The following is a 56,025-nucleotide window of genomic DNA, read 5'->3' on the forward strand; positions in this document are numbered from 1 at the left end:
CGCTGCTCGCCGCCGCGCTCCCCGAGCTGCCCCGGTGGCTGACCAGCCGTCAGTCCAAGGGCAATTTCACCTCATGGAGGCTCGCTGGCCTGGCCCGGCACCTCCCTCGCCTCCGGGACCTCATCCGCACCTCCCCGCTCGTCACCGGGGGCCTGATCGACGCGGGCGCGGCCATACGGTCGCTGGACGTACTGGCCCGGGGCGAGCACTCCACGGGCCTGGCCGACCTCCACATGCTCCTCGTGTCCTGCCACTGGCTCGCCCACCCGCCCACGCTGGTGCTGGCTGCCGGACACGCGGAAGGGGCGACACGGTGCTGACCACACCCGCAGGGGTCCATCACGCGTCGTGCTGCGAGGGCACGGCGATCCTCGATGTCCGTTCCGGCCGGTGGGTGATGCTCGATCCGGACGCCTCCCGCATCTGGCAGACGGTTCTCGCGCGTGGTTCTACCGAGGGGCTCGCACGGGAGATCGCCGCCTGGTGCGGGGCGGACGAAGCCGCTGTCGCTCCTGCGGTCGCATCGACCGTCGAGCAGCTGCTGGCCCGCGGGTTGCTCACCGACGCCCCCAGGTACGAAGGGCCGCCCGTCATCGAAGACGCGGCGCAGTCGCCTGCCGTGGCTGCGTCGGCGCGCGTTCCCTTCCCCTTCCGCATGCTGGCGGTGGTGGCGCTCGCTGTGGCCTTGGTCATTCTGCGGCTGCCGCTGCGAGCCCGGATCTGGCTGCTGCGTGCCACCTCCCGCCTGCCCTATGCCACACCGAAGGACCTGGGGCTGCTCCACGCGGCCGTGCTGTCGGTGCGACCGCCGTGGTGGAGGGGACGGATCGCGTGCATCGAGACGAGCCTGACCGTTGTCGTGGCCGCCGCCTTGGCGGGGCGCCGGACTCGCTGGGTGCTGGGCGCCCGGTTTCTCCCCCATGCCGCCCATGCCTGGACCGAAGTCCCCGGAGCCGCAGCCGGACGCGATGGCCAAGACACCCTGGACCGTCCATGGATGCCTGTGCTCACCATCTGAGGAACCTTCACCCGTAAGGGTGAGTTAATCCTATCGAGGTTGACGCGTTGGGGTGGTGGCCTGCGGAGACGCACCCCGGCTGGGACATATCGCCCTTGCCGTGGCGGAGAATTTACGAGCGTCATAGGCGGGTGACACACCCCACCACCGCCCCGGGCTCGGCCCCGGTGATGCATCTCAAAACCGGCCGCCATTTCGACGCCTCCACCACACTGAGCACCCGGCAGATCGCACGCCGCCTCCCCTCCGCCCTCGCTCGCGCGGCGCGTCTCGGATGGCGCACCGACCGGCCGGCCGTGATCCGCCTGGTAGCCGCCCAGGTCTCGGCCGCCGCCCTGACCGCCGTCGCTCTCGCCGCGACTACCCGCGTCCTGTCCACCCTCTTCACCACCCGCACCGACATCACCGCCGGGCTCCGTCATTCCGCCGTACCGCTGGCACTCCTGGCAGTTGCCGCCGCAGGCCGGTATGTGGCCGATAGCTTCGCCCGCGCCGCCGCATCCCGCCTCGGGCCCAAGGCCGTCCGTGAGGCCGACCTGGCTGTCATCGACGCCGCCACTGGCGCCGAACTGGTCGCCTACGAGGACCCCGACTTCATGGACGCCTACCGGGCGAGCAGCGAAGGCGCCCATGCTGCCGGAGACCTCATCACCAGCGCCCAGATCCTCACCTCCGCCGCCGCGCAACTAGCCGCGGCTGCCTCGATCGTGACTGTCCTCCACCCGGTGCTGCTGCCGGTACTGGCCCTGGCCGTCCTTCCCCGGGCCTGGGGAGCTGTACGGGCCGCGAGGATCGAACACACCTCCCACCACCACAGCATCTCCGATCGTCGGCTGCGCCAGAGCTTCCGCGACCACATCACTGACCGCAACACCGCCCCCGAGGTCCGCGCCGCCACCATGGCCCCCTACCTCACCGATCAATACCGGGTAATCTCCACCCGCCTGGAAATCGAACAGCTCTCCGCCGCGCGCCGGGCCCTCCTCGTAAAAGGCGCGGGCGACACCATGGCGCAGACGGCAATGCTTCTCACCTGGGGCATGCTTGTTGCGCTCGCCGCGTCCGGCCGCATTCAGCCCGCCGCAGCCGGGGCCGCCGCTGTGGCCATGCGAACCTGTGCTACTGCGCTGTCCTCCGCCGTAACCACGGGGGCCATCCTGTTCAAGCTCTCCCTGCTCCTGGACGACTGGTCACGCTTCCTGACCGTCGCCCGACACTGGGCGAACCGGCGGGGCACCGCGCCCCTGCCCGCTGGCGGGCCGCACACCATCACTGCCGAAGCGGTGTCGTTCGCCTATCCCGGCACCACCACGCCCGCACTGGACGGCATCACGCTGGAAATCCGGCGTGGTGAAGTTGTGGCGCTGGTCGGGGAGAACGGCTCCGGCAAGACCACCCTTGCCAAGATCCTCACTGGTCTCTTCCTCCCCACCAGCGGACGCATCGCATGGGACGGCATCGACCTGTCCGAGGCCGACACGAACGCAGTGATGGGCGCGGTGTCGCTGGTACCCCAGGACTACACGCGGTGGCCGCTCGCCGCGCGGGAAAACATCACCCTGGGGCAGCCCCGTCCAGGCGGAGACGCCGCCGTTCACGTTGCCGCGCAGGCTGCCGGGGCCGACACGGTTATTGCCGCTCTCCCTGACGGCCTGGACACCTCTCTGGCCCGCTCCTGGTGGGGAGGACACGATCTCTCCGGTGGCCAGTGGCAGCGCATTGCCATCGCCCGCGCCTTCCACCGCGACGCCCCGGTACTCGTCATGGACGAGCCCACGGCCGCGCTCGACGCCCGCGCCGAGCATCAGGTCTTTTCCCGGCTGCGGGGACTCGCCGGCGGCCGTGCCGCCTTGTTCATCACCCACCGCCTGGCCAACACCCGGCTCGCCGACCGCATCATCGTCCTCGACCACGGCCGCGTCACCGAGGCCGGCACCTTTGATGAACTCATCGCGGCGGCCGGGCTGTTCTGCGAGCTGTACAAGCTCCAGGAAGGTATGGATGACTGCCCAGAGGACTAAACCCGCTACGGGAACACTACGTGGCCGCGGTCGTGGCGATGGAGGGGGCGACGTCGGAAACCCAAGGCGCAGCAGCGGGCCACGCTGGCAGGATCACCGCATGCTCATCACACCGCGCCCCGGCGCAGACCGGAAGAACATCCGGCAGGCTCTCACCGGCGTCCACACCACGGCGATGAACCTGCAGCGGCCGTACGGCAGCGCCTTCGAGGGGTTGCTGGCATATCTGGAGTGGGCAACGGAGTCCGCGCGAATGCTGCGTTCGCAGATTAGCGACCGGGACCTCGATCTGCTCGTGTTCACCGACCGCTACCGGGCGCTGCTGGGCAGCTGCGGCACCCTCGCCGGGACCGCCCAGCAGCGCCTCGTGAACGGCTTGGTCCAACTTGAGGTCGCCGAACGGATCGAGGCGTTCGAGGCGGCCGTGGCCGCCGTGGATACCCGGATCGGCCGGTGGAGCCAGCGGGAGGTGTTCGTCGTGGCCGACTCCAGCTTCTACATCCAGAACGAGGTGAAACTGGCCGACGTCGACCTGCACGAGGTGCTCGACGTGCCACGCTGGCAGTCCGTGCGGCTGCTGTTCCCGATCGTGGTGGTCGACGAGCTGGACGACCTCAAGGACGCCAGCAAGCAGCGGGCCCGTTGGCGCGCTGCCCACACGCTCGGTCTCCTCGACGGGGTCCTCAAAGGCGACACCCACGGGGTCCTGCACAAGGGCGAGTACACCGTTCAGGACGGCGAGACCCGCGGCAGGGTCAACGTGGAGATCGTCCTCGATCCCCCCGGCCACGTGCGTCTGGACCGCGCCGATGTCGAGATCATCGACCGGACCGTGGCCATCCAGAGCCTGGCCGGCCGCGACGTGCGGTTGCTGACGTGCGATACAAGTCAGCACACCCGGGGCCGAGCCGCCGGGCTGCAGGTGACCAAGGTGGCGACGAAGGACCCCGGGGACGAGCCGGATTGGTCGGCCCCGGACAAGTCAGGCACTGGCGTACGCGCGCAGCGGCGCGCCCGGCAGGCCGAGACCGGGGCTCCGACAGCCAATTGAGAGTCGAGCACCGCGGCAGTAACCGTGCACTACACGCCACCTGGCGGTAGCTATACCGAGGCAAGGCCACTTCGAGCGTTCATCCTGGCGGAAATGGGCGTGCATGTCTCCGAGAGCGGCCACACGAAGGGCCGTGTCCACTCGATCATGACGGCCATTGACAACGCGCGGAAGACCCTTCCTGCCTCAACCCAGTCGTACCTCTACTTGCGCCGGGCTGAGACCCTGTACGAGACGGGCAGCACGAGAAGGCGGCCACGGTCTGAAGCGCGCGCTGTCCTTGTGGGGCCGGAAGGGGCCCGAGGAGGCTTCCGACTGGCTGAGTTGGTACGGCGAGGCGTAGCTGCGTTCCACCGAAGGGAAAGTGATGCTGCACGACGGCCACCTGCGGCGCACCGCGAGCTCCATGGGGGCTGGCTGCTGTGAAGGGTGTAGTGCCTCGCGACAAGGCCGTCAGACCAGCCTCCTCGCTGAAGTCCAACTCTCCCGGAAAAGGCCTGGACGGCGCGCTCGATGTGGCGAATTCTGGAGCGGATCCGCTTGAGGGTCAAATCGGCTCTATGCGACCGTTGGACCGGTTGAAGGAATTTTTCGCGGGAGCTGGGGCCTTACGGGCAGTACCTGCTGCACGGAGTTCCGGGACCGTCTGGCGGCAGGCAGTCCGACTGCTCTGGCACCGAACGCTGCGCAGACCACGTGCCACGACGACGAGGTTAGGAAGTAGGCAAGCTTGCCTATAGATGACAACTGGAAGCCCGAGTATGACGAGTTGGCACGCTCGTTCCTCCGCCAGCACTTTGGTTGGCCCCCGAAGCTTGCCTTTCTGTACCCGAGCATGCGGGTGGAGTATCCCTGGGGTGCTCATCGGCCGCCGGTGGTGGATTCCCGGGTACATGCGAAGAACAACGAGGAATATCACGGCCTTGAACGGCATGCTTGGCAGTACCACGCGACGGTTCAGTACGCCGAGTCCTATCAGTTCTTCCTCATGGCGGCGGCCTGGCGGCTCGAAGATGCTGAGCTGATGGGTGTATCTGACGCTGGGCATTCCGAAGCCATCCGGTACTGCGTCCGCCATGCACTGTTCAACCGGGCTCTTGCGGAGAAGCCGATGGGGTCACCGTGGCCCGCTCCCGAGGAATTCGGAATAGACCCAGATCAACACCAGAAGCGGGTACAGCGAGCGGAGGAGCAGATGCGCGCCGTGATCGCAGGCGAGGGATAGGGCAGTGAAGCCAGCTAACGACGACCGGCGGCGGGAAGATCGCCGAAGCGTAGACGCAGGCGGGCTGGGTTGTTGCGAGTGGTCACGAAGTGGCTCGACGACCATCCTGAAAAGAGCTTTGATGTCCATGCGGAGGCGAAGCACTGTGCCACTTCGAACGGTCGCTGGTGTTCATATTTAGCAGGCGCCACCCCGCTACTGGAATCTGCTGATATCTGTCAGCGGTTAAACAGAGTTCGGATTCTTTAGGCCGTGCTCTAGTGTGCGCGCCCGAGATCGCCGATTTGAAAAGTCCCACCCCTCGACCCTAACTCCACTGTCATCGTAATCTTCTTCATAGATCGCCTCCCCTTCCATTCCGTGAGGATGCCATATCGCTCCACCAGTCATTGAGCCCGCGATGGGTCGCCCTGAGATGTCTACCTGAAAGAATTTTTGTTCGTACTCTTTCTGGAAAACGGCCTCAATATGGTCTGCTATCCAATCTTTATCCTTGCCTGGGCTGATCAGTGCCGCAGAAAGGCCGGCTAGGATAAATCCGCTTGCGGCGCCGAACCAATATTTCTCAGACGCTTCCGAAAACTTTGCCGAAAGAAAGCCGAGTGTAATAAACATTCCAGCAAATGGTAGTACGGAGCTCGAAGCGTAGAGCAACCTGACTTTCCATTCCAGAGCGATTACCGCCCTCAAGGGGTGGCTTGGTAGGTAGCGGTGCGATAGCTGCCAAGCGACTACTCCAGACGCGAACCATGCGCCCCAAATCCCCCAAGTCACGATAGCGGCCCATCCGCCAGCGCGGGTGGCGACAGCCAGGATCAGGCCTGCCAGAGCTATCGATAGATCACGAAGGGCGCGCAAAAGGGATTTAGGGGTGGTCACGCCTCCCCCTTGCCTTCTTCGGGTAAGCAGTGACGATCAGGCTTGTGACTGCAGCAAATCTTGTTGGTGGTACGCAGCTTGTAGTACGTCACACCTGCTTGCCTCGTGCAACGCTTGCCTATAATTGCCAGTGCCAAACTGGCCTCCGCCACCTGTACATGGCGAAGTGGGCTGCCTGCGCTCCGAGCCCAGTTATCAGGAACTTCATCTTTGTACTCTGGGAGGACTAGGTCTCCCTTCTCGATCATCTCTTGGATGCGCCGTCTGGCATTCCTGATATCCTCCTGTAGCTCACCGACCATTCGCCCTATTTCGGCGACCGAGTCGGGATTCAGGGCCTGGGCGCTGGGATTCCAGATCGAGATTGAAAGGCCATGTTTAGTGACATCGGCCTCGTTCGGCTCCGGGTCAATTGGAGAAAGGTCGGACTCAGCCGACACTTGCTCGCCCGTGCCTGGCGCCTCGGCGTCCGCCAGAGTGTCATCCTCACTGGGGTCGAACTCGGGAGGAAATTCGCTAGAGGTCATTTCTTACCGCCATACCTTCCCTGCCGCATCTCACGCTTCGGTGAGGATGCCCAGGACAAGCCTGTTGCCCTCAATTATTCCGTGGCGGACGTAACTCGGCCAGTTGGGAAAGATGGCGAATGGCCCGCTCCTCGCTCGTCAGGCAGACATCGGCGGGCGGGCTCTGTCGCTTGCTCGGGCGACGGGGCCACCGTGGGTGAGGGGCCGGTCCCGAGTCGGCGGCGGGTCACTCGTCCTCCCCGAAGCAGAGGCATGCTGGACAGCTCTCGGTGGGGCTGGACGGGGCGCGGCAGCCGCCACAGATGCAGGGGTGGCAATTCGGGAGCCGGATCGGGACACAGGTCTCGACATGCTGTTCGAACCATGCCTTCGCATCGGCCTCGGCCCGGTAGCCGGTGCCGTCGCCGCGGTCGATGTGTCCGTACTGGCCGCAGGCGATCGCACTGTCCGGGGTGAGGCTGAAGCCCCAGGCGCCAGGGGCGACATCCCAGGCCCGGCGGAGGGTTTCGAGGGTGCTGTCCTGGCGGCCGCCTTCGAGCTGCTGGGCGGCCTGCCGGAGCAGGATGCGGGTCTGCTGCTGGCGCCCTGTCTGGGTGCGGAGCAGAGCGGTGGGGAGTTCGTCCCGGGAGACATCGAGCGTGAACCAGCGCTTCGCGGTCTCGGCCGGCCTGGTGGGGGGAGCGGCGAAAATCAAGGACTCGCCCGCCCACTCGTACGTCCCTGTCATACGTCTACCTCCTTCTGGCTGGTCCGCAGTTGTGTCTCGGCGGTGCCCATGGAGAAGAGCACTGAGGCGGCGCGGTGCAAGGAGCCGGACAGCTTCCCAGCGGCGTGTACGGCTTCGTTCAGGGCCTCGATGACTTGTCCAGCGGCCTCCGTAGGGTCGATGCCGTCATCCATGCGAATGAGCCCAGTGGCAGCATGCAGGCGTACGGCGGCGGTGAGCTGTTCGAGACTCTGGGGTATCCGGTCAACGAGCCGGACCACGGCCTGGGCGGTCTCGCTGACGAGCGGCGGGTACGGCAGCGCGCTCGGGGAGAAGGTCGCGTGGTTGAGGGCCTGGATCAGGTCGGCAGCGTCGCCGGCAATCCGGCCGGGGGATTTCTTCGAGGGCGTGATCACCCTTTCGTCTTCGTCGGGGCCCTGGGCAGGGGCACGGCACCCAGAGCATTGCGCGAGCCAGCGGCCCGTGGCCGTCCAGGAGGTGAGCCGCCCGCTGGCTGCGGGAGCCCTTCCGTCCTGGGCGACCAAGGAGCGCCGGTTACCGGGCGTGCTCTCGGGCGGCCTCGACCTGGAACATCGTTTCCAGCTCGGCCTCCTCGATTTCGGCACGGAAGTCAGCGTTCTCGGCGAGCCGCTTCCTGGCCTCGCGAATGCAGTCCCCACCCCAGGTCTCGGCTCGACCGAACTGGTCTCCGAGGGCCTTCGCGGTGATCTTCCGGTCAGCTATGACGGCGCGTGCGGCCTCGCGGATACCCTCCTCGCGTTGAGCGGCACGGACATCGCGAGGGATGCGCTCCTCGCCCTGCGAGGCTGCGCCGCCGCTGCGTGACGCTTGACGGCGCTCGTTTCCCGAGGTTCGGCGTCGGGCGGTTTTCGAGGACTCGCCATCGCGGCGCGAGGTTTGCTCCCTGGCTCGTGCAGCCTTTGCGGCAGCCTCGTTCTCCTGCTGATCGCGCTTCTCCCTGGCCTCGCCCTCGGCTGACCTGACCTGTGCTTCTGCCAGAATCCGAGCTTGCTCTGCCTCTCCCCGGGCGCGGATGATCGCAGCCTCGTTTTCAGCGCGCTCACGCTCTCGCCAGGCTTCGCGCTCTTCCTCCTCGCGCCGGCGACGAGCCTCGATTTCTTCCCGCTCCCGGCGCAGACGTTCCTCTTCACGCGCCTCGCGAATCCGGGCTTCGGACGCTTCGCGAACCATGCGTGCGTCGTGTTCGCGTGCCTCGCGCTCGGCCTTGATCTCCACCTCGCGCGCCTGGCGGTCAGCCTCGCGTTGGGCCACGATCCTTGCGGCCTCGGCAGCTTCGCGAGCCTCGCGTTCCGTGTCCTGCTGAGCTCTCTCCTCGGCCCGCCGTCGTTCTGCCAGCGCCTCTTGCTCGCGCTGTCGTTGGTCGTGGCGCTGCCGCTCCTCGTAACCATGGATCACGGTCTTGAGCTCGGCGGTGCGCTCAGCGAGGTACTTCCGGTATCCCGCGCCGGCCTCGGCGAGGAAGATCACGAGGAACGGGACGAACGAGTGCAGAAGCAGCCCAGCGTGGTCAGGCGCCGTCGGCCACCAGGAGAACACACCGTCCGGGTACAGGGACTGCCAGCAGTTCATGAGCCAAATGGAGAAGCCTGCGAACCACCGAAGGAGGAATGGCCACCCCTTTGGCCGGTAGCCCTGAGGGGTGAGAACACCATCCACGTACAGGACCACCAGAAGCGCCAGCGACCCCAGCGGGTCGAGCATCCATGCGATGAACGAGGGCACCTCGTGTCTGCTCGCGAAGACGGTGACGTTGACGCAGGTAAACGCGAGGCCGCCGCTGCCGAGCGCCAAGAGGGCCGTGGTGACCAGGGTGCCGACGTGCTGGAGCTGCGCGAGGGCCTTCTGCGTGTCTTCGTACTCCGATTGGGAGAGCGGCAGGCCTTCAGATACCGGTGTCGTGACGCTCACCGGGCCCTCCAATCTGAGGCGGTCATGAGGCGCAGATGGCCAGATGCATTGGTGCGGGTTCGGAGCTGGGTGATTCGGCGGCGGACGATCAGCAGCCGGATGGCATCCACGAGGGCCTGGTGGTGCTTGGTCATTTCAGCTCCCCCGAAGAAGCCACGGCCTCGCGATGCCACTGAAGTGCGGTAGTGCGACGGCGGTGCGCAGCGCGGATCTCAGCCGCACGCAGACGCCGGGCAGCCAGCGTGATTGCGACCCCTGTGGGGAGCTTGAGCTGGATGCCGTTCACTGGATCACTTCCGCGATCACGGAAACGGTGGCTGTTCCGCTCGCGCCGATGGCCTCGGCGAGGGAGCCGGTGATGCGGAAGCCGGGGGCCTCGATCGCCTCGCGGACGCAGTCCATGAGGGCGGCCGGCACGGGCTGGTGCAATTTCACGATGACGTCCGCCCCGAGATCGGCGGCGTCCTCCAGCAAGGCGATGAGTTGGGCGAAAAGGCTGCTGGTCTGCTCGTTGTCGGTCGGGGTATCGCGCCGCGGTACCGTCTCCATGCGTCGTCCTCCTAGGTTGTGTAGGGGTTCGGTGTAGGCCCCGGACGGTGATGCAGTCACCGGTTTCGGGGCCGCCCTGTGTGCTGTGTGGGCGGGGAGGGGGTCTCGCCTTCGGCTCCTCGGAAGCACGCTGCGGGCCTGCCCTTGGGCGTGTCGGGGCTTGGCAGATGACCATCAGAAGTCGCCGCCGATCAGCCGCTCGGCCTCGGTCGGTTCGTGGAAGATCAGCGGCGCGTCGTCGACGAAGCGGTGCATGGCGGCCTCGGCCGCGTTCCACTCAGCAATGCACGCCGGGCACCGCCCGGTGCCGGAATGCCAGGTGCCGCAGTCACACCGGTCCCACCCGGAGCAGGATGCGCACATACGGGTCTGGGCGAGGACGGGCAGCCCGCACATGCCGTCGTTGCCGTCGCACTCGATGCCCACGGCTGGCTCGCCGACGGCCTCGGAGTACGCGGGCGGTGTCCACGTGGGTTCGTCGTCCTGGTCGCGCCACCCCTGAGCTTGGCCGGGGATCACGGGGGCCGCACAGGGCGGCGGAGAGGCCGCAGCATCCCGCAGGCGGCGGGAGATGACCGCGCCCACACTGCGGGTCTTCGCGGGCAGCGGTCGGCTGGCGACGACATCCCGGATTTGCTCAGACGTCCAGCCGGAGGCCAGCAGCCCATCCACCGCGAGCCCCTGGTGGGCGAGCGGCTTGCCCGTCAGCCGGAACTCCGGCTTCTCGTTGCCGATCGCGGTCAGTAGCAGCACGCCCTCCGTCGGGGCCACTGCCTCGGCCGCCGGGGCCTTGGGCTGCTTGGTCTCGTTGGGCTCGACCTGGTGGCCGTCCGTCCCTCCGTCCGAGGAGGCCGTGACGACGCTTCGCGCAGACGCTCGCGTGGTACGGACAGACGGACGGGGCTTGGTCTTCTTCCGGCTGGTCTTCTCGGGGGTGGTGTTCTTAGTGGTCTGATCAGCCTGCGCAGGATTTTCCAGCGCTGGATTTTCGGACTTAGGTCCTGACCTGCGGGTTCTACGCTGCATGGGCAACGTGGGTGCCTCGTCGCCGTAAAGGTCGAAGAGGTGCGCGGGCATGTCCGTGATCGAGTACACGGCGTCCCCGAGGGTGCCGTCAGGGCGCCGCTCGCGGTCGCGGATCAGGTAGCCGTACTTCTCCAGCTCCTTCAGGCCGGCGGTCACGGCGGACTTCCCGTCGGTGCTGGAGCGCACCAGCTCGGCGACGGTGACCCGCCAGCCGTCGCGGTGCGTGGAAATCAGGCCGAAGATCCCTTTGGCCTTGAAGCTGATGCGACGGTCCCGGAAGAGGGCGTTAGCGATCTGTGTGAAGTTGTCGGCTGCCATGGGGCCGCGCTGGATGCCTGCGCCGTAGGTCATCGCGCACCGTCCCGGGACGGTGCGGTGACGGTTACGCATTGTCGGGCCGCTCTGGCGGCAGCAGCACGGGACGTCGGGGCGGCCGTGGTGGTGGCAGCCGCTGGTGGGGGATAGGGAACGGCGGCGCTGCACACGCCGGCCGCTCGCACGGGGTTTGAGAGTTGTGGCACGATGGGCCTCGTCCGGATCTGTTATGGATCCGGTACTCGCGTGTCTCGCCAAAGTCAGCGCGGTACCGGGGGTGGGTCTGAAGCAGACCGGCGGGTTCGGACACCAGGAAGCCCCGAAGTGCGAAAGAGCGCTTCGGGGCTTTGTGGTGTTCACGCCCCGTGCAGCCTGCGGATCCGGTCAGGGAGGCCCGAGGGGGCGGCTCCCTGTACCCGCGTTTCTGGCGGCCCGTCGGCTATCGGGCACACGCGGGCACATGGCAGTGCCAGAGGGGGAGGGAAACCCGGGGAAACCGGGGGAAACCGGACCAAGCCCAAAATAGGAAGATCCGGCGGTCGGGTCAGGCAGACCGCAGGTCAGGTCAGTGCGCCCGTACCCTGCCTCGTCCCTTCGGGCGGACGGTACGGGTCGGAGCCGTGCGCCCGAGCGGGGGGTCGTACGGGCGTCAGCGCGCCCCCCGCTTACGGCCCGCGCCGGGCGGGTGCAACGATGTCTCCGTCATGAGAGCAGGGCAGCCGACCGGACAGGTCCCACGTGCGCTGCGAGCCGGAGTGTTCGCAGCGGTCTGTGTGCTGCTCGCTGCCCTGGGCCACGCCGTGATGTCCGGCACCACCGTCCCGTGGTGGGCGATAGCCGTCGCCCTGACGACGACGGGCGGCTGCGCCTGGTTCCTGGCCGGCCGTGAACGCGGTCCCCTGCTGATCACGCTCGCCACGGTGGGCGCGCAGACGGGGCTGCACTCCTTCTTCACGGTCGCCCAGAGCGTCGCCGACCGCGCGGCGGGGGCGATGGATATGGGTGGCGAGTCGGCGACCGCGACCGCCTCCGGCTCCGTCTCCGATGTCGTCTGCGGTGGGTTCACCGCCTCCACGGCCATGCCCATGGACCACGGCATGGGCGGCATGGGTGACGGCATGGGCGGGATGTCCATGTCCATGCACGCCGGGCACGGCGCCCTCGGCATGTGGTCCGCCCACGTTCTCGTCGCCCTCATCTGCGGCATCTGGCTCTCCGGCGGCGAACAGGCCGCCTTCCGCCTCGGCCGGACCATCACCGCGCGGCTGCGCGGCCCGCTGGTCCTCCTCTTCTGCGACGTACCGGCGCGGCCCCGGCCGCCCCGCGTCCGGGCCGGTTTCGGACGCGCCGCGCAGCGGCTGCGCCAACTGCTCTACGCCCACGTCCTCGCCACGCGCGGTCCGCCCGGACCCGTCGTCGCCGTCGCCTGAGGCCTTCCTTTTCGGGCTCGCGACGGTGACCGACCGGGCCGAATCACCTCACCGGGCCGCCCGCCCGTCCACGGTTGCCGTCCACCGGACGACGCCGTACGACCGGGCGCCCGGATTCCAGGAAGGACCCAGGGCGATGACCCCTGCCCTCACACCGGCGGTCCGCTCGTACGGGACACACCCGTCACACGAGCCCCAGACCCGCCGTGAGCACCTTGAGCCGGTGTACCCGTTTCTCCCAGTCACGGCACTCTGCGCAGCCGACGAGATGCGCGTCGAGCGCCGCGCCCGACACCTCCGGCGGCGGTTCCTCGCCGTCGGCGCGGGCGGATATGGCGGTACGGACGTCAACGCAGTGCACCCCGCCATCGTCCCCGGCACGGGCCCGGCCGCGAGCACCGGGGGCCGTCGTGCGTGACGACGAGTCCGTGACCGCCTGGGCACTGGCGGCGCGCGGCGGCGACGCCGACGCGGTGGAACGATTCATCCGTGCCACACAGACCGACGTCCGCCGGTACGTGGCACGGCTCAGCAACGACCCGCAGGGCGCCGACGACCTCGTCCAGGAGACGTTCCTGCGTGCCCTGCGCTCGTTGCCGCGCTTCGAGGGCCGCTCGTCGGCCCGTACCTGGCTGCTGTCCATCGCCCGCCGCACGGTCGTGGACCGGATCCGCTTCCAGGCGGCGCGGCCCCGGCTGTCGGACACGGACGACTGGCAGTCGGCGGCGGAGCGCACCCAGTCCGCGGAGCTGCCCGGCTTCGACGAGGGCGTCGCCCTCTCGCAGCTCCTCGACCGGCTGCCGTACGAGCGCCGCGAGGCGTTCGTCCTGACGCAGATGCTGGGCCTGCCCTACGCGGAGGCCGCAGTCGTCGCGGGCTGCCCGGTCGGCACGGTCCGCTCGCGCGTGGCGCGGGCGCGCGAGGCGCTGATCGTGCAGCTGGACGCGGCCGAGCGAGGGGCGACGGCTGTACGGGTCCCGGCGGTACGGGTTCCGGCGCCGCTGCCGGAGAGGAAGCCGGAGAGGATGCCGGCGCGGGTGCCGGCGCTCGCCGGTTGATCGATTGATGGATGGAGTGAGGGGCTACGGTGCCGGGTGGCAGCGCAGCCCCTCACTCGTTTTGTTTGTTCCGGCGGTTCAGTGCTGCGTGAGTGGCTTGTTGCCGGGGCGGACCACCGCCGCGTCCACCCGTACGACGCCGCTCTTCCGGAACCGGAAGACGAACGGGAGCCGCTCGCCCACGCGCACCAGGGGCGGCCGGTAGACCATGACGTCCAGCTCGTGCGGGGACATCTCCACCGTGCCGCGTGCGGGGACGGTCGTGGACGCGATCATCTTCATCTTGCCCGCGCCGTTCTTCACGACCGTACGGCTCAGCATCGCGCCTCCCGCTGAGGGAACGTCGACGCCGATGAGCTCGTCGTCCTCGTCGCCGGTGTTGCGCAGGCGGAACATCGCCGCCGTGCTCTCGATGCCGAAGGGCTGGAAGACCCGGCCGTCCTCCACCGTCACGGAGGCGGGGCGGCCCGCCGCGCCGGAGGCCGTCCAGGCGGTCAGCCCGCCGAGGGCCACGGCGCAGGCCGCGACCGGGACGAGGGCCGCTCGCGCGGTGCGGAGCAGGGAGGCCTTCGTTTCGTTCGTCTCGTTCATCGGAGTGTTCTCCGCTTGTTCGCAGTGGTGCGCCCGGGGCGCGGCTGCCAGCCGCGCAGCCGCAGGCTGTTGCCCACGACCAGCAGTGAGCTGACGGACATCGCCGCCGCCGCGACCATCGGGCTGAGCAGCCCGACCGCGGCGAGCGGCACGGTGACCATGTTGTAGCCGAAGGCCCAGAGGAGATTGGACCGTACGGTGACGGAGGTGCGGCGGGCCAGCCGGACGGCGTCGGCCAGCGCGCCCATGTCCTCGCGGACGAGCGTCACGTCGGCCGCCCCGATGGCGGCGTCCGTGCCGCCGCCCATGGCGATGCCGAGGTCGGCGCCGGCCAGGGCGGCGGTGTCGTTGACCCCGTCGCCGATGACCGCGACGCGGTGGCCGCGCTCTCGGAGCGTGCGGACGAGCTCCGCCTTGTCCTCGGGGGTCGCCCGGGCGTGGACCTCGGCGATGCCCAGCTCGTCGGCCACGGCGTGGGCGGCCGCCGCGCCGTCGCCGGTGGCCAGTACGGGGCGCAGGCCGAGGCGCTTGAGGTGGTCGACGGCGCGGTAGCTGCCGGCGCGGACGGTGTCGCCCAGGGCGATCACGGCTCGGGGCTCGCCGTCGACGCGGGCGAGGACGGCGGTGTGGCCGTGGCGCTCGGCGCGGGCCAGGGCGTCGGCGAGGGGGGTGGGGAGGGTCTGCCGTTCCGGACGCTCCTGCCGTCGGGATTCCGCCGGACTCTCGTCGTCGTGGCCGGGCGCCGTGGCGGCGGGGGAGGGGTCCCCGGTCCCGCCTCTTCCCGCAACCGGGGCTTCGCCCCCGGTGCTCGTGGCCGGGGGAGTGCCGCCGTCCGGCCGCGTCACCTCCACCACGCGGCCCTCCACCACCGCTCGTACGCCCACGCCCGCCGTCGCCGTGAAGTCCGTCGCCCGCGGCAACGCCGCGTCCCGCGCCGTCGTCTCCCGCACATGGGCGTGGATCGCGCGCCCCACCGGGTGTTCCGAGCCCGACTCCGCCGCCGCGGCCAGGCGCAGGGCCTCCTCGTCGCCCGTGACCTCCGTGACCGTCATCGAACCGGTCGTCAGCGTGCCCGTCTTGTCGAGGACCACCGTGTCCACCCGGCGCAGGCCCTCCAGCGCCTGCGGGCCGCTGACCAGGATGCCCAGGCCCGCGCCCCGGCCCGTGGCGGCCAGCAGCGCGGTGGGGGTGGCGAGGCCCAGGGCGCAGGGGCAGGCGACCACGAGCACGGCGACCGCCGCCGTGACCGCCGCCTGCGGGGCGGCACCGGCGCCCAGCCAGAAGCCGAGGACCGTGACGGCGACGGCCAGCACCGCCGGGACGAAGACGCCCGCGACCGCGTCCGCGACGCGCTGCACCCGGGCCTTGCCCGCCTGCGCCTCCTCCACCAGCCTGGCGATCCGGGCCAGCTGGGTGTCCGCGCCGACGGCCTCGGCGCGTACGTCCAGCAGTCCGCCGGAGTTGACCGCGCCGCCGACCACGGCCGTGCCGGGACCGGCCTCGACGGGCGCGCTCTCGCCCGTCACCAGCGACAGGTCCAGCGCCGAGCTGCCCGCGACCACCACACCGTCGGTGGCGACGCGCTCCCCGGGGCGTACGACGAACACGTCGCCCACCCGCAACCGGGCGATGGGAACGCGGCGTTCCGTGCCGTCCGCGTCCCGGACGGCAGCGTCCTTCGCCGCGAGCGACGCCAGCGCGCGCAGCGCCGAGCCCGTGCCGCGCCGGGCGCGGGCCTCCAGCAGCCGGCCCGTCAGCACGAACAGCGGTACGCCGACCACCGCTTCCAGGTAGACGTCCGCCGTACCCCCCGTCATCGAGGGCACCAGCGTGAACGGCATCCGCATCCCGGGCCGTCCGGCGCCGCCGAGGAAGAGCGCGTACGCGGACCAGCCGTAGGAGGCCAGGACACCGAGCGAGACCAGGGTGTCCATCGTGGCGGCCGCGTGCCGCAGCCCGCGCAGCGCCCGCTCGTGGAACGGCCAGGAGCCCCACACCGCGACCGGCGAGGCCAGGACGAAGCACAGCCACTGCCAGTTGTCGAACTGAAGGGCGGGGACCATGGAGAGCACCAGGACCGGCACCGACAGCAGGGCGGTGATGAGGAGGCGGGTGACGGCGGGGCCGTCCGGCCGGCCGTTCTCACCGGCGTCGTCGGCGTCCGTCGCAGGCTTCTCCGGCTCCGGCAGCGCGGCCGTGAAGCCCGCGCCCTCCACCACCGCGATCAGCTCCGCCACCGGCACGGCGGCGGGGTGGCTGACGCGCGCCCGGCAGGTGGCCAGGTTGACGGTGGCGCTCACGCCCTCCAGCCGGCCGAGCTTCTTCTCGATGCGGGCCACGCACGCGGCGCAGGTCATCCCGCCGACGATCAGCTCGGTGACGACGACGGCGGCGTCCGCGGTGCCGCTGGTGCCCTTGGTCGTGGTCGTACTCATCAGTGGCCCATCCCGGGCATGCCGCCCATGTTCCCGCCGGTTCCGCCGCCGGAGCCGTCACCCGATCCGGGGGTCGCGCCGCCCACGCGGTGGAGGCCGGGCGCGACGGGGCCGGCGGCCGAACCGGCCGCGTAGGAGACGCCGAAGAGAACGGCCAGCAGCAGGACGAAGCCTGCCAGGGTGGCGTAAGGGCGGAGCGGAGGGCGTGCCAGACGTGCGGTCATCGCCGCATCGTGACACGGCGCGGTCCGTCGTCCGGGCGCTTCGGCCACTTCCCGGCGCGTGAGGATTGTCCCTTTCCCGGCCGGGAACCAGAGCACCCCCGTGCCCGACTACCCGGAGATCGGAGCCCCCTCCCCGAACCCGGCGCGCCCCTCGCCGAAATGGCCGGGAACTCACCCCCGGAACGGTACGACTCCTCAAGGGACCATCACTTCGCGAGGAGACTCCCACCGTGCCGCTGCCCGATCCCGTGCCCCTCTACGGCCCCGAGTACAAGCGCGATCCGTACCCGCTGTACGCGCGGATGCGTGAGGCCGGCCCCATCCACCGGGTGCTCTTCCCCAGCGGGGTCACCGCCTGGCTGGTCACCGGGCACGCCGCCGCGCAGCGGACCCTCGCCGACCCCCGGCTGGGCAAGAACCACGCCCTCGGCAACGACCGCTGGCGCGCCCGCGCCTCGATCATGCCCGAGCCCCAGCACTCCCAGCTCCAGGTCCACCTCCTCCACCAGGACGCGCCGAAGCACACCGCCATGCGCCGTCTGATCACCGATGCTTTCGCGCCACGGCGCGTGGAGGCGCTGCGGCCGCGTTTCCAGGAGATGGCCGACGCGCTCGTCGACGCGATGCCGATGACCGACGACGGGGCGGGCGCCGTCGACCTCGTGCGCTGCTTCGCCGCCCGTTTCCCCTTCCAGGTCCTCGCCGAGGTCATCGGCCTGCCCCCGCACCTCGCGGCCCGCTTCCGCCGCGAGTGGGGCAAGGTCGTCGCGCCCGTCGGCCCCACCGACCCCGGCCGCCCGGCCTACGAGGCGCTGCTGCGCGGCCTCCAGGAGTACATCGCCAAGGTCGTCGCCGACCGGCGCGAGCACCCCGGCGACGGTCTGCTCTCCCGGCTCGTCACCGCCCGCGACGAGGGCGAGCTGAGCCCGGAAGAGCTCGACTCCATGCTCTTCCAGCTGCTGGTGGCCGGTCAGGAACCGGTCACCAATCAGATCACCACCGCCCTGGTGGCCCTGACGCGCCATCCGGAGGCCCTGGAGCGGCTGCGCGCCGACCCCGGTCTCATGCCGCGCGCCGTCGAGGAACTGCTGCGCCTCGACAGCGCCTTCGAGCTCACCACCTGGCGCTTCCTCGCCGAGGACGCCGAGCTGCACGGCACGCGCGTCCCCGCCGGCGACTCCGTGATCGTCTCCCTCTGCGCCGCCAACCGCGACCCCGAGCGCTTCCCCGACCCCGACGCCCTCGACCTGGACCGGCCACAGGGCCCGCACCTGGCCTTCGGCCACGGCACCCACTTCTGCCCGGGTGCCGCCCTGGCCCGTATCGAACTCCAGGTCGCCCTCGGCACGCTGATCGCCCGGCTGCCCGGGCTGCGGCTCGCCGTGCCCGACGACGAGCTGGAGTGGATCCCCGCCGTCCTCGGCCGGGGCACGGCCGCGCTGCCCGTCGCCTTCGACACGCCCGGCAAGGTCGACACGCCCGGCAAGGCCGGTACGCCCGACGCGCCCGCTATGGCTGACGCGCCCGTCGCGCCCCACGCGCCCGTATGCCCCCGCGATCTGAAGTGGCCCCGCACGTGATATCCGCCATGACCCCCACAGCCCTCGCGACCGCGACCTCCCTCGAAGCCCGGATCCTCCGGCTGCTCCTGCCCTTCCACCGCACCACCGGCGCGTCCTCCCCGGACCCCGCCGACCACCCGGAACAGCTCGCCCAGATACGCGAGTTCACCGACGTGGGCGAGCCGATAGTCCTCACGCTCCCCGGCTTCCCCTGCAAGTCCCCCAACCCGGCCAAGGTCCTCGGCCACCTGCCCGACGAGGGCGAGCGGCTCTCGCTGGCCTTCCTCGACCGGCTCTGCGACCGCGTCGGCGAGATCTACGCGCCGGGCGCGCGCCTGGTCATCTGCTCGGACGGGCACATCTTCGGCGACCTCATCCATGTGCCCGACGAGCACATCGACGCCTACGGGGACGAACTGCGCGCCCTCATCCAGCGGGAGGGCCTCGCCCACCTCGACACCTTCGACCTGCGGCAGGTCCACGGCGAACTGCCGCACGACGAGAAGCGCCGCCTCGTCGTCGAGGCGTACGCGCCGTCACTCGACTCGCTGCGCGCCCTGACGCGTACGGACGAGGAGACGGCCAGGCTCTACCGGGGCATCACCCGGTTCCTGGTGGAGGACACGGCGGACTTCGACGGCAGCCGGTCGGCGTTGCAGCGGGAGTGCCGCGCGCGGGCGTACGGGGTGATCGCCCGCAGCCGTGCGTGGGGCGATCTCATCGCCGACCACTTCCCCCGGTCCGTGCGGCTGTCCATTCATCCGCAGCGACCAGGCTCCGCCAAGTTCGGGATCCGGTTGCTGGACGCGGATGACGCGTGGGCCACGCCGTGGCATACGACGGTGCTGCGGACGCCGGACGGTGCGGCGCGGCTGGTGCGGCGGGAGGAGGCCGAGCGGCTGGGGCGGGTCGTCCTGCGGGACGGGCGGGCCAGCCACTTCGCGGCTGCCGCGGGGGAGTAGGGGCGGCCGCCGTCGCGTCGGCGCGGACGAGGCGCTGGTTAAGGTGTCGGTCGTGAGATCGAAGATCGTGTCAGTGTTCGTAGTCGGTTCCGTGTGTCTGCTCGCCGTGGGATGCGGGAGCGAGAAGTCCGGCAAAGGCAGCGACGGCGCCAAGCCCAAGCCGTCGGCCACCCCGATGACGCAGAGGCTGGAGCAGCCGCCGGCCATGCCCGACGAGAAATCGCAGCCGTCACCGGCCGCCGACGCCCCGGTCGGTGAGAACCTCGCGTACGAGCTGCGCAAGAAGACCCAGGACATGGCCGGCGCGCCAGGAAAGATCACCGCCGAGTGCCCCCAGGACGTGAGCACGACGAGCGGGACCCAGGTGACCTGCAAGACCACTTACGAGGGCCTGGAAGTGGAGTGGAAGGTGAGCATCGGCGAGAAGTCCGCCTTCTCGAAGAATTATGTGAACTTCAAGGCGACCCCGAGCCAGGGCATCCTCACCCGCGACGGCGTCGCCCGGCTGCTCTACGGCAATTACCGCGGCTACATCGACTACGCCCTGTGCAACGACATCCCCAAGGCCGTGCTGGCACCCCTGAACACCCAGTCCAAGTACGCCTGCGAGGTGGTGGACAAGGGGAAGAAGCCGTCGGGCTTCCCCCAGCCCGTGCGGGCCACCGACTCCGGCCCGCGGTACTACTGAGCGGTGCGACCGCGTGTGGCGCGTAAGGGGCTCTTGACGCGGGCCTGCCAATACTGAAGGGATCGAGTCCGCGGTTGTTCGTACCCGCGACCCGATCGCTCCACGAGGGAGACCACGATGCGATTACCGTTACCGCCGCCCCGCCCCAAGGCCCGCTCCGCACCGCGCACATCACGGCTGACCGCAGCACTCACCTCCGTGCTGCTGGCGGCCGGACTGCTGGTCGGCGCAGGCCCGGGGCAGGGCGGCTACACGGCGCGGGCGGACGACCGGCGGGCGAGCCCGGCCTCCGACGGCAGCCTGCCGTTCACCACCTACAACATGCAGGGCTCCGACCACGGGATCCGCTGGAACGGCGAGGTCGGACCGCTGACGATCCACCACCCGGTCGTCGCCCTCCAGGAGGTCGGCAACGGGCCTCCCCCCGAGCCGAGCCACGCCCGGGGCACCGGTGAGTCGATCCCCATCCGCCACCCGTTCCCGGCGGGCCTGCCGGACCATGTGAGCCACACGCAGTGGGACTACGAACACAACCGCCGGCACGTGTACTACCTCCAGACCGACCCGCAGCGGGACAGCATCACGGGACGGGACCGCTGGCAGGGCGGCCGGGTCAACCTGGCGATCGTCACACAGGTCCCCGCGGCCGAGGTCCGCGTCATCGAGAACCCGCTGTACAACCGGGACGAGCCCCGCAACGAGTACCGCTACCGCCGCGTCCTCGGCGTCCGGATCGGCAACACCGTCTACTACAACGTCCACGCGCGTGGCGCGGACGTCCCCTACCTGCTCACGGGGATCCGCAACGCCGCCCGGCCCGGCGAGAACTGGGTCATGGTCGGCGACTTCAACCTCGACATCGTCAACCGCACCGACCGGGAGGCCAGGGAGCGGAGCCTGCGCCTGCGGGGCGACGAACAACTGGCCCGGCCGCACCGCCCCACCCACCAGCGGGGCGGCGAACTCGACTACGCGATCACGCGCGGCACGCCCCGGTTCAACGCGGACATTCCCGCGGCACGCGGCTCGGACCACTATCCCGTCCAGTTCGAACCGGCCCCGACCCCCGTACCGGCCGCGCCCGACGCCCAGGTGCACAACTTCTCCGTGGCCCTGGAGAACGAACGGACCGGGCTGGTCCTGGACGCCCGGGATACCGCCGGAAGCCGGGTGACCACCAGCCTGGACCGGTACAACCTCCGTCAGCGGTTCCGCGTGGGCACCGTACGGGGGCACTGGTACCGCTTCGCCCACGGCAACAGCCCCGCGGCCGCGTCCGGTGACCGGGGCGCTGCCACCGGCCGCGCCGCCGCCGCTGCCGCGCTGTGCCCCGGCCTCAACCCGTTCTTCCCGCTGTCCGTCATCATGCTGCCGTGCGAGTCGCCCTTCGCCCAGTGGCACCCCGAGGACCCGGGCGCGCCCGGCGGCCCGCTGCGCTGGCGCAACTCGGCCCGCCCGGAGCTGTGCCTGACCGGCGCGGGCAACGAGGAGCCGGTCGGGGCCCTCGCGTGCAACGACAGCCCCGCCCAGCAGTGGTGGGACAACTCCCGCGCGGTGGACGCGCGGGCGTGGGAGTCCGGTGACAAGCGGGTCCGGCTGCGCGCGTGGAACGGCCTCTACCTGGACACCTTCGGCCGGTCCGACCGGGACGGCACCCCGCTGAGCACCAGCCCGGCCGGCAACGCCGAGACCCAGCGCTGGAACGTCGAGCACGCCGGCCTGGGCGACAACCTCGTCCGGCTCAAGGGGCTCGGCGCCGGCGGACGGTGCGTCGACCTCCTGGACCCCCACCAGCCCGGGGCCGGTGAGCGCACCTTGGTGCACAGCTGCACCGACCGCAGTGGCAGGGAGGACGGCACGGGCCACCGCTGGCAGGCGGAGACGTACGGCGACGGCACCCTCCGCTTCCGCAACGAGAAGGCGCACCTGTGCCTGGCGCCGTCCTCGCGCGAGGCGGCCTACGTGACGATCGAGAACTGCAACGACGACGCCCGTCAGCGCTGGACGATCGTGCCGTGAGTCTCCGGTTCCGGGTCCGGGCCGGCCATTGCGCGCGGCTTGGACCCGGAACCCGTCACCCCGCCGCCGGGACCGCCGCCCCCGCCGGCGCCCGGTGGTCGAACGCGATCAACGGGTCGCCCGTCAGCGGGTGTTCCACCACCGCCGCCCGCACCCCGAACACCTCCGCCAGCAACTCCGCGGTGAGCACCTCGCGCGGGGTCCCCGAGGCGACCACCGCGCCGTCGTGGAGGACGTGCAGCCGGTCGCAGACCGAGGCCGCCGCGTTGAGGTCGTGGAGGGCGAGGAGGGTCGTACGGCGCTGGGCGCGCAGCAGGGTCAGCAGCTCCACCTGGTGGCGGACGTCCAGGTGGTTGGTCGGCTCGTCCAGCACCAGCACCTCGGGGGCCTGCGCCAGTGCGCGGGCCAGCAGGACCCGCTGGCGTTCGCCGCCGGACAGCGCGGAGAAGCGGCGCCGCGCCGCGTGGGCCATGCCCACGTGGGCCAGGGCCTCGGCCACCACGTCCCGGTCGGCGGCGTCCTCGCCCGCGAAGGCCCGCTTGTAGGGCGTGCGGCCCATGGCGACGACCTCGCGGACCGACAGCTCGAAGTCCGTGCCCCGCTCCTGCGGCAGCGCCGCCACCCGGCGGGCGGAGGCGACGGCCGACAGCTCCCGGATGTCCGTACCGCCGACCAGCACCCGGCCCGCGTGCGGGCGCAGATGCCGGTAGACGGTGCGCAGCACCGTGGACTTGCCGCTGCCGTTGGGGCCCACGAGGCCCGCGATCTCGCCCTCGGCGGCGAGCAGGTCGACCCCGGAGACCACCGTCCGTCCGGACAGCCGGACCTCCAGGCCCTCGACGGAGATCCTCACGGCCGCTCCAGACGTCGGTCCAGCAGATACAGCAGGGTCGGCGCGCCGATCAGGGAGGTGACCACGCCCACCGGCAGCTCCTGGTCGGGCAGGGCGGTACGGGCCACCAGGTCGACCACCGTGAGCAGCACGGCGCCGAACAGCGCGGCCACCGGCAGCAGCCGGCGGTGGTCGCCGCCCACGAGCATCCGGCAGGCGTGCGGGACCATCAGGCCCACGAAGCCGATCGCCCCGGACACCGACACCAGCACGCCCGTCAGCAGGCTCGTGGCCACGAACAGCTCGCGCCGCAGCCGGGTGACGTCCACGCCCAGGCTCGCGGCCGTCTCGTCGCCCATCAGCATCGCGTTGAGCGCCCGCGCCCGGGCCAGCAGTACCGCCGTGGCCGTCACGACGGCGGCCGCGGGCAGTGCGAGGGTGGCCCACTGGGCGCCGCCGAGGGAGCCCATCAGCCAGAACAGCGCGCCGCGCGTGCGCTGTTCGTCGCCCGCCTGGAGCACCAGGTAGTGGGTGAAGCCGGACAGGAACTGCCCGATGCCCACCCCCGCCAGCACCAGGCGCAGCGGCCGGAAGCCGCCGCCGCGCCGGGCGAAGGCCCACACCAGCGCGAACGAGGCGAGCGCCCCGGCGAACGCCGCCGAGGACAGCCCGATGCCCAGCGCCCCGCCCGCGCCCGCCCCCAGGACGAGCGCGCCGACCGCGCCCAGGGACGCGCCGCTGGAGATGCCCAGCAGATACGGGTCCGCCAGCGGATTGCGGACCAGGGCCTGGACGGCCGTGCCGACCAGGCCCAGGCCCGCGCCCACCACGGCCGCCAGCAGCGCGCGCGGCACCCGCAGCCGCCAGACGATCAGGTCCTGGGTGCCGGGCGCGGGCTCCTGCCCGCTGATCCCGCGCACCACCGCCGACCACACCTGGTCGAGCGGCACCCGGGTCGAGCCCAGGCACACGGACGCGGCGAGCGCCGCCACCAGGACGACGGCCAGGGCCGCGCAGACCCAGCCGGCGCCCAGGACGCGGACGCCCGGCTCCGCCCCCTCCTCCTCCGCCGTGCCGGCGGCGGCGAGCGCCGTCATCTACTTGACCCGGTCCGGGTGGAGGGTGTGGGCGATCTCCCGCACGGTGTCCGCGCTGCGCACCCCGCCGATGGTGGTGCGCTCGGAGTTGATACGCACGAAGTGCCCCTCCTTGACGGCCTTGAGGCCGGCCGTCGCGGGGAAGGTCTTGAGGAACTCGGCGGCCTCGTCGAAGGCCTTGGCGTTGGCCTCCTCGCTGCCGCGGTTGCGGACGGCCAGCTGGATCCAGTCCGGGTCCTTGGCCACGACGTCCTCCCAGCCGACGGGCTTGAAGTCGCCGTCGCAGTCGGCGAAGACGTTCCGCCCGCCCGCCATGCCGATCACGGCGTTGGCCACCTGGCGGTTGCACACGGCCATGGGCTGCTTGGTGCCCGCGTCGTAGTCGAAGAGGAAGTAGCTGGGCCGCTTGTCGGCCGGTACGTCCTTCAGGGCGTCCCGGACCTCGGCGGTCTTCTTGCGCATCCCCGCCACCAGCTCGGTCGCGCGGGCCGAGGTGCCCGTCACCTTGCCGAGCTCCTCGATGTCGGCCTCGACGCCGGAGAGGTCCGTGCGGGCGGCCTTGGCCATGGAGGCGCAGGCCGTGGACTTCAGGAAGACGTGCTTGATGCCCGCGGCCTTGAACTCCTCGGCCGTGGGGGCGTCGCCCATCTTGCCCATGTTCTTCATGGAGGAGAACGCGTCCACGTAGAGGTCGGCGCCCGAGCCGAGCAGCTTCTCCTTGGGGATCACGCTCTTGCCCAGCACCGGCACCTTCGCCCCGGCCTCGCCGTACTGCTCCGGCAGCGCGCCCTTGCCGGGCGGGAAGCCCGTACCGGCGACCTTGTCGCCCGCGCCCAGCCACATCAGCAGCTCCAGGCCGGCCGCGTTGCTGGTGACGATCTTCTTGGGCGCCGCGTCGAACGTCGTCCTCGCCCCCATGCAGTCGGAGACGGTCACGGGGAAGCCGGCCCGCGCCGAGGCGGCCGCCCCGGCGCCGTCGGTCTTCTCCGCCTCACCGCCACCGCCGCCACAGGCCGTCGCCGACAGGGCCACAGCGGCCAGCACACCGCACCACGCACGAGGGCGCATCAGTAACTCTCCACAAAGCTCGACGTTCCGGGGCCATTGCAGCGGACCCGGACCAGATAGTCGGACCGCGCGTCCACCTGGTTCCCGCGTGTCGCGAGGAAGAGTGAAAAGGAACGGCGCCACCGGCCTACGCTGCCGTCATGAGCGTCCCCCTCGCCGAGATGCCCACCGACTGGAACCGCGCCCTGGCGATCGTCGCCCACCCCGACGACCTGGAGTACGGGGCCTCGGCCGCCGTCGCCGCCTGGACCGACGAAGGCCGCTCGTGCGCGTATCTGCTGGCCTCCTTCGGGGAGGCGGGCATCGACACCCTCGGACCCGGCGAGGCCGCGCCGCTGCGCGAGGCGGAGCAGCGGGCGAGCGCGGCGGCGGTCGGGGTCACGAGCGTGGAGTTCCTGGGCCACAGCGACGGCGTCATCGAATACGGCCTCCCGCTGCGCCGGGAGTTCGCCGCAGCGATCCGCCGCCACCGCCCGGAGCTGGTGCTGACCCTCAACCACCACGACACCTGGCCCGGCGGGTACTGGAACACCCCCGACCACCGGGCCGTGGGCCGGGCCGCGCTGGACGCGGTGGCCGACGCGGGCAACCGCTGGATCTTCCCCGATCTGGTCGAGGACGACCTGCCGCCCTGGAACGGCGTGCGGTACGTGGCCGTCGCCGGCTCCCCGCACCCCACCCACGCCGTCGACGCGGGCGCCGGTTTCGAACGGGCCGTGCGGTCCCTGCTCTGTCACCGCGCCTATATCGCGGCGCTCACCGAGGAGGAGCCGGAGAACTACTGCCGGACGTTCCTGACGGGCACCATGGCGGCGGTCGCCGAGCGGTTCGGCGGCCGGCCGGGCGTGGCGTTCGAGCTCCTCCGCTGCTGAGCGACTCCTCCGCCGCCGATCCCCCTCCGCCTTTGAACGGCCGTCCGCGCTCACGGGCCCCCGGCGGCACCCGTGTCGTGCCGGGGCGCCCGCTCCACCACCAGCACCGCCACATCGTCCTGGAGCCGGCCGCCCGTGTGCGCGGCGAGGTCGGCGCGCAGCCGTCCCAGCAGTTCGGGGGTGGGCAGGGCGGCCCACGCGTCCAGCCGCTCCGCCAGCGGGTAGAAGCCGCCGTCCCGGCCGCGCGCCTCGGTCACCCCGTCGGTGCAGGCCAGCACCCGGCAGTCCGGGGGCAGCGTGACATGGTGCCGGGACCTGGGCACGTCCACCAGCTCGCCGAGCCCCAGCGGCAGCCCGGGCTCCGCCGGGCGCAGCTCGCGCACCCCGCCGTCGGCGCCGATCAGGAAGGGCGCCGGGTGGCCGCAGTCGACGAACACCACCGGCACCTCGCCGGGCGCCCCGTCCCGCGCGGCCGGGTCCTCCTCGGTGCCCATGACCAGCGCCGTGACGAACTCCTCCGCCGCGTGGGTGTCCACCGTGCGCGCCTGGTACTCCGCCGAGCGGTGGTAGCGGGTCAGGCCCTGCTCCATCGCCGCGACCCCGCTGCCCAGGTCCCTCAGGTGGTAGGCCGCCTCCCGGAACGCGGTCAGCACCGCCGCCCCCGCCCCCAGCGTGCCGAGCCCCTTGCCCCGGACGTCCCCGATGAGCACCCGGGTGCCGTACGGGGTGTCGACGACCTCGTAGATGTCGCCGCCGACCAGCGCGTCCCGCTGCGAGGAGACGTAGAAGCCGTCGACGACCACGCTGTGGGTGCGCAGCGGCAGCGGACGCAGCAGGGCCCGCTGGGCGGCCTCGCCGGTGGCGCGGACCCGCTCCAGCAGGGCGTCGCCGTTGCGCCGCAGCCGGGCGACCGTGATGGCGGCGCCCACGATGAGGATGTTGCCCAGCACCGACCCGACGCGGTTGACGGGTGAGGACTCGGCGGTCAGCACCCCGTGGTGCGCCACCATCAGGAAGAAGTCGACGAGCCCGACGAACACCGTCTGCCGGTAGGTGCAGACCGCGGCGGCCGTCACCGGGGCCAGCGCCGCGTAGACGTCGAGCCGCAGATAGGCCGGCGTCCTGAGGTCGATGACCACGACGGCCACGAGATAGGCCAGGACCAGTGCGAACGGCAGCAGTCTGCGCGACACCGCGGCTTGTACCTCCGCGCGGGGTGGGAGAGCGGGACACATAGACATTTCCAGACTTTCGCCGTGAAAGCCCGTCGCCCGCCGCCGTGTCGGCCCCTCGTGTCGCGTCGGCGCTCCGGTCAGAGCTTGCGGTACGTCCGCGCGTCGTCCGTCGCGGCCAGGACCGCCGCGAGGTCGCCGCCCGCCGACGCCGTCACCACGGCGCCCACCGCCCCCTCGACGAACGGGGCGTCGGCGATGCGCGTGTCCCCGAGCTCCCCGGCGTCCAGGAGCTCCTTGACGGTGAGGACCGCGCTGCCCATGTCGCACAGCACGACGACGCCGGCGCCGTCGTCCACCCGGGCCACCGCCCGGCGCACCAGCTCCGCGCTGGTGCCCACACCGCCGTCCGGCAGCCCGCCGGCGGGGGCCACCGGCGCCGGGTCGCCCGCGCCGAACAGGGCCCTGGCGAGGGCGGCCGTCGACTCGGCCACGGCCTTGCTGTGCGAGACCAGCACCACGCCGACCCGCCCGGGCCGCCGCTCCGCTTCCGCCGCATCCGGCTCGTCCGCCGCCGCCTCCGCCGCCGGGGGAGCGGCGCACAGCTCCGGGTCGGTGGCCTCGAACAGCGCGGTGACCAGCAGCGCGGAGGACGTCGCCCCCGGGTCCTGGTGGCCCACACTGCGCTCGCCCAGATAACTGGCCCGGCCACGCCGCGCGCGCATCGGGACCGTCGCCTCCGCCCCTTCGCGGGCGGCCCGCGCGGCCGCCTCCAGCGCGGTCGTCGCATCGCCGCGCCCCAGGGCCTCGGCGTACGCGTCGGCGGCGGGCTGGAGCGCGTCGACCATCGTCTTGTCGCCGGGCGCGGAGTCGCCGAGCCGCCGTACGCTCGCCACCGCGGCCGCCAGCGCCCGGCCCAGCGTCTCGGGCGCGACGACCGCGTCCTCGCCCAGCACCTTGCCCATCCGGCGCAGGACCGTCCCGTACAGCGGCCCGGCCGCGCCGCCGACGGTGTTGGTCAGATGCGCGCCGACGGCGGTCAGCAGGGCGCCCGGCGTGGCGGGCGGCTCGGCGGCGACGGCCTCGGCGGCCGAGGTGAAGCCGCGCTTGAGGTTGACCCCGTGGTCGGCGTCGCCGATCGCGGCGTCGAGGTCGGTCAGGTGCCGGGCCTCGGCGACGACGACCCGGGTGGCGCGGTCGAGGAAGCGGCGGAAGAAGTCCAGGTCGAGCGGGACGGTCATGACGGCTGCTCCTCGGCGCCGGGGCGGGCTGACGGAATGATCAACGCCGCCCAGCGTAAGCCCCGGCGGCCGGCGGGTCAGCTCTCCTCGTCGCGCACCCGCAGCGCCAGGAACAGATCGGCCAGGTCCTCCGCGCACCCCACGTCCCGGCCTGTGAGGGCCTCCAGCTTCGCCAGCCGGTTGCGCAGGGTGTTGACGTGGATGTGCAGCGAGGCCGCCGCCTGCCCCCACTTCATGCCCGAGCCCAGGAACGCGTCCAGGCTGCGCAGCAGTTCGCTGTTGTGCGTGGCGTCGTACACGATCGCCGGCCCCAGCACCGCGTCCGCGAAGTCCCGGCGGGTCTGCGGGTCCACCAGGGCCAGGACGAGCCGGTAGGAGCCCACGTCCGCGAACGACACCACGCGCGGGCCCCGCCGCCGCGACCGTGCCACGCGGGAGGCCTCCCGTGCCTGCAACAGCCCGCGCCGCAGCTCCTGGTGACCGGCGGCGACCCGGCCGACGCCGATGCGCGGCCCGGGCGCGGGGGACGTGGGCCCCAGGGCCGCCGCCAGCCCCTCCGCCAGCCGGGCCGGGTCCGTGTCGGCCGCGGGCAGGCTGACGATCGCCACCACGTCCTGCCCGCTGCTCGCCGCCACGGACGCCAGCCCCCGGGCGACGAAGTGGTCGGTGACGGCCGCCGTGTCGGGCAGCGGCCACGCGGCACGGCCGGGGGAGTCGGGGACGATGACGGAGAACACGGCCAGCGCGCTGTCCGGGTTGACGCCGAACGACCGCAGCCTGGCCATCAGTTCACCGGACCGGTGCGGCCCGCTCTGCACCATGTCGAGGATCTCCCCGGCGAAGCGCATCTCGATCGCCCGCAGCGCCTGCCGGTGCGCCAGCTCCACCGTCAGGAAGCGGACGCCCTGCTCCAGGACCAGCCGCCCGGCCGCGCCCAGCTCCGCCACCGGGCGGCCGTAGACGACGGCGAGGTCGAAACCGGCGACGCCGCGCACCGGGATCACCGTGGCGTCGGCGCCCGAGGCCAGCCGCAGCGGGTACTCCGCGTACTCCTCGCCGTCCGCCCCCAGCCGGTCCGCGACCGCCCGCACGTCCTGCTCCGCCGGCGGCCGGCCCACGGAGTCGAGGACGTTGCCGAGGCCGTCCACCAGCGCGACCGGGGTCCGGGCGGTCCCGGCGAGCACCGCCAGCACACCCCGCAGGCCGTCGCCGGCGGAGACGGCTCGGGTCAGCGCGTTGCTGTGCCGCAGGGCGTCCAGCAGATGCCGCTGCCGCTGCTCGGCCTGGGCGGTCGCCACGGCCTGGGTGACGGCGGTGAACGGCACCTCGACGGGCAGCCGCAGCAGCGGCAGCCCGGCCGCCCGGCAGGCCGCGACGAGGTCGTCCGGCACGTCGGGCATGTCCGTCCGCAGCCCGAAGACCAGCCCGGCGGCACCGGATTCGGCCAGGCGACGGACGTACGCGGCACACTCCTGCCGGCCGAGCCAGAGCCCGTTGGTGAGCACCAGTTCGTCCGGCCCGGCGTAGGGGCCGGGGTCGGGCAGCTCGGTCACATGGGCCCAGCGGACCGCGCGGTCCGTGTCCCCGGTGCCCGGCACGGCCTCCAGGCCGAGCCCGGGAACGCCGAGCAGGTCGCGGACGCGCAGCATGGCGTGGTCCTGCCCCGGCGGGGGCGGCTGTTCGTGTGGGGGGTTCTGCGGGTGGTTCAAGGGCGCGGTCACCCGTCGGACACAACACAGGAGACGACGCCCCTGTCCACCGTCCGCGACCACCGGTGGCGGGAATCGGACCACCGGCCCGGACCGCCCCGTCCGGACCCCGCCCCGCCAACTGGACGATCACACAGCCGAATGCCCCATCCATGGAGATCCATCCACTGTTCGTGAGGCTTTCGGGCGGTTGAGATCATTGTCGTGAAACAACCCCCCGCGCTCCTCGCCCGTGACACACCGTCAGAAATGTTCGGCCGGTCCATGACGGCGGTGCTGCTGTGCACGTTCAGCGGCTTCACGGGCTTCTACCTGCTGCTGGCGACCGTGCCCGAGTTCGCCGCCGAGAGCAGCGGCCAGCGGGCCGCCGGCGGAGTGGTCACCGGACTGCTGATGGGCGCCACGGTCGCCGTGCAGCCCGCGATGCCCCGCGTCATCGCCGCCGTCGGCCACCGGACCGTGCTGCTGGCCGCCATGGTCCTCCTCGGCGCCCCGGCCGCCGTACCGCTCGTCACCGACAGCCTCCCGGTGACCCTGGTCTGCGCCGTGCTGCGCGGCGTCGGCTTCGGGATGTTCGTGGTCGCCGGCAGCGCGGCCGTGGCCGAACTGGCGCCCCCCGGCCGCCGTGGCACCGCCACCGGCTGGTACGGACTGGCCACCGGGCTGGGCGGGGCCGTCGGCACGCCCTGCGGGGTGCTGCTCTCCCACCAGTTCGGCTACGGTCCGCTGTTCGCCGCCGGGGCCCTGGCACCGGCCTGCGGTCTTCTCGCCGCCCTGGCCGTCGCCGCGCCCCGCCCGGCGCCGCCCGGCCGCGCCCGGGTCGTCGCGGGCCTCGCCCGCCCGGCGATCCTGCGCCCGCTCGTCCTGCTGACGGCGGGCACCATGGCCTCCGGCACCGTCGTGACCTTCCTGCCGCCCGCCGCGCCGCGCGACCCCGTCTGGCTCACCCCGCTGGCGCTGCTCTGCCTCCAGCTGTCCGCCGCCGCCAGCCGCTGGGCGTCGGGCCGCCTCGGCGACCGCCACGGCCACCGCGTACTGCTGCCGCCCGCGACCCTGCTCGCCGCCCTCGGCGTGCTCGGCGGCGTCGCCACCCGGCACACCGGCGCCCTGCTGGTGCTCATGGTGGTCTTCGGCATCGGGTTCGGCGCCCTCCAGAACGCGACCCTGGTCCTGGCCCTCCAGCGCGCCGGCGACTCCAGCGTCGGCAGCGCGCAGTGGAATCTCGCCTTCGACGCGGGCCTCGGCCTCGGCGGCTTCTGCGTCGGCCTCGTCGCCCAGTACGCGGGCTACGACACCGGATTCGTGCTGGTCGCCGTGGTGCTCGCGGCCCTGGCGGCGGTCGCCGTCGCCGACGTCCGGGACCGGCGACTCCCGCCGCCCGCCGCCGACGCCGGGTGAGGACGGGCGCGGGCCGGGCACCCCGCGCCGGAAGCCTCCGGAGAACGAGTGGCGCAACCGGCGGAAACGGACGCCGAGTTCTGAAACCTGCCGGAAAGCGAACGGCTTGATATCGAGCTCGTCCCGGCCGGCGAGAACGCCCTCCCCGCAAACTGGTTGCACACTGAATCGTCGCGGTGCCGGCATCGGCGTATCGGAACGGCGGCGGCCGTCTTGACGCGTGCTTGACCGGCGCGGGCGGAAGGAGGGAATCAGATGCTGGGAGCCGTGCCCGATGCTCCGCTGCGTGGACGGGAAGCCGAAGTCGATCGGCTGACGTCACTCATCGGGCATGTCATGGCCGGGCGCTGCACACTGATCACGATCGAAGGACCGCCGGGCTGCGGGAAATCCCGGTTGCTGCGCGAGTCCATGCTCATTGCCGAAGGGTTCGGGCTGCGGATTTGCGCCAAATCCGCCGACGGCTCGCACACGGCCGGGGGACTGCCGCAACGGGACCCCTACAACCCCCACCATCCCTATGCCGTGGCGGTCGACAACGCCCACCACCTGGACCACGAGGACGTGCGGACCCTCATCGCCCACGAGGCCGGGCCGGACGGCCCGGCGCGGGTGTGGATCCTCGCCCGCCGCCCGTCCGCCGGGGCCCCGCCCCTGGAGGGCATGCTGCTCAGCCCCACCGCGGGCACCGAGCGGATCAAACTGGGCCCCCTGCGCCCCAGTGCGGCGATGGCGCTCGCCGGCGACGCCCTCGGCGCACCGCCCGACGCCGGGCTGGCCCGGATCCTGGGCCGGGCCGGCGGGCATCCGCGCCGGCTGCTGGAACTCACCCAGGGAATGCTGGAGGAAGGCAGCATCGCGGTGGACGGATACCGGGCCCGGCTGGTGACCGACCGGCTGCCCCGGCGACTGGTGGAACGGGTCGAGAGTTCCCTCATGGGATATTCACCGGAGTTCCGTCAGATGGTCAGGGTCGCGGCCGCGCTGGGAAATGAAGTCTCCTTCGATAAAGTCGCCCGGGTGCTGAACGAGCCGCCCACGGCGTTGTTGCCGACCCTGGACGAAGTGGTCGCGGCCGGAGTTCTGGAGAACAATGCCGGACGGCTCACGTTCCGCGACGAGTTGTTGCACCGGCTGATTACCGGCTGGATGCCCGAAACCGTTCGTGACGCCTTGCGCGGCCAGGCCTTCGGGGCACCGGAATCCACCTGCCCCGCCCTCCTGACGGAGCCGGGAGGAACAGGAACGGACGAGCCGGGGGCCACGCCCTATCGAGGACATCTGAGCGACCAGGAGGCCGTCATCGCGGGCCTGGTGCACGAAGGGCTCACCAACCGGCAGATCGCCCGCCGACTCGGCCTGTCCCCGCACACCGTCAACTACCACCTGCGCAAGGTCTTCCGGAAGCTGGGCGTCGCCTCCCGCGTCGACCTGGTCCGCGTCGTGCGGGGTGGCACCGGGGGAACCTCCGGCGCCACCGCGGCCCTGGCCCCACCGGCGTAGCCGCTGTCGGCCGCACCGCCCCCGCCGGGGCGGTGCGGCCGCTCAGCCCGTCACCGCGCCGGCGCGGGCGCCCTCCCGGCGGGCGGGCCCGGGCCCGTACCAGCGCCGCGCCGCCGGCAGTTCGAGGCCGAACTGGTCCAGCGTCCTGGCCACGATGTGCGTCACGATGTCGGACACGCTCCGCGGCCGGTTGTAGAACGCCGGCACCGGAGGGGCGATCACCGCGCCCATCCGCGTGAGCGCCAGCATGTTCTCCAGATGGATCTCGGACAACGGCAGCTCGCGCGGCACCAGCACCAGCCGGCGCCGCTCCTTGAGCGTGACGTCGGCGGCCCGGTGCACCAGCCCGTCGCCGAACCCCGCCCGCACCGCGGCCAGGGTCTTCATGCTGCACGGCGCGATGACCATCCCGTCCGTGGGGTACGAGCCGCTGGAGATGGCCGCCGCCTGGTCGCCCGGCCCATGGACGTGGTCGGCCAGCGCCGCCACCTCCGCCGCCTTCCAGTCGGTCTCCATCTCCAGCGTCGCCCGCCCCCACTTGGTGAACACCAGATGGGTCTCGACGTCCAGCGACCGCAGGGCCTCCAGCAGCCGGATCCCGATCACCGAACCCGTGGCCCCGGTGATCCCCACGATCAGCCGGCGGGGCCGCGTCCCCGTCGTGCGCGGATCAGTCATGCGACGGTGCCCGGGAAGCTGCGGCCGTGCCGCCCCCGCAGGGCGAAGGGCACGGTGGCGTCGACGACCGTACGGCTCCCGGTCGCCTCCCGCCCGCGCGCGGCGGCCCACGCCTCCCCCTGCGAGGGGTCGAGCCCGACCCGGGGGAAGCCCGTGAAGTGCAGGGCGTCGGCGGACAGGTCCGCGCGCGTGGTCATCGCCCACAGCACGTCCTCGGCCGAGTCCGGCGCCACGTCCTCGTCGACCAGGACGACCACCTTGGCGAACCGGTGCCGGTCCAGGACGTCCCTCGCCATCGCCCGCACCCGCTCGTCGTCCCCGGGGCCCGACTTGCGCACCTGGAGCACCAGCAGGAACATCCCGCCGCCCGCGGGGGAGTAGTGGGCGTCGCTCAGCAGCTCGCCACCCGCCCCCGACAGCCCCAGCGCCACCGCGCCGGCCAGCCCCAGGATCAGCGACTGCTCCCGGCCCGGCCCGATCACCGCCGGGAACACCGGCGCCTCACGGGACGTCACCGCGGTGACCGTGATCGCCGGAAGGTCCTCCGCCGCGTTGCCGTCGTAGCCCAGCACCTCCGGCAGCGAATGCCCCGGCGGCCGGCCCGGCAGCGCCTCCGGGGCGCTCGTCCCGTCGAAGTACCCCTCCAGGACCACCTCGGACTCGGCGAAGACCGGCACCGGCTGGCTCACCGCCGGGGCCATGGCCACCGGCCCGCCCGCCAGGGCACCCGCCAGGGCCGTCTTGCTCACACCGGCGGGCAGGAAGCCGCTGCCCACCGCCGACGCCACCATCACGGCGGGCGGCGCCCCGAGGTTCACCGACACCGGCAGGCGCTCGCCCCGCTCCACCGCCTCGTGGTACATCGCCAGCAGCCGGCGGCTGGGCAGCATCCAGATCACCAGCTGGTTCCGGTCCCGGACCAGCATCCGGTGCACGGCCGTGGCGCTGCGCCCGGTGCGGGGGTCGTGCGCGTGGAGCAGCCCGGTCGTCAGGTACGGGCCGGCGTCGCGCTCGGTGGCCCACAGCGCGGGCAGCGCCCCGAGGTCGACGTCCTCGCCGAGCCGTACGTGCGGGAAGGGCGAGCTCTCCAGGTGCTTGGGCTCCTGGCAGGCGGCGAGCAGCCGGGCGACGGTGTCCCCGTTCGTGCGCCGGGGCAGGCCGGGCAGCCAGCGCCGCAGCCGCTCCGCGTCGCCGAACGCCCCGAGCACCACGGGCATTCCGGCGGCCGCGTCGGTGACGCGGGTGTACAGCGCGATGTCCTCGGTGCGCGAGGAGGACGTGGCGGGGATGCCCGCGTGCCGCGCCGCGTAGTGCGCGGCGATCTCGTGCCGGGGCAGCGGCTGGTCGTAGGTGTGGTGGGCGTGGGGGTCCTCCTTCCGGGCCGCCGCGAGGGCGGCCCGGAAGGACAGACCGGGCAGGTCGGTCATGATGCCTCTCCTCGCCCCGTCACCGGACGGCCGGTTCCGGGAGGATCTCCCGGCGGGCCGCCTCCGGCTCGTGCCACCAGGGGTCCAGGCTCGGCGGGTTGTTGAAGCCCTCCGCGACCCGGCCGGCGAGCCCGGGCTGCCGCTGGGAGGCGTCGAGCAGGTCCACCACATGGGCGGGCGCCGGGGGCAGCAGACCGTTGGTCCAGCGCACGACGTGCCGCGCGTACTCCCAGAACGCCTCGAACGTGGCCGTCATCCAGTCGGCGTCGAAGGGCCGGTCCCCGTGCGCGAGGATCTCCCGCAGATAGACGTCGGCGCACTTGGCGGCGCTGTTGGAGCCCTGGCCGGTCAGCGGGTCGTTGACGACGAGGACGTCGGCGACGCCCAGGACCTTACGGCCCGAGGGCAGGGTGGCCACCGGCTTGCGCACGGTCGGCGTCAGCCGCCCGGCGAGCACGCCGCCCGGGTCGGTGAGCACCGCGTCGGCGGCGCGCTCGGCCTCCCAGGGCAGGAACTCGGCGAGCAGCTTCTTGGTGCGGTCCAGGTGCTCCTCGGGGGAGCCGACGTCCGCGAAGGCGTCCAGGGGACCGCCGGGCACGCCGTTGAGGAAGAGGCAGTCGCAGGGACCGCTCTTCGTCAGCGCCGGGACGATGAAGTACTCGCCGACGCCCGGTATGAGGTTGGCCGAGCAGGCGACGAAGGAGTCGCGGGGGCGCAGGCCGTGGACGTAGGAGACGGCCGCGACGCGCTGCGGGGCGGCGAACGGCGAGCGTTCCTCGTCGCGTTCGAAGATCCCGGCGATCTCGCCCTTGCCGGCGGCGACGAGCACGAGGTCGTGGCTCGCGGCCAGCCCCTCCAGCTCGGCCACGCCCGCCTCGGCGATGCGCAGGTCGCCTCCGGCGGCCGCGAACTCCTCCAGCCAGGCGGCGACCTTGACGCGCTGGTCGACCGACTGGCCCGGGGCCGCGAGCCGGGCCTCGAAGTCGATGGCCTTGACGGCGTCGGGGGCCACGGTGAAGGTCAGGCCCTCGATGGGGGGCGCGATGCCCTCCCAGTGGTCCAGGCCCAGACGGCGCTCGGTCTCCAGGGCGTCGCCGAACATGATCTGCGTCGACATCACCCGGCCGTCGAGGACCTGTCGCGCGGTCCTGTTCGACACGAGGGTGACGTGATGGCCGGAGCGGCGCAGGCCGAGGGCGAGTTGCAGGCCTGCCTGGCCCGCCCCCACGACGGCAATCGACCGTGTGCTGTGCTTCATTGCTTCGCTGTCCTTTCCGGTACTACGTCCGGTACTACGGATTCCGGCCGGTCGGCCTCGTCGTCCGCCCCGTGGTCCGCCTCGGGCGCGCTCTCCGTCGTCATGTGCAGCCCCAGCACCCCGCCGATGATCGCCACGAGACAGACGACCTTGCCGACGGTGATGCTCTCGCCGAACAGCAGCGCCCCGAAGACCACCGCGCCCACCGAGCCGATGCCGGTCCAGACGGTGTAGCCGATGCCGACATCGAGGGTCCTGAGCGCGAGGCTCAGCAGATACACGCCGCCACCGCCCGCCACCGCGGTGATCAGGGACGGCACCAGGCGGGTGAAGCCCTCGTTGGCGGCGGAGCTCAGGGCGAAGACGATCTCGAAGGCGGCCGCGATCAGCAGGAGCGTCCAGGCCTTCGCGCTTTCGCTGCGCTGTACGCCCATCAGGCCGCCCCCATCGACTTGAGGCCGACCACGCCGCCGATGATGGCGGCGAAGCACAGCAGCTTGGCGGGCGTGATCTTCTCCTTGAAGATCACGGCACCGAGGACGACCGTGCCCAGGGCGCCCACGCTCGTCCAGATCGTGTAGCCGACGCTCACGTCCAGCGTGCGCAGCGCGAGGCTGATGAAGTAGATGCCGCCCACGATGCCGACCAGGGTGATCAGCGAGATCCACAGGCGGGTGAAGCCCTTGGAGGCGTTCGCGCCGAGAGCGAAGACGATCTCGAACGCGATGGCGATGAGAAGGTAGATCCAGGCCATGGAGTGGTGACTTCCGAGTGGTTTACGGTGCGGGGACGGGCGCCTCGTCGGCCAGCGAACCGCTGCCGGAGATCGCGGCCCCGGCGGCGAACATGCCGGGGTGCTTGGCGCGCATGCGCTCCAGCAGCAGCTCGTACGGCACGTCGGCGTAGTCGCCGTAGTCCGTCAGGAACTCCATCGCCCGCGCGCCCTGGGCGTCGTACGGGTGGTACACGCTGTCGGCCGTGCCGTCGAACTCCAGCGGGGTCATCCCGTACAGCCGGCACAACAGGCCGTTGAAGACCGGGGTGACGCGCATCCAGCGGCCGTCGAGGTGGACGGAGACCAGGCCGTGGTGGAAGACCTCGCCGCCCACCATGCGCTGGAGCCGCTCCGAGGCGAGGTGGTTGCGCACATCGGCGTAGACCAGCCGGCTGGGGACGCCGACCGAGCGGACCGCCGCCGCGTAGAGCACGGACTTGTGGAGGCAGAATCCCTTTCCGGTGCGGACCACCGAGCTCGCCCGCAGCGCGTCGCGCTCCAGGCTGGTGGCGTACACCTCGTAGTCGACGCCGTCGCGCACGGCGTAGTAGAGCCGGACGGCCTTCCCGGTCGCGGTGGTCTCCTCGTGTGCCCCCGACCGTGCGACGAAGTCCTGGACCTCGGGGGAGTCGTGGTCGAGGAACTCGGTGGGACGCAGGAATTCTGCGAAGTCTGGAGTGCTCATCGTCAAAGACCCATCGTGGTGGCGATGCGGGAGTACTGGATGTCGGTGGTGCCCGAGTAGATCGTTCCGGCGACGGCGTTGCGCAGGTCCTGCTCCAGGCCGTACTCGGCCATGTAGCCGTAGCCGCCGAAGGTCTGCACGGCCGCGACGGCGGAGGCGAGATTGCCCTCGCTGGCCAGGAGCTTGGCGGTGGCGACCTCCACCGTGGCGTCCTCGCCGGCCTCGACCTTCAGCGCCGCCTCGTACAGGGCGGTCCGGGCGGTGTCGGTGGCGACGCGCATCCGGGCGATCCGGTGGGCCACGGCCTGGTGGGAGCCGATGGGCTTGCCGAACTGCTTACGGGTGCGGGCGTAGTCGATCACGCGCTCCAGACGGGCCCGCATCTCGCCGATGTTCACGACGAAGGAGCACAGGACCTCCCACTTCATCACGTGGTCGAAGACGACGAAGCCCGTGCCGACGCGGCCGATGACGTTCTCCAGGGGCACCCGGCAGTCGTCGAAGAACAGCTCGGACAGCGGGGAGGTGCGCAGGCCCATCTTCGCCATCGGGCTGCCCACCGTCAGGCCGGGCCGGTCGCGTTCGACGACGACGGCCGTGATCCCGAAGGGGCTGCCGCGCTCGCCCGTCGAGACGTACACGACGAACAGATCGGCTATGGGGCCGTTGGTGACGAACGCCTTGTTGCCGTTGAGGACGAGGTGGCCGTCCTCGACCCGGCCCGTGGTGCGCAGGGAGAGCATGTCCGAGCCGGCCTCCGGCTCGGAGATCGCGTGGGCGCCGATCACATCGCCCGCGCAGACCGCCGGCAGGAAACGCTCCTTGAGCGCGGGCGAGCCGAAGCGCTGGATCGGCACGCCGGTGCTCACCATGTGTGTGGTGGCCGAGAAGCTCAGGCCCGCGTCGCGGCACGCCTGCCCCAGGCCCTCGAGGACGTACAGGGTGGTGGTGAGCGACTGGCCCAGGCCGCCCCAGCGCTCCTCGAAGGGCAGCCGGAACAGGTCCGACTCGCGCAGCAGCTTCCAGTTGTCGTGCGAGAACTCTCCCGTGCGGTCGCGCTCCAGGTGCCCCTCGCCGAGCCGTTCGCCCAGGGCCGCGACGGCGGCCCGTAGTTCTCGCTGATCTTCCGACCAGTGCATCAGGTACCGACCTTCTCGGTGTGGTCCGGACGGAGGCCGGGGAGGGGAAGTCCCCGGCCTCCCGTCGGGGCGCTCTAGTAGTGGGAGAAGCCGCTCTCGTCGAGGCTGTGCACCTCGTCGCCCCGCAGCGGCGGGTTGAAGACGCTGATCAGGTGGAGATCGGTGTCGGGGTCGGCGATGAGGAAGTGGGCGTCGTGCTCGTCGAGGGCGTAGAGGACGCCGGGCTCGATGGGGAAGCTCTTCGAGCCGTCGGCGCTGACCACCTCGCCCCGGCCGCTGATGCAGTAGCAGGCCTCCAGGTGGCGGCGGTACTGGAGCCGCGACTTGGTGCCGGCGCGGACGAGCGTGTCGGCGACGGTGAATCCCATTCCGTCGGACTCGGTCAGCAGTCTGCTGCTCTGACCGTTTCCCCACTCGACGGTCTGGACCTTGTTCTTTTCACGCGTGAACATTCTGGTTCCTCGTCTCTTCGAAAGTGGTGACGAACGCGTCGATGGCGTTCACGGAACGGAAGTCGCCGGGGGTGATTTCGACCTGGTCGAGCGGAACGGCGTAACGGGTGGTGACCCAGTTGACGACCCGGACCACCTGAAGGCTGTCGATCACGCCCGTCGCCAGCAGGTCGTAGTCGGGATCGAGCTGGTCGGCGGTCAGATCCGGCAGGAACTCCGTGATCAGGAAGCGCTTGATTTCCGTGGGGCGGTCCATGCCCTCTATCCCTTCAGCCGCCGTACGTCGCCGACGGCGGCGCGGTCGTTCTTTCCAGTGGGGCCCTTCGGCAGGGCCGCGTCGGTGATGCGGATGTCGCTCGGTATGGCGGTTCTGGCCAGCCGCCGGGCGCAGTGCTCGCGCAGGGCGAGGACGTGCAGGCCGGAGCCGGCGGTGCGGCGCACCAGCGCCTGGAGCCGTTTGCCCGCCGCCTCGTCGGGGACGGTGACGACCACGGCGTCGGCCACCTCGGGGTGGGCGAGCAGGGCCTGCTCGACCTCCTCCAGGGAGAGCCGCACGCCGCGCACCTTGACCTGGAAGTCGGTGCGCCCGACCAGGTGGAGGGTGCCGTCGTCGGTCCGCCGGACCAGGTCCCCGCTGCGGAACCAGACGCGGGGCCCGTCCGCGTCGGCGCGGCGGACGAAGCGGTCGGCGCCGAGCGCGGGGTCCAGATAGCCGTGCGCCTGGAAGGGGGTGTGCACCAGCAGTTCGCCGGTGCCGGGCCCGTCGACCGGCTGCCCGTCCTCCCCCAGGACCAGGACGCGGACGCCCGGCAGCGGTCTGCCGACCGGCAGCGGGCCCGCGGTCTCCGGGTCGCGGGCCAGCAGCGGCCCGGCGTCGAGGATCAGGCTGTCGTTGGTCTCGGTGCAGCCGTAGACATTGGCGAAGGAGGCGTCCGGGAAGAGCTCCGGCAGCCGGGCGAGCAGCCGCGGCGGCACCGCGTCGCCGGTGAGGACGACATGCCGCACGGATTTCAGCGGCGGGCCCTCCGTACGCTCGGCGTCCTCGGCGAGCAGCCGGTAGAGCAGCGGCACGCCCTGGACGAGGTGGACGTCATGGGCGGATATCAGCTCGCGCAGATGGGCTCCGTCGGTGGCCCGGTCCGGGTCGACGAGGACCACGCGGCCGCCTGCGGCCAGGGTCGTCCACACCTCCAGCAGGCACAGGTCGAAGTTGAGGGGCGCGTAGTTGAGCACCGCCGTGTCCGGCCCGATGCCGAAGTGCTCCGCCGCCCAGTCGGTGAAACGGCCGACGGCGTCGAGCGGCAGGGGCACGACCTTGGGCGTCCCGGTGGAGCCGGACGTGGTGAGCAGCAGGCCCGTCCCCTCGGGGACGGCCGGGGCGTCCGCGAGGGGCGTCAGCGTCTCGACGTGGAGCCCGCCGGGCGCGTCGTAGCCGGGTTCGGCCGTCAGCACCCGCTCGATGCCCGCGCCTGCGGTGAGTTCGCGCAGGGTGTCGGCGCCGAGCTCGGCGGAGGGCAGCAGCACGGGGCGGCCGTCGCGCAGAGCGGCGACGATCAGGGCCAGGGTCTCCGGCGTTCTGCGGGCGGGTACGCACACGGGTGCCGTGCGGTCGCCGCCCAGGTGGCGCAGCCGTTCCTGGAAGACGCCCGCGAGCGCGCCCAGTTCGCCGTAGGGGACGGGTGTGCCGCGCCAGATCAGGGCGGGGGCGTCGGGGGTGTGCCGGGCACGGTCGTCGAAGGCGGCGGTGAGCGGGCTCATGCCGGTATGCCCGTCGCCGCGCCGGGCGCGTCGATCTCCCGGTAGCCGCCGTCGAAGTACACCAGCGGGCGTCCGGGGACGCTGCCGGTGGCGACCACCTTGCCGATCAGGATCGCGTGGTCGCCGCCGCCCACCACGCTCTCCAGCCGGCAGTCGAAATAGCTGAGAGACCCGCTGATGACCGGGGCGCCGGTGACGAACGATTCGGTGGCCACGGACGGGAAGGTGCCGATCGCCCTGCCGTTGCCGCGGGTGGCGAAGTGGCGGGAGACGCGCTGCTGGTCGTCGCGGAGCACACTGACCGCGAAGACCTCGGTGGCCAGGACCGCCGTCACCAGCGGGCTCATCCGCCCGATGGACACGGACACCATCTGCGGATCCAGGGAGAGCGAACCGAATGCCGAGACGGTCTTGGCGAACACTTCGCCGCCATTTCTTGTCGTGACCACCGTGACACCGGACGCGAATTTACCGGCCGCCGCGCGGAATTCCCGCTCCGGGCATTCTTCAGGCTGGGCCCGTACCCGGGACGTCGGGGGTAATGCCATCACTGTCACTGCCATTCCGTGAGGGCTTTTCTCGGGGACGTCAACGACTGTACGAGGTGCGGTGAAGCCGCTTCCACTACCTCTTCGGGTAGTGCCGCCCGGCTACCCGTCCGAGTGGTGACGGGCCCGGGTGGCGGAGTGTCGGCGCAGGTCACGGCCGTTGACAAGGCTCCCCGTGGGGGCTGTTGTACAGATCTACACGGAAGGGGTCGTGATCATGTGCGAGTGTCCATTGTGAAGGGTCGCCGCCCTGTTTAGGGTCCCTTTCATGACTGCATCCTGGCTTGGCCCCGGAAAGGCCGCCGCGGTGGCGCTCACATTCGATGTGGACGCCGAGACCGGTGTGCTCTCCATGGGCGAGAAGTACGCACGGCACGCGATGACGATGACCCATCAGGCTTTCGGCCCCGATGTCGGCGTGCCGCGCATCCTGGGAATTCTGCGCGAACTCGGCGTGCCCGCCACGTTCTTCTTCCCGGGCTGGGTGGCCGAGCGCCGCCCCAATCTCGTGGCGCAGGTGGTGGAGGCGGGCCACGAGATCGCGCACCACTCCTACAGCCATGTGCCGGCGACGTCGATGACGTCCGCCGAGGAACGGAACGACTTCGAGCGCGCCCTGGAGGTCTTCCAGAAGCAGGACGTGCCCGTCCATGGCCACCGCGCCGGGCTGTGGGAGGCGAGCTGGCAGACGGCCTCGCTGGTCGCGGAGTACGGGCTGCTCTACGACTCGTCGATGATGAACGACGACCGCCCCTACCACGTGCCCACCGACAAGGGCGGTGTCGTGGAACTGCCCCCGCACTGGTCGCTGGACGACTGGGAGCAGTACGCGTTCCTGCCGGCGCCGCAGATCGGGTCCATCATCGAGGACCCGCAGAAGACGCTGTCGATGTGGAAGTACGAGCTGGACGCGATGCGGCGTTACAACTCGCTGTTCATGCTCACCAACCACCCCTTCCTCACCGGCCGTCCGGGCCGGGCGGAGGCGCTGCGCTCCCTGATCGAGTACGGCATGTCGCACGGCGACGTGGAGTTCCTGACGTGCCGTGAGATAGCCGAGCGGGCCAAGGCCGACACCTCGCTGGCCACCCGGCCGCTGGAGCAGCCGGAGATCGAGCCCGGGCTCTTCCCCTCGGAGTGAAACGACGAATGCCTCCCGTCCGCCGGACGGGAGGCATTCGTCGTCAAGGTCAGTTGAAGGTCAGTTGATGGACTTGATCAGTTCACCGTCGGCGGTGTCGCCGCCGAGCTCCCAGAAGAACGTGCCGCCCAGGTTCTGCCGGTTCTTGTAGGCCATCTTCCCGGCGATGGTCGACGGGGTGTCGTAGCTCCACCAGTCGTCGCCGCACTTGGCGTAAGCGGTGCCGCCGGCCGTGCCGGTGGCCGGGCAGGTGTTCTTCAGCACCCGGTAGTCCTCGAAGCCGGCCTCGGAGGTGCCCTTCGCGGGGCCGGTGGCCGTGCCGCCCGGGGCGGACTGGGTGACGCCGGTCCAGCCGCGCCCGTAGAAGCCGATGCCCAGCAGCAGCTTGGACGACGGGATGCCGAGCGACTGGAGCTTGGTGATGGTGGCGTCGGTGTTGAACCCGGCCTTCGGGATGCCGTTGTAGGACGTCAGCGGCGAGTGGGGGGCGGTGGGGCCCTTGGCGTCCCAGGCGCCGAAGTAGTCGTAGGTCATGGGGTTGTACCAGTCGACGTAGCGCGCGGCGCCCGCGTAGTCGACGGCGTCGATCTTGCCGCCGGAGGAGGCGTCGGCGGTGATGGCCGCCGTGACCACGCTCTTGCCGCCGAACTTCGCGCGCAGCGCGGCCATGACGTCGCGGAAGGCGGTGCGGCCGCTGGTGTCGCAGGTCAGCCCGCAGGCGTTGGGGTACTCCCAGTCGATGTCGATGCCGTCGAAGACATCGGCCCAGCGCGGGTCCTTGACCAGCCCGTAACAGGACTCCGCGAACGCGGCGGGGTTCTTCGCCGCCTCGCCGAAGCCGCCGGACCAGGTCCAGCCGCCGAAGGACCAGACCACCTTGAGGCCCGGGTGGAGCTTCTTGAGCTTGCGCAACTGGTTGAAGTTGCCGCGCAGGGCGCCGTCGTCCCAGGTGTCGGCCTTGCCGTCGACGCTGCCGGCGGCGTCGTAGAACTTGTCGTAGTCGGCGTAGGCGTCGCCGATCGCGCACTTGCCGCCGGTGACATTGCCGAAGGCGTAGTTGATGTGGGTGAGCTTCGCGGCGGAGCCGGAGGTCTCGATGTTCTTTACGTGGTAATTGCGCTCGTAGACACCCCAGTTGGTGAAGTAGCCGACCACCCGGTGGCCGGCGGAGGTGTCCGTGGTGTCGTCGGCGGTGGCCGGGCTCGCGGTGAGGCCGCCCGCCAGCAGGGCGGCTCCGGCGGCCACCGCCGTGAGCCAGGCGCGGGCGCGCTGTCCGTACGGTCTGGGCATGAGGTTCTCCTCGGTGGGGGAGGAACGTGCTCTTGGCATGGACGCGTTGAACGGTGGGGAAACCGTAGGAGGACTAGACCAATACGGTCAATGGTTCGTACCAAACCGAGCAAACATTCAAGATCGGCGGACCGGTGACGCGGGGCCCCCGATCGGGCATACTCCAACCCGCCACAGCCGCAGGTCGCGCGTTTCCGCGACCCGGCGCGCGACCATCGGCTGGGCATCCACGGCAGCGTCGCCCCCACCCCCGGGCGGCCTTCGCCGCAGCGCCCGACAGGGAGGAGAGCCACCGCCATGACCGATCACGGACCGCAGCCGGTGGAACGTCAGCTGCCCACGGAGGAGGCCCGCGACCTGCTCTCGCTCGTGCGGGACCTGGTACAGCGGGAGATCGTGCCCACCGCGGCCGAGGAGGAGGACGCCGGGCACTTCCCGCGCGAGGTCTTCGGACTGCTCTCCGCGTCGGGGCTGCTCGCCCTGCCGTACGCCGAGGAGTTCGGCGGCGGCGACCAGCCGTACGAGGTCTATCTCCAGGTGCTCGAGGAACTCGCCGCCGCCCGCCTCACCGTGGGCCTCGGCGTCAGCGTCCACACCCTCGCCTGCCACGCCCTCGCCGGCTACGGCACCAAGGAACAGCGCCGGACGCACCTGCCCGCCATGCTCGGCGGGGGCCTCCTGGGCGCCTACTGCCTCTCCGAACCCGCCGCCGGCTCCGACGCCGCCGCCCTGCGCACCCGCGCCACCCGCGTCGGCGACACCTGGACCATCGAGGGCACCAAGGCCTGGACCACCCACGGCGGGATCGCCGACTTCTACACCGTCCTGGCGCGCACCGGCGGCGAGGGAGCCCACGGCATCACCGCGTTCCTCGTGCCCGGCGACGCCCCGGGCCTCACGGCGGCGCCGCCCGAGCGGAAGATGGGCTTGAAGGGCTCGCCCACCGCCCAGCTCCACTTCGACGGGGTCGAGGTCGCCGACGCGCGGCGCGTCGGCGACGAGGGCCAGGGCTTCGCCATCGCCCTGTCCGCCCTCGACTCCGGGCGGCTCGGCATCGCCGCCTGCGCCGTCGGCGTCGCCCAGGCCGCCCTCGACCAGGCCCTTGCCTACACCACCGAACGACGGCAGTTCGGCCGCCCGGTCGCCGACTTCCAGGGCCTGCGGTTCATGCTCGCCGACATGGCCACCCAGATCGAGGCGGGCCGCGCGCTCTACCTCGCCGCCGCCCGGCTCCGCGACGCGGGGCGGCCCTTCGCCAAGCAGGCCGCCATGGCCAAGCTCTTCTGCTCGGACGCGGCCATGCGGGTCACCACCGACGCGGTGCAGCTCATGGGTGGCTACGGCTATACGGCGGACTTCCCCGCGGAGCGGTATATGCGGGAGGCGAAGGTTCTTCAGATCGTGGAGGGCACGAATCAGATCCAGCGGATGGTGGTGGCCCGGCACCTCGCGGGGCCCGAGTCGCGCTGACGGGGCCCCGTAAGGGGCGCGGGACAGCATCGATATGCGGCTGCCGCCGCGTGGGCGCGACCAGCCAGGACCGGCCCGCACTCAGCGAGTGAGCTTCGCCAGCTCCGGGACGTGCTCCTCGGCCGCCCCGGGGCCGGTGACACTCGCCGTGTCCTTCAAGCCCGTCGCGGTGCCGATTGCCACGATCGGCCCGCCGCCCGCGCGCGAACGCGCCATGCCGCGGGCCGCCGCGACGCCCACCGCCGACGACGGCTCCAGGAAGAGCCCGCGCGCCGCCAGTGCCCGGTGCTCGGCCATGAACTCCTCGGTGGGCACGGCGAGCGCCGCCCCGTCCGCGCCCCACAGCGCGTCCAGCCCCTGCCACACCGGACGGCTCTCGCCCAGTGAGAAGGCGGGGGAGGGCGCCGGGTCCACCGACACCCGCTCCTGCTCCGCCCGTCCGGCGAGCGCTAGGGCCGCGCTGTACGGGGCGGCGCCCGCCGGTTCGGCCGCGACCAGCCGGGGCGTACCGGTCACCAGCCCGGCGGCCCGCAGCTCACGGAAGCCACGGGCGATCCCGGACAGCAGATCGGCCCGGCAGGTGGGCACCACCACGGCCCCCGCGCCCGCACGGAAACCGGGCACGTCCCGGGCGAGCTCGTACGCGACGGACTTGTAGCCCTCGTTGGCATAGGCGTTGCCGCCCGGGGCGGGCGTGGCGTAACTGGTCAGCGGATACCAGCCGAACCGCTCGACGGCCTCGCGCATCGCCGCGTTCCGCGCGGCCGTGTCGTCCCGGACGACCCGTACCGCGCCCAGCGCGTCGATCTGCGCCCGCAGTGGCCCGGGGACCTCGCCCGTGGTGAACACCACACAGCGCAGGCCCGCCCGGGCGGCGTACGCGGCGACGGCCGCGCCCGCGTTGCCCGAGGAGGCCGCCGCGACCGTGTCCGCGCCGGCGGCCAGCGCCGCCGCGACGCCCACGGCCATCGCCCGGTCCTTGTGCGAACCGGTCGGGTTGGCGCCCTCGTACTTCACCCACAGCCCGTCCGGCCCGTCCCCCGGCAGGGACACGAGGGGCGTGCCGCCCTCGCCGAGCGTGACCGGGGCGGCGACGGGCGCCGACAGCGCCGAGGGCCATCCCCACGGCCCGCCCGGATACGTCTCCAGGGACAGCCCCGACAGATCCGCGAGCGGCGGCACGGGGTTGGCGCCGATCCCCTCCTCCCGGCAGGCCGCGCAGCCGGAGAAGTCCTCGGCGGCGGCACCGCAGCGCGGGCAGTGGAGGGGAATCGGCAACGGCACGCGAACTCCTCAAGGGTCGTCAGGCCCCGCGCGTGGCGCGAGGCCCCGACCGTAGCAGTCCGCTCCCGCCCCCGGATGACCCGCCGTCAGGAGCGGCGGCCGCCCTGCTCCGGCACCCGCAGCGGGCGCGAACCCGGCCCCCCGATGTGCGAGAACGGCTGCGTCCGCCAGTCCAGGCTCTCCGGCAGCGTCAGCAGCAGCGCCGCGTCCAGATCCTGGGCGCCCTGCGACTCGTCGGCCGGATCGGTCTCCTCCACACCGCACCCCGAGCCCGGGCAGACCGTCAGCCCGAACGGATCCCATGGGGACGGGCACAGCGCGTGCTCCGGAAGCACGTCCTCGTCGGCGAGGAGCGCGATGGGCCGCGCGCAGTCCGGGCACATCACCCGGAACATCTCGTAGGTCTCCTCGTACAGACCACCGTCGCCGTCGGTTTCCAGGCGTTCCAGGCTGGGCATGGTGTGTTTTCCCCCTCGGATGGACCGGCCGGGCACCTCGGCCGCGGCCACAGCAAGCACTTCCCGTACGACAAGGCGGGTAATCGCCGCGCACGGGAGGACACGGGTGCACGTCTGTGGCATTGGTCACAGGCTCCGCGCGCCTGTGGCGCCGTCGACTGTGCCCGGCGCGCCAGGAACCAGTAGGTTGACCCGTGTGGAGGAGCTCGACAAAGAGATCGTGGAACTGCTCGTCAAGGACGGGCGGATGAGCTACACCGACCTGGGCAAGGCCACTGGCCTGTCCACCTCGGCGGTGCACCAGCGCGTGCGCCGGCTCGAACAGCGGGGCGTCATCCGCGGCTACGCGGCGGTCGTCGACCCCGAGGCCGTCGGGCTGCCCCTGACCGCCTTCATCTCGGTGAAGCCGTTCGATCCCAGCGCGCCCGACGACATCGCGGACCGGCTCGCGGAGATCCCCGAGATCGAGGCGTGCCACAGCGTGGCGGGTGAAGAGAACTACATCCTCAAGGTGCGGGTCGCCACGCCGCTGGAGCTGGAGCACCTGCTGGCGCGGATCCGTTCGCTGGCGGGCGTCTCGACCCGGACGACGATCGTGCTCTCGACGCCGTATGAGGCGAGGCCACCGCGGGTGGGGTGACCCAAGGGGTAGCCCCGGTTTCGGGAAGGGGCGTGGCTGGGGAGAGACTGATCCTCATGAGCGAGCCCACCACCGTGCTGCTGCGCAACGGCAACGTCTACAGCCCCGCCGACCCCTTCGCCACCGCGATGATCGTGGAGGGCGACAGCGTCTCCTGGGTCGGCTCCGAGGGCGCCGCCGATTCCTTCGCCGACGGCGTCGACGAGGTCGTCGACCTGCGCGGCGCGCTCGTCACCCCCGCGTTCACCGACGCCCACGTGCACACCACCTCCACCGGCCTCGCGCTCACCGGCCTGGACCTCACCGGCGTGCCCACGCTCGGCGCCGCCCTGGAGCGGGTGCGGGCGTACGCCGCCGCGCGCCCCGCCGACCGGGTGCTGCTCGGGCACGGCTGGGACGCGAGCATCTGGCCCGACCGCCGACCCCCGTCCCGCCGGGAGCTCGACGAGGCCACCGGCGGCCGGCCGCTCTACCTCACGCGTACCGACGTCCACTCCGCCGTCGTCACCACCGCCCTCCTCGACCTCGTCCCCGGCGTCCGCGAGCTGTCCGGCTTCGCCGCCGACGCCCCGCTGACGGGCGACGCCCACCACGCCGTGCGCACCACCGCGCACGCCTCCCTCGGCCCCGCCCAGCGCACCGAGGCGCAGCGCGCCGCGCTCGCCCGCGCGGCGGCCCTGGGTATCGGCTCCGTCCACGAGTGCGCCGGTCCGCTGATCTCCTCCGAGGAGGACTTCACCGGGCTGCTGCGGCTGGCCGCCGAGGAGCCCGGCCCCCGGGTCACCGGCTACTGGGCCGAGCGGATCACCACCCCCGAGGAGGCCGACCGGATCCGCGCGCTGGGCGCGCTCGGCGCCGCCGGCGACCTGTTCGTGGACGGCTCGCTCGGCTCGCACACCGCTTGCCTCCATGAGCCGTATGCCGACGGCCCCGGTGGCGCGGGCAGTGCCAATCTGGACGTCGCCGCCGTCGCCGCCCACGTCGCCGCCTGCACCGAGGCCGGTATCCAGGCCGGTTTCCACGCCATCGGCGACGCCGCGATCACCACTGTCGTCGAGGGCGTGCGCGCCGCCGTCGAGAAGGTGGGCCTGGAGCGCGTCCGCGCCGCCCGGCACCGGGTCGAGCACGCCGAGATGATCGGCCCCGAGCTGATCGCGGGCTTCGCCGAGTTCGCCCTCACCGCCTCCGTCCAGCCCGCCTTCGACGCCGCCTGGGGCGGGGAGGAGGGTATGTACGCCGAGCGCCTGGGCCGCGAGCGGGCCCGTACGCTCAACCCGTACGCGGCCATGCTGCGCGCCGGGATCCCGCTCGCGCTGGGCTCCGACAGCCCCGTGACCCCCCTCGACCCCTGGGGCACGGTCCGGGCCGCCGCCTTCCACCGCACGCCCGAGCACCGTGTCTCGGTCCGGGCCGCCTTCACCGCGCACACGCGCGGCGGCTGGCGGGCCGTCGGCCGGGACGACGCGGGCGTCCTGGTGCCGGGCGCGCCCGCGGACTACGCGGTCTGGGAGACCGGCGACCTGGTGGTCCAGGTGCCCGACAGCCGGGTGGCGAACTGGTCCACCGACCCCCGCTCCGGCACCCCCGGCCTGCCCGACCTCACCCCGGGCGCCCCGCTGCCGGTGTGCCTGCGGACGGTCGTGGGCGGGCGGACGGTCCACGCGCGCCCGAACGAGTGACGCGCCAAGATCCACGTACCGCCGAACGACGTCCCCCGGGCCGCCCCAGCACGGCCTCATCTACCGTACTGACCTGCCGATTTGAGCGACACACGCAGGTCGCGAGGGTGTTGACACACTCCGGGCGGCGGCCGGTAGGTTCTCCGCTGTCCACCAAGGACGTCCGACCGGGGAACCTCCACGCAGTCGTCGAACGCCGCTGGGCCATGGGGCGGTGCGCCGGGAAGGCGGCCCCGCCACTGGGAGCCAGGTCCAGCGCACGGGGGCGAGGGAAGGTTCGGCCGGGCCGGCAGGTGCGACCCGGGTGGGGCCCGGACGTTCAGTAGACAACGGCTCTCGGCCGACCGCAGCCGGCGGTTCCGGGAGTCGGCCCGAAGGACACCGGGCCCCCATTCCGACCCGAGCGCGGGGCGGGCGATCGTCGCCCCTGCGGGCCGCGAGCACGCCCGACCGAGGTACGGTCGTCAGCTGACACCCCTGCCAGCTCCAGGAAGAAGCGACCGTGCCCTCGGGTCCCGAAACCACACCGGAAGCCGCCCTGGCCCCGCCGCCCCCGGCCCCCGTGCCGCGCCCGGGCCGGGCGGTCCGCCTGGCCCGGCTCGCCCGCCGCGAGGCGCGACGCACCGCCCTGGCGGCCGTCGCCGGGCTCGCGCTCGCCCTCGCCTTCCCCCCGTACGGCCTGTGGCCGCTGTCGGTGGCCTCGGTGGCCGCGCTGGCCCTGCTGACCCGGGGGCGCACCGTCCGCCAGGGAGCCTGGACGGGCTTCGCGTTCGGGCTGCCGTTCTTCTTCTTCCTGCTGCGCTGGCTGCACGTGGTCGGCTACGACGCCGTGCTGGGCCTGTCGGTCGTCGAGGCGGTCTTCCTGGCCGTGCTCGGCGCCGGGCTCGCGCTGACCTCCCGGCTGCCCGTGTGGCCGCTGTGGGGGGCGTGCCTGTGGATCGCCGAGGAGTGGGCGCGGGACCGGACGCCGTTCGGCGGCTTCCCCTGGGGCCGGCTGGCCTTCGCCAACACCGGCTCCCCCTTCACCCCGCTCGCCGCGCTGGGCGGGGCGCCGCTGGTGAGCTTCGCGGTGGCCCTGGCCGGCGGGCTGCTGGCGTACGCGCTGCTCGCCGCGTGGCGGCTGCGGGGCGGCCCCCGGGGCGTACGGGCCGTGCTGCCCGCCGCCGGGGCGCTCGGGACGGCCCTGGTGGTCGCGCTCGCCGGGTACGCCGTGCCGGTGCCCACGAAGGGGGACGACACCGTCAGCATCGCGATCGTCCAGGGCAACGTCGAGAAGCCCGGCATGGACTTCCTCGGCCGCCCCCTGATGGTGCTCAACAACCACGTCGACGCCACGCTCCAGCTGGCCCGGGACATCAAGGCGGGCAAGGCGCCCAGGCCGGATCTGGTGATCTGGCCGGAGAACTCCTCCGACCTCGACCCCTTCCAGTACGCCGAGGCCTACGACCGCATCCAGGAGGCGGTGCGGGCCGTGGGCGTCCCCGTCCTGGTGGGCGCCCTCGTCGACCACCCGGGCAAGAGCGGCTACATCGACAACAAGGGCATCGTCTGGGACCCGGTGACCGGCCCCGGCGCCTCCTACTCCAAGCAGCACCCGGTGCCCTTCGGCGAGTACGTGCCCTTCCGGGACCAGCTGAGCAAGGTCATCACCCGGCTCCAGCGCGTCCCCCGCGACTTCTACCCGGGCGACCGCACCGGTGTGCTCCAGGTCGGCCCGGCCCGGCTCGGCGACGTCATCTGCTTCGAGGTGGCCTACGACGAGATCGTCCACGACACGGTGGCGGCCGGCGCCCGCGCCCTGGTCGTCCAGACCAACAACGCCACCTACGGCCGCACCGGCCAGCCCGAGCAGCAGCTGGCCATGAGCCGGCTGCGGGCCGTCGAGCACGGCCGGGCCGTGGTCACGGCCGCCACGAGCGGCATCAGCGCGGTCGTCGCCCCCGACGGCCGGGTGCTCCGGCGGAGCGAGGAGTTCACCCGTGATGTGATCTCCGCGCGCATCCCCCTGCGTGACGGCACGACCGTCGCCGACCGCGTCGGTGCGGGCCCGGAATGGGCGCTCGCTATGGTGGGTCTTCTGTCCTGCGCGGCCGCAGTCCTGACCTCCCGTCGGGCACGGTCGGACGAGACCTCGAACCGGAAGGGCCAGTAGTGCCAGAAGTGAACGACGGTGGTCAGCGGAGATTCGGTCCGCTCGGCACGACCTTGGTGATCATCCCGACCTACAACGAGGCGGAGAACATCAAGCCCATCGTCGCCCGGGTGCGGCAGGCCGTGCCGGAGGCGCACGTCCTCGTCGCGGACGACAACAGCCCCGACGGGACCGGAAAGCTCGCCGACGAGCTGGCGGCCGAGGACGAGCACGTCAAGGTGCTCCACCGGCAGGGCAAGGAGGGGCTCGGCGCCGCCTATCTGGCGGGCTTCCGCTGGGGCCTGGACAACGGCTACGGCGTGCTCGTGGAGATGGACGCCGACGGCTCCCACCAGCCGGAGGAGCTGCCCCGGCTGCTCACCGCGCTCAAGGGCGCCGACCTGGTGCTGGGCTCGCGCTGGGTGCCCGGCGGCCGGGTCGTGAACTGGCCGAAGTCCCGCGAGATCCTCTCCCGGGGCGGCTCCACCTACTCCCGGCTCATGCTCGACGTGCCGATCCGTGACGTCACCGGCGGCTACCGGGCCTTCCGCAGGGAGACCCTGGAGGGGCTGGGCATGGAGGAGGTGGCCTCCCAGGGCTACTGTTTCCAGGTCGACCTCGCCTGGCGCGCGGTCAAGGCGGGCTTCCACGTGGTGGAGGTCCCCATCACCTTCGTCGAGCGCGAGCTGGGCGACAGCAAGATGAGCCGTGACATCGTCGCGGAGGCGCTGTGGCGGGTCACGTCCTGGGGCGTCGGCTCCCGGGTCGCCAAGGCGACCTCCAAGGCCCTCGGCAAGGAGCGGTGACGGCCCTCCGGGGCCGGTAAGGACCCCATAAACGCGCGCCGGCCGTCCGGCCGCCGTCCAGGCACACTTGAGGCATGACGTTCGGAGCGCAGGAGCAGCAGCAGACGTTGAACAGCCGGCCGCCGGGCCGCGGCCGGGCCCGCAGGCTGGTCCCCCTCGGCGTGGCCGTGTGGGCGGTCCTGGAGATCTGGCTGCTGGTGCTGGTCGCGGGTGCGGCGGGCGGGCTCACCGTGTTCGCCCTGCTGGCCGGGGGAGTGATCGTCGGCTCGTATGTGATCAAGCGGGCCGGGCGGCGGGCCTGGCAGCGGCTGAGCGGCTCCTTCCAGCAGGGCGCCGCCCCGCGGGCCCCGCAGGACGGCGAGGGCGGCGGGAACGCCCTGACGATGCTCGGCGGGCTGCTGCTCATGGTGCCGGGGCTGATCTCCGACATGGCCGGGCTGCTCTGTCTCTTCCCGCCGACGAGGGCGCTGATCCGCAGGACCGCGGAGCGGAAGCTGACCGGCTACACGGCGCAGGCGGCGCCGGGGACGCTGGGAGACGCCTTCCAGCAGGCGCAGCGGGCACGGATGCGGCAGCCCGACGGCAAGGTCGTCCAGGGCGAGGTCATCCGTGAGGACCGGCCGCCGTCCCCGCGCACGGACGACCCCCAGCTGCCGCGCTAGCCGGCCGTCCAGGGCATGAATAAAAGGGCCCGGGCCACTGCGAGAGCAGTGGCCCGGGCCCTTGATCGTGCGAATGGAAACGCGCGGGACCGCCGTCAGGCGGACTTACGCGTGTCCCGCGGATGCACGGCGATGTTCATGGCGCCGGAGCGCAGGACGGCCAGCCTCTCGGCCAGTACCTCCTCCAGCTCCTCGCGGGTGCGCCGCTCCATGAGCATGTCCCAGTGCGTACGCGCGGGCTTGCCCTTCTTCTCTTCGGGACCATCGCCGTCCACGAGGAGTGCCACGGCGCCGCACGCCTTGCACTCCCACTCCGGCGGAATCTCCGCCTCTACCGAGAACGGCATCTCAAATCGATGGCCGTTCGGGCATGCGTACTCCACCGCCTGGCGCGGTGCCAGATCGATGCCGCGGTCGGTCTCGTAGCTGGTCACCACAAGTCGCGTGCCGCGGAGAGCTCGCTCACTCATGAATTCGTGCCTCCCGGGCTTGTCGCCCACAGGACAGGTGTCGCTGTCGTCGTCATCCGGTCAACGTCCGGTCGGCGGTGAAGATTCCCCGTTGAGGGACATGCGTCGCCCGTCGTGCCGCCCCTTGTTGTACCCACCAGCGCCCCTTTTGTCACATCTGGCAATAGATGTCACCCTGTGCTGTTGCTACTTGAGCGCGCAGTAACGGTCCGTCCGGCGGGTCAGAGGCGTACACTACCGGCCCGGCGGTTTCGCGCCTAAACCGGGTCCGGTGCGTCCTGCGTGGACCTGGCCTGATCAGTGGCCTCCGGCACGTCCGCCGAGCGTGCCACCGGTATCGTCGGCCGCCGCTCGGCGGGGGCGAAGAAGCGCAGGAAGAACTGGGCCAGAGGCCCGATGCACACCGCGAAGAGCGCCGTGCCCACGCCCACCGACCCGCCCAGCGCGAAGCCGGTCGCCAGCACTGCCACCTCGATAAAGGTCCGCACCAGCCGCACCGACCACCCCGTCCTGCGGTGGAGCCCCGTCATCAGCCCGTCGCGCGGGCCCGGACCGAAGCGCGGCGTGATGTACAGCCCCGTGGCCGCCCCGCACAGCACCACCGAGAACAGCAGCAGCGGAATCCTTATCCACAGCGAACCCGGGGTGGGTGTGATGCTCAGTGTGGCGTCCATCACCAGGCCGATCATCAGCACATTGGAGACCGTGCCCAGCCCGGGGCGCTGCCGCAGCGGGATCCACAGCAGGAGCACCAGGGCGCCGATGCCGATCACCACCGTGCCGATCGACAAACCCGTATGCCGCGCCACGCCCTGGTTGAGCACATCCCAGGGGGCCAGCCCCAGCCCGGCGCGCAGCTGCAACGCGCAGCTCACCCCGTACAGCACAAGACCGGTGTACAGCTGGACGAGACGGCGGGCCAACCCCGGACTCCGGGGCGCGGAAACGTGCGCGGACAAGAGAATCCCCCCTGTGGTGGTGCGAGTGGCCTGAGGCATGACAGTCTGTGGACTGGATCGAACATTGATCCATGGCCAATCCCGGAAAGGTGGACTGCACGCGATGACCCAGTGGACTTCTTCGGTGGGGGCGCCGCAGCTGGCCCGCCTCCTCGGCTCACCCCACAACCGCGACACCGTCACACCGCTCGGCGGCCGGCGCACCCCCGCCTACCGCTCCCTGGCCGACCGCATCCGGCTTCTCGTCCTGGAGGGCCGCGTCCCCGTGGCCGCCCGGCTGCCCGCCGAGCGCGAACTGGCCGCCGCCCTCTCCGTCAGCCGCACGACCGTCGCCGCCGCCTACGAGGCCCTGCGCGGCGAGGGCTTCCTGGAGTCCCGGCGCGGCGCCGGCAGCTGGACCGCGGTGCCCGCCGGAAACCCGCTGCCCACCAGAGCCCTGGACCCGCTGCCGCCCGAGGCCGCCGGCTCCGTGATCGACCTCGGCTGCGCCGCCCTCACGGCCCCCGAGCCCTGGCTCACCCGCGCCGTCCAGGGCGCCCTGGAGGAGCTGCCGCCCTACGCCCACACCCACGGCGACTACCCGGCCGGCCTGCCCGCCCTGCGCCAGGCCCTCGCCGACCGCTACACGGCCCGCGGCATCCCCACCATGCCCGAGCAGATCATGGTCACCACCGGCGCCATGGGCGCCGTCGCCGCCATCTGCCGGCTGATGGCCGGGCGCGGCGAGCGGGTCGCCGTCGAGTCCCCCTCGTACGCCAACGTCCTCCAGCTGATGCGCGAGGCCGGCGCCCGGCTCGTCCCCGTGGCGATGGCCGGCGGCCTCGCCGGCTGGGACCTGGCCGCCTGGCGCCAGGTCCTGCGCGACGCCGCCCCCCGCATGGCCTACGTCATCGCCGACTTCCACAACCCCACCGGCGCCCTCGCCCCCGAGGAGCAGCGCCGGGCGCTGGTGGAGGCGGCCCGGGCCGCCGGCACGCTGCTCGTCGCCGACGAGACCATGTCCGAGCTCGCCCTGGACCCGGACGTCGAACTTCCGCGTCCCGTCTGCGCCTTCGATCCCGCCGGAAACGCCGTCATCACCGTCGGCTCGGCCAGCAAGTCCTTCTGGGGAGGCCTGCGCATCGGCTGGGTGCGCGCCGCGCCCGAGGTGATCCGCAGCCTGATCGCCGCCCGCGCCTACGCCGACC

55 protein-coding genes and 1 pseudogene (2 of these 56 cut by a window edge) are annotated in these 56,025 nt (G+C 72.0%); 22 read left to right on the top strand and 34 right to left on the bottom strand.

Annotation, left to right across the window (positions count from 1 at the left end):
- The 5 genes from RM609_RS12875 to RM609_RS12895 all read left to right on the top strand — a co-directional run.
- Positions 1-320: the 3' end of an asparagine synthase-related protein gene (locus tag RM609_RS12875; RefSeq protein WP_311610544.1), read on the top strand. Its footprint begins 1,414 nt before the window's first position; 320 of the gene's 1,734 nt are visible here — the last part of the coding sequence; its start codon lies beyond the left edge, outside the window; it ends in the stop codon at positions 318-320.
- Positions 314-1,018: a lasso peptide biosynthesis B2 protein gene (locus tag RM609_RS12880; protein WP_311610545.1), complete on the top strand. Its 705-nt coding sequence runs from the start codon at positions 314-316 to the stop codon at positions 1,016-1,018. The genes RM609_RS12875 and RM609_RS12880 overlap by 7 nt, the downstream gene beginning before the upstream one ends.
- A 131-nt stretch (positions 1,019-1,149) precedes the next feature.
- Complete coding sequence (locus RM609_RS12885) at positions 1,150-3,039, top strand: ATP-binding cassette domain-containing protein (RefSeq protein ID WP_311610546.1); 1,890 nt, start codon at positions 1,150-1,152, stop codon at positions 3,037-3,039.
- A 100-nt stretch (positions 3,040-3,139) separates the two neighbouring features.
- A complete protein-coding gene (locus RM609_RS12890; protein ID WP_311610547.1) occupies positions 3,140-4,090 on the top strand; it encodes a PIN domain-containing protein in 951 nt (316 codons plus the stop codon).
- Positions 4,091-4,820: 730 nt separating this feature from the next.
- Entirely contained in the window at positions 4,821-5,315 is a 495-nt protein-coding gene (locus RM609_RS12895) for a hypothetical protein (protein WP_311610548.1), read from the top strand.
- A gap of 225 nt (positions 5,316-5,540) precedes the next feature.
- Here the strand turns inward: RM609_RS12895 and RM609_RS12900 are convergent, their stop codons facing one another.
- The 7 genes from RM609_RS12900 to RM609_RS12930 all read right to left on the bottom strand — a co-directional run bounded on the left by RM609_RS12900 (position 5,541) and on the right by RM609_RS12930 (position 11,303).
- The gene (locus RM609_RS12900; RefSeq protein WP_311610549.1) at positions 5,541-6,194 is read right to left on the bottom strand and encodes a hypothetical protein; all 654 of its coding nucleotides are present in this window, start codon (positions 6,192-6,194) and stop codon (positions 5,541-5,543) included.
- Positions 6,191-6,721, bottom strand: a complete 531-nt coding sequence (locus RM609_RS12905) for a hypothetical protein (protein ID WP_311610551.1) — start codon at positions 6,719-6,721, stop codon at positions 6,191-6,193. Before RM609_RS12905 ends, RM609_RS12900 begins: the two co-directional genes overlap by 4 nt.
- A gap of 226 nt (positions 6,722-6,947) precedes the next feature.
- Positions 6,948-7,448 (bottom strand): hypothetical protein, encoded by a 501-nt coding sequence (locus RM609_RS12910; protein ID WP_311610552.1) that lies wholly within the window; start codon positions 7,446-7,448, stop codon positions 6,948-6,950.
- Positions 7,445-7,843: a hypothetical protein gene (locus tag RM609_RS12915; protein WP_311610553.1), complete on the bottom strand. Its 399-nt coding sequence runs from the start codon at positions 7,841-7,843 to the stop codon at positions 7,445-7,447. The genes RM609_RS12910 and RM609_RS12915 overlap by 4 nt, the downstream gene beginning before the upstream one ends.
- 139 nt (positions 7,844-7,982) lie before the next feature.
- A complete protein-coding gene (locus RM609_RS12920) occupies positions 7,983-9,377 on the bottom strand; it encodes a coiled-coil domain-containing protein (protein ID WP_311610554.1) in 1,395 nt (464 codons plus the stop codon).
- A 282-nt stretch (positions 9,378-9,659) separates the two neighbouring features.
- The gene (locus RM609_RS12925) at positions 9,660-9,926 is read right to left on the bottom strand and encodes a hypothetical protein (RefSeq protein WP_311610555.1); all 267 of its coding nucleotides are present in this window, start codon (positions 9,924-9,926) and stop codon (positions 9,660-9,662) included.
- 174 nt (positions 9,927-10,100) lie between these two features.
- Entirely contained in the window at positions 10,101-11,303 is a 1,203-nt protein-coding gene (locus RM609_RS12930) for a hypothetical protein (protein WP_311610557.1), read from the bottom strand.
- Between the two features lie 719 nt (positions 11,304-12,022).
- Between RM609_RS12930 and RM609_RS12935 the strand changes: the two genes are divergently transcribed.
- Positions 12,023-12,697: a hypothetical protein gene (locus RM609_RS12935; RefSeq protein ID WP_311610558.1), complete on the top strand. Its 675-nt coding sequence runs from the start codon at positions 12,023-12,025 to the stop codon at positions 12,695-12,697.
- A 184-nt stretch (positions 12,698-12,881) separates the two neighbouring features.
- Here the strand turns inward: RM609_RS12935 and RM609_RS12940 are convergent, their stop codons facing one another.
- Positions 12,882-13,058, bottom strand: coding sequence for a zf-HC2 domain-containing protein (locus RM609_RS12940; RefSeq protein ID WP_311610559.1), 177 nt, complete (start codon positions 13,056-13,058; stop codon positions 12,882-12,884).
- A 49-nt stretch (positions 13,059-13,107) separates the two neighbouring features.
- On the opposite strand from RM609_RS12940, the gene RM609_RS12945 reads away from it, so the two are divergent.
- On the top strand, positions 13,108-13,755 hold the full coding sequence (locus tag RM609_RS12945; RefSeq protein ID WP_311610560.1) for a sigma-70 family RNA polymerase sigma factor: 648 nt from the start codon (positions 13,108-13,110) through the stop codon (positions 13,753-13,755).
- Between the two features lie 78 nt (positions 13,756-13,833).
- Here RM609_RS12945 and RM609_RS12950 read toward each other — a convergent pair whose 3' ends face one another.
- The 3 genes from RM609_RS12950 to RM609_RS12960 are packed head-to-tail and all read right to left on the bottom strand — an operon-like array spanning position 13,834 to position 17,005.
- A complete protein-coding gene (locus RM609_RS12950) occupies positions 13,834-14,346 on the bottom strand; it encodes a copper chaperone PCu(A)C (protein WP_311610561.1) in 513 nt (170 codons plus the stop codon).
- Positions 14,343-16,781 (bottom strand): heavy metal translocating P-type ATPase, encoded by a 2,439-nt coding sequence (locus tag RM609_RS12955; RefSeq protein WP_311610562.1) that lies wholly within the window; start codon positions 16,779-16,781, stop codon positions 14,343-14,345. The genes RM609_RS12950 and RM609_RS12955 overlap by 4 nt, the downstream gene beginning before the upstream one ends.
- Positions 16,781-17,005, bottom strand: a complete 225-nt coding sequence (locus RM609_RS12960; RefSeq protein WP_311610564.1) for a hypothetical protein — start codon at positions 17,003-17,005, stop codon at positions 16,781-16,783. Before RM609_RS12960 ends, RM609_RS12955 begins: the two co-directional genes overlap by 1 nt.
- Positions 17,006-17,235: 230 nt before the next feature.
- Between RM609_RS12960 and RM609_RS12965 the strand changes: the two genes are divergently transcribed.
- From RM609_RS12965 to RM609_RS12980, 4 genes are all read left to right on the top strand, one after another.
- Complete coding sequence (locus RM609_RS12965) at positions 17,236-18,585, top strand: cytochrome P450 family protein (RefSeq protein WP_311610566.1); 1,350 nt, start codon at positions 17,236-17,238, stop codon at positions 18,583-18,585.
- 8 nt (positions 18,586-18,593) lie between these two features.
- On the top strand, positions 18,594-19,529 hold the full coding sequence (locus RM609_RS12970) for an L-tyrosine/L-tryptophan isonitrile synthase family protein (RefSeq protein ID WP_311610568.1): 936 nt from the start codon (positions 18,594-18,596) through the stop codon (positions 19,527-19,529).
- Positions 19,530-19,581: 52 nt separating this feature from the next.
- Positions 19,582-20,217 (top strand): hypothetical protein, encoded by a 636-nt coding sequence (locus tag RM609_RS12975; RefSeq protein WP_311610570.1) that lies wholly within the window; start codon positions 19,582-19,584, stop codon positions 20,215-20,217.
- Positions 20,218-20,334: 117 nt separating this feature from the next.
- Positions 20,335-22,236: a ricin-type beta-trefoil lectin domain protein gene (locus RM609_RS12980; protein ID WP_311610571.1), complete on the top strand. Its 1,902-nt coding sequence runs from the start codon at positions 20,335-20,337 to the stop codon at positions 22,234-22,236.
- 55 nt (positions 22,237-22,291) lie between these two features.
- Here RM609_RS12980 and RM609_RS12985 read toward each other — a convergent pair whose 3' ends face one another.
- From RM609_RS12985 to RM609_RS12995, 3 genes are read right to left on the bottom strand one after another with little or no spacing between them, the layout of a single operon-like run.
- Complete coding sequence (locus RM609_RS12985; RefSeq protein ID WP_311610572.1) at positions 22,292-23,089, bottom strand: ABC transporter ATP-binding protein; 798 nt, start codon at positions 23,087-23,089, stop codon at positions 22,292-22,294.
- Complete coding sequence (locus tag RM609_RS12990; RefSeq protein ID WP_311610573.1) at positions 23,086-24,165, bottom strand: FecCD family ABC transporter permease; 1,080 nt, start codon at positions 24,163-24,165, stop codon at positions 23,086-23,088. The genes RM609_RS12985 and RM609_RS12990 overlap by 4 nt, the downstream gene beginning before the upstream one ends.
- Positions 24,166-25,233 (bottom strand): ABC transporter substrate-binding protein, encoded by a 1,068-nt coding sequence (locus tag RM609_RS12995; RefSeq protein ID WP_311610575.1) that lies wholly within the window; start codon positions 25,231-25,233, stop codon positions 24,166-24,168.
- A 140-nt stretch (positions 25,234-25,373) separates the two neighbouring features.
- On the opposite strand from RM609_RS12995, the gene RM609_RS13000 reads away from it, so the two are divergent.
- On the top strand, positions 25,374-26,105 hold the full coding sequence (locus RM609_RS13000) for a PIG-L deacetylase family protein (protein WP_311610576.1): 732 nt from the start codon (positions 25,374-25,376) through the stop codon (positions 26,103-26,105).
- Positions 26,106-26,155: 50 nt separating this feature from the next.
- Here the strand turns inward: RM609_RS13000 and RM609_RS13005 are convergent, their stop codons facing one another.
- The 4 genes and pseudogenes from RM609_RS13005 to RM609_RS13020 all read right to left on the bottom strand — a co-directional run bounded on the left by RM609_RS13005 (position 26,156) and on the right by RM609_RS13020 (position 30,239).
- Positions 26,156-27,298 carry a PP2C family protein-serine/threonine phosphatase gene (locus RM609_RS13005; RefSeq protein ID WP_311610577.1) on the bottom strand — a complete coding sequence of 381 codons (1,143 nt, stop codon included), beginning with the start codon at positions 27,296-27,298 and terminating at the stop codon, positions 26,156-26,158.
- Positions 27,299-27,417: 119 nt separating this feature from the next.
- Complete coding sequence (locus RM609_RS13010) at positions 27,418-27,798, bottom strand: PTS-dependent dihydroxyacetone kinase phosphotransferase subunit DhaM (protein ID WP_311610692.1); 381 nt, start codon at positions 27,796-27,798, stop codon at positions 27,418-27,420.
- 90 nt (positions 27,799-27,888) lie between these two features.
- Positions 27,889-28,518: pseudogene (gene dhaL, locus RM609_RS13015) on the bottom strand (dihydroxyacetone kinase subunit DhaL); the annotation flags it as partial.
- A gap of 77 nt (positions 28,519-28,595) precedes the next feature.
- Complete coding sequence (locus RM609_RS13020; protein ID WP_311610579.1) at positions 28,596-30,239, bottom strand: PucR family transcriptional regulator; 1,644 nt, start codon at positions 30,237-30,239, stop codon at positions 28,596-28,598.
- 192 nt (positions 30,240-30,431) lie between these two features.
- On the opposite strand from RM609_RS13020, the gene RM609_RS13025 reads away from it, so the two are divergent.
- Entirely contained in the window at positions 30,432-31,625 is a 1,194-nt protein-coding gene (locus tag RM609_RS13025) for an MFS transporter (RefSeq protein WP_311610580.1), read from the top strand.
- A gap of 255 nt (positions 31,626-31,880) precedes the next feature.
- Positions 31,881-33,128: a helix-turn-helix transcriptional regulator gene (locus RM609_RS13030; RefSeq protein ID WP_311610581.1), complete on the top strand. Its 1,248-nt coding sequence runs from the start codon at positions 31,881-31,883 to the stop codon at positions 33,126-33,128.
- Between the two features lie 42 nt (positions 33,129-33,170).
- On the opposite strand, the gene RM609_RS13035 is transcribed toward RM609_RS13030, so the two are convergent.
- From RM609_RS13035 to RM609_RS13085, 11 genes are all read right to left on the bottom strand, one after another.
- Complete coding sequence (locus RM609_RS13035) at positions 33,171-33,806, bottom strand: UbiX family flavin prenyltransferase (RefSeq protein WP_311610583.1); 636 nt, start codon at positions 33,804-33,806, stop codon at positions 33,171-33,173.
- Entirely contained in the window at positions 33,803-35,233 is a 1,431-nt protein-coding gene (locus RM609_RS13040) for a UbiD family decarboxylase domain-containing protein (RefSeq protein WP_311610585.1), read from the bottom strand. Before RM609_RS13040 ends, RM609_RS13035 begins: the two co-directional genes overlap by 4 nt.
- Positions 35,234-35,252: 19 nt before the next feature.
- Positions 35,253-36,491 carry a styrene monooxygenase/indole monooxygenase family protein gene (locus tag RM609_RS13045; RefSeq protein ID WP_311610586.1) on the bottom strand — a complete coding sequence of 413 codons (1,239 nt, stop codon included), beginning with the start codon at positions 36,489-36,491 and terminating at the stop codon, positions 35,253-35,255.
- On the bottom strand, positions 36,488-36,925 hold the full coding sequence (locus RM609_RS13050) for a DMT family transporter (RefSeq protein ID WP_311610587.1): 438 nt from the start codon (positions 36,923-36,925) through the stop codon (positions 36,488-36,490). The genes RM609_RS13045 and RM609_RS13050 overlap by 4 nt, the downstream gene beginning before the upstream one ends.
- On the bottom strand, positions 36,925-37,245 hold the full coding sequence (locus RM609_RS13055; protein WP_126913236.1) for a DMT family transporter: 321 nt from the start codon (positions 37,243-37,245) through the stop codon (positions 36,925-36,927). The genes RM609_RS13050 and RM609_RS13055 overlap by 1 nt, the downstream gene beginning before the upstream one ends.
- Before the next feature lie 22 nt (positions 37,246-37,267).
- Positions 37,268-37,951: a transglutaminase-like domain-containing protein gene (locus tag RM609_RS13060; protein WP_311610590.1), complete on the bottom strand. Its 684-nt coding sequence runs from the start codon at positions 37,949-37,951 to the stop codon at positions 37,268-37,270.
- A gap of 2 nt (positions 37,952-37,953) precedes the next feature.
- The gene (locus RM609_RS13065; RefSeq protein ID WP_311610592.1) at positions 37,954-39,090 is read right to left on the bottom strand and encodes an acyl-CoA dehydrogenase family protein; all 1,137 of its coding nucleotides are present in this window, start codon (positions 39,088-39,090) and stop codon (positions 37,954-37,956) included.
- 74 nt (positions 39,091-39,164) lie between these two features.
- Complete coding sequence (locus tag RM609_RS13070; protein ID WP_311610593.1) at positions 39,165-39,542, bottom strand: ectoine synthase; 378 nt, start codon at positions 39,540-39,542, stop codon at positions 39,165-39,167.
- Complete coding sequence (locus RM609_RS13075; RefSeq protein WP_311610594.1) at positions 39,529-39,798, bottom strand: acyl carrier protein; 270 nt, start codon at positions 39,796-39,798, stop codon at positions 39,529-39,531. Before RM609_RS13075 ends, RM609_RS13070 begins: the two co-directional genes overlap by 14 nt.
- A gap of 5 nt (positions 39,799-39,803) precedes the next feature.
- Positions 39,804-41,300 carry an AMP-binding protein gene (locus RM609_RS13080; protein ID WP_311610596.1) on the bottom strand — a complete coding sequence of 499 codons (1,497 nt, stop codon included), beginning with the start codon at positions 41,298-41,300 and terminating at the stop codon, positions 39,804-39,806.
- Entirely contained in the window at positions 41,297-41,848 is a 552-nt protein-coding gene (locus RM609_RS13085) for a flavin reductase family protein (protein ID WP_311610598.1), read from the bottom strand. Before RM609_RS13085 ends, RM609_RS13080 begins: the two co-directional genes overlap by 4 nt.
- 268 nt (positions 41,849-42,116) lie before the next feature.
- Between RM609_RS13085 and RM609_RS13090 the strand changes: the two genes are divergently transcribed.
- Positions 42,117-42,989 (top strand): polysaccharide deacetylase family protein, encoded by an 873-nt coding sequence (locus RM609_RS13090; RefSeq protein ID WP_311610600.1) that lies wholly within the window; start codon positions 42,117-42,119, stop codon positions 42,987-42,989.
- Positions 42,990-43,049: 60 nt separating this feature from the next.
- Here RM609_RS13090 and RM609_RS13095 read toward each other — a convergent pair whose 3' ends face one another.
- Positions 43,050-44,279, bottom strand: coding sequence for a glycoside hydrolase family 18 protein (locus tag RM609_RS13095; RefSeq protein ID WP_311610601.1), 1,230 nt, complete (start codon positions 44,277-44,279; stop codon positions 43,050-43,052).
- A gap of 297 nt (positions 44,280-44,576) precedes the next feature.
- Here RM609_RS13095 and RM609_RS13100 point away from each other — a divergent pair, with 297 nt between their 5' ends.
- Positions 44,577-45,749: an acyl-CoA dehydrogenase family protein gene (locus RM609_RS13100; RefSeq protein ID WP_311610602.1), complete on the top strand. Its 1,173-nt coding sequence runs from the start codon at positions 44,577-44,579 to the stop codon at positions 45,747-45,749.
- Between the two features lie 81 nt (positions 45,750-45,830).
- Here RM609_RS13100 and RM609_RS13105 read toward each other — a convergent pair whose 3' ends face one another.
- Positions 45,831-47,033: a threonine synthase gene (locus RM609_RS13105; protein WP_311610603.1), complete on the bottom strand. Its 1,203-nt coding sequence runs from the start codon at positions 47,031-47,033 to the stop codon at positions 45,831-45,833.
- Between the two features lie 86 nt (positions 47,034-47,119).
- Entirely contained in the window at positions 47,120-47,491 is a 372-nt protein-coding gene (locus RM609_RS13110) for a hypothetical protein (RefSeq protein ID WP_311610604.1), read from the bottom strand.
- A gap of 196 nt (positions 47,492-47,687) precedes the next feature.
- Between RM609_RS13110 and RM609_RS13115 the strand changes: the two genes are divergently transcribed.
- The 5 genes from RM609_RS13115 to fxsA all read left to right on the top strand — a co-directional run bounded on the left by RM609_RS13115 (position 47,688) and on the right by fxsA (position 53,409).
- Entirely contained in the window at positions 47,688-48,131 is a 444-nt protein-coding gene (locus RM609_RS13115; RefSeq protein ID WP_311610693.1) for an Lrp/AsnC family transcriptional regulator, read from the top strand.
- A 56-nt stretch (positions 48,132-48,187) separates the two neighbouring features.
- A complete protein-coding gene (locus tag RM609_RS13120) occupies positions 48,188-49,810 on the top strand; it encodes an amidohydrolase (protein ID WP_311610606.1) in 1,623 nt (540 codons plus the stop codon).
- Positions 49,811-50,312: 502 nt separating this feature from the next.
- Positions 50,313-51,962, top strand: coding sequence for an apolipoprotein N-acyltransferase (gene lnt, locus RM609_RS13125; RefSeq protein WP_438828426.1), 1,650 nt, complete (start codon positions 50,313-50,315; stop codon positions 51,960-51,962).
- An 8-nt stretch (positions 51,963-51,970) separates the two neighbouring features.
- Complete coding sequence (locus RM609_RS13130; protein WP_311610696.1) at positions 51,971-52,747, top strand: polyprenol monophosphomannose synthase; 777 nt, start codon at positions 51,971-51,973, stop codon at positions 52,745-52,747.
- Positions 52,748-52,821: 74 nt separating this feature from the next.
- Positions 52,822-53,409, top strand: a complete 588-nt coding sequence (fxsA, locus tag RM609_RS13135; RefSeq protein ID WP_311610607.1) for an FxsA family membrane protein — start codon at positions 52,822-52,824, stop codon at positions 53,407-53,409.
- A gap of 95 nt (positions 53,410-53,504) precedes the next feature.
- Here the strand turns inward: fxsA and RM609_RS13140 are convergent, their stop codons facing one another.
- Positions 53,505-53,879 (bottom strand): RNA polymerase-binding protein RbpA, encoded by a 375-nt coding sequence (locus RM609_RS13140; protein WP_004948858.1) that lies wholly within the window; start codon positions 53,877-53,879, stop codon positions 53,505-53,507.
- A 257-nt stretch (positions 53,880-54,136) separates the two neighbouring features.
- The gene (gene yczE, locus RM609_RS13145) at positions 54,137-54,877 is read right to left on the bottom strand and encodes a membrane protein YczE (protein WP_311610609.1); all 741 of its coding nucleotides are present in this window, start codon (positions 54,875-54,877) and stop codon (positions 54,137-54,139) included.
- Between the two features lie 64 nt (positions 54,878-54,941).
- Between yczE and RM609_RS13150 the strand changes: the two genes are divergently transcribed.
- Positions 54,942-56,025: the 5' portion of an SCO1417 family PLP biosynthesis transcription factor gene (locus RM609_RS13150; protein WP_311610610.1), read on the top strand. It continues 422 nt past the right edge of the window; the window shows 1,084 of its 1,506 coding nt (coding positions 1-1,084); it begins with the start codon at positions 54,942-54,944; the stop codon falls past the right edge of the window.

It is taken from the genome of Streptomyces hesseae, assembly GCF_031845785.1.
GTDB lineage: Bacteria > Actinomycetota > Actinomycetes > Streptomycetales > Streptomycetaceae > Streptomyces > Streptomyces hesseae.

What these genes read in the sequence shown, in the direction of transcription:
- RM609_RS12890 (WP_311610547.1), top strand. Translation starts at nt 3,140, where the DNA reads ATGCTCATCACACCGCGCCCCGGCGCAGACCGGAAGAACATCCGGCAG.
- RM609_RS12905 (WP_311610551.1), bottom strand. Translation starts at nt 6,721, where the DNA reads ATGACCTCTAGCGAATTTCCTCCCGAGTTCGACCCCAGTGAGGATGAC.
- RM609_RS12910 (WP_311610552.1), bottom strand. Translation starts at nt 7,448, where the DNA reads ATGACAGGGACGTACGAGTGGGCGGGCGAGTCCTTGATTTTCGCCGCT.
- RM609_RS12925 (WP_311610555.1), bottom strand. Translation starts at nt 9,926, where the DNA reads ATGGAGACGGTACCGCGGCGCGATACCCCGACCGACAACGAGCAGACC.
- RM609_RS12930 (WP_311610557.1), bottom strand. Translation starts at nt 11,303, where the DNA reads ATGACCTACGGCGCAGGCATCCAGCGCGGCCCCATGGCAGCCGACAAC.
- RM609_RS12950 (WP_311610561.1), bottom strand. Translation starts at nt 14,346, where the DNA reads ATGAACGAGACGAACGAAACGAAGGCCTCCCTGCTCCGCACCGCGCGA.
- RM609_RS12955 (WP_311610562.1), bottom strand. Translation starts at nt 16,781, where the DNA reads ATGAGTACGACCACGACCAAGGGCACCAGCGGCACCGCGGACGCCGCC.
- RM609_RS12960 (WP_311610564.1), bottom strand. Translation starts at nt 17,005, where the DNA reads ATGACCGCACGTCTGGCACGCCCTCCGCTCCGCCCTTACGCCACCCTG.
- RM609_RS12970 (WP_311610568.1), top strand. Translation starts at nt 18,594, where the DNA reads ATGACCCCCACAGCCCTCGCGACCGCGACCTCCCTCGAAGCCCGGATC.
- RM609_RS12980 (WP_311610571.1), top strand. Translation starts at nt 20,335, where the DNA reads ATGCGATTACCGTTACCGCCGCCCCGCCCCAAGGCCCGCTCCGCACCG.
- RM609_RS12990 (WP_311610573.1), bottom strand. Translation starts at nt 24,165, where the DNA reads ATGACGGCGCTCGCCGCCGCCGGCACGGCGGAGGAGGAGGGGGCGGAG.
- RM609_RS12995 (WP_311610575.1), bottom strand. Translation starts at nt 25,233, where the DNA reads ATGCGCCCTCGTGCGTGGTGCGGTGTGCTGGCCGCTGTGGCCCTGTCG.
- RM609_RS13000 (WP_311610576.1), top strand. Translation starts at nt 25,374, where the DNA reads ATGAGCGTCCCCCTCGCCGAGATGCCCACCGACTGGAACCGCGCCCTG.
- RM609_RS13030 (WP_311610581.1), top strand. Translation starts at nt 31,881, where the DNA reads ATGCTGGGAGCCGTGCCCGATGCTCCGCTGCGTGGACGGGAAGCCGAA.
- RM609_RS13035 (WP_311610583.1), bottom strand. Translation starts at nt 33,806, where the DNA reads ATGACTGATCCGCGCACGACGGGGACGCGGCCCCGCCGGCTGATCGTG.
- RM609_RS13040 (WP_311610585.1), bottom strand. Translation starts at nt 35,233, where the DNA reads ATGACCGACCTGCCCGGTCTGTCCTTCCGGGCCGCCCTCGCGGCGGCC.
- RM609_RS13045 (WP_311610586.1), bottom strand. Translation starts at nt 36,491, where the DNA reads ATGAAGCACAGCACACGGTCGATTGCCGTCGTGGGGGCGGGCCAGGCA.
- RM609_RS13050 (WP_311610587.1), bottom strand. Translation starts at nt 36,925, where the DNA reads ATGGGCGTACAGCGCAGCGAAAGCGCGAAGGCCTGGACGCTCCTGCTG.
- RM609_RS13055 (WP_126913236.1), bottom strand. Translation starts at nt 37,245, where the DNA reads ATGGCCTGGATCTACCTTCTCATCGCCATCGCGTTCGAGATCGTCTTC.
- RM609_RS13060 (WP_311610590.1), bottom strand. Translation starts at nt 37,951, where the DNA reads ATGAGCACTCCAGACTTCGCAGAATTCCTGCGTCCCACCGAGTTCCTC.
- RM609_RS13065 (WP_311610592.1), bottom strand. Translation starts at nt 39,090, where the DNA reads ATGCACTGGTCGGAAGATCAGCGAGAACTACGGGCCGCCGTCGCGGCC.
- RM609_RS13070 (WP_311610593.1), bottom strand. Translation starts at nt 39,542, where the DNA reads ATGTTCACGCGTGAAAAGAACAAGGTCCAGACCGTCGAGTGGGGAAAC.
- RM609_RS13075 (WP_311610594.1), bottom strand. Translation starts at nt 39,798, where the DNA reads ATGGACCGCCCCACGGAAATCAAGCGCTTCCTGATCACGGAGTTCCTG.
- RM609_RS13080 (WP_311610596.1), bottom strand. Translation starts at nt 41,300, where the DNA reads ATGAGCCCGCTCACCGCCGCCTTCGACGACCGTGCCCGGCACACCCCC.
- RM609_RS13085 (WP_311610598.1), bottom strand. Translation starts at nt 41,848, where the DNA reads ATGGCATTACCCCCGACGTCCCGGGTACGGGCCCAGCCTGAAGAATGC.
- RM609_RS13090 (WP_311610600.1), top strand. Translation starts at nt 42,117, where the DNA reads ATGACTGCATCCTGGCTTGGCCCCGGAAAGGCCGCCGCGGTGGCGCTC.
- RM609_RS13095 (WP_311610601.1), bottom strand. Translation starts at nt 44,279, where the DNA reads ATGCCCAGACCGTACGGACAGCGCGCCCGCGCCTGGCTCACGGCGGTG.
- RM609_RS13100 (WP_311610602.1), top strand. Translation starts at nt 44,577, where the DNA reads ATGACCGATCACGGACCGCAGCCGGTGGAACGTCAGCTGCCCACGGAG.
- RM609_RS13110 (WP_311610604.1), bottom strand. Translation starts at nt 47,491, where the DNA reads ATGCCCAGCCTGGAACGCCTGGAAACCGACGGCGACGGTGGTCTGTAC.
- RM609_RS13120 (WP_311610606.1), top strand. Translation starts at nt 48,188, where the DNA reads ATGAGCGAGCCCACCACCGTGCTGCTGCGCAACGGCAACGTCTACAGC.
- fxsA (WP_311610607.1), top strand. Translation starts at nt 52,822, where the DNA reads ATGACGTTCGGAGCGCAGGAGCAGCAGCAGACGTTGAACAGCCGGCCG.
- RM609_RS13140 (WP_004948858.1), bottom strand. Translation starts at nt 53,879, where the DNA reads ATGAGTGAGCGAGCTCTCCGCGGCACGCGACTTGTGGTGACCAGCTAC.
- yczE (WP_311610609.1), bottom strand. Translation starts at nt 54,877, where the DNA reads ATGCCTCAGGCCACTCGCACCACCACAGGGGGGATTCTCTTGTCCGCG.